A 56,071-nucleotide genomic window follows, 5' to 3' on the forward strand; every position below is an offset into this window, starting at 1 on the left:
GGAAATCGCCAGACCGTAATGGTGAATCGAGTTGAATACGCGCAGGCCGGTGTCGGCGCTGTTGCGCGAGACCAGAATCACCTCGACCCGCGCGCGGCCGAGGCGACTGTTGAGTTTCAGGAGTTTTTCCACCAGCGGAAAAGCATCGCCAGGTGCGAGGATTTCGTCTTCATGCTCAATCTGGTATTGCCGATAGGCTTCGACACCGCTCGACAGGTAGACCTTGTGGCTCTCGCTAAGGTCGAACAGGGCACGCGACGAAATCGCCAGCACCAGTTTGTCATCGATGTTCTTGGCCATGCCTTCCCCCGCCCCTCACAAAAAAAAACGACCTAAACGTTGCGCCGGTCGATAAAACGTAAATTACGATACAGCGCTTCGATGCGCGGCAGCTCACAGCCCGCCGCTTTGGCCGCTGCCAGTGGCCGAGCGTAAATCGCCTCCAGCTCCAGCGGTCGCTTATGTAAAAAGTCGTGGTACATGCTCGGCCAGTAGTCGGGCATTTTCTCGGTCATCATGAACAGGTAATCGGCGTATCCCGGCGGTATGTCCTGGCCGCAGGCCTTGGCACCCTGCACCACTTCGGCCATCAACGCCTGGATCTGCATGCGGCTGTCGGCGTCTGCCATCAGCGGCGTGGTGCTGGCGCCGAGCAGTACCGAAAGTCCATTGTAGGGGATGTTCCACACCAGTTTCTGCCAGCGCGCCTGGTGCAGATTGGCCATCGCCTGGGAATCGATTCCGGCAGCGCGGAACAACCCGGCCCCCTCCTCGACGATCGCCATGCGTGCAGCGTCAGCGCTGGACGGACCACTGTGGTAACCGACGTTCACCGCGCCCAAGGCTTGGTGGGTAACTTGTCCAGGCCCCTCGCGATGCACGCAGATCAGGCACAAGCCACCCAACAGGTGCAGGGAATCGGGAAGCAGCTCACGCAAGCCATCTTCGACGTCGAGACCGTTTTGCAGCACCAGCACTTTCGCATCCGGTTTGGCCGCTTGAATGATCGACGGAGCCAGGCCGGCGTTGCTGGTGGTCTTCGCCCCCACTAACAGCCAGTCGCACTTGGGCATGTCTTCGGCGGCGGAATAGGCCTGCGCCGGATGCAACGTCAGCGGGCCATGCACCGCGCTGTTGATTTGCAAACCGCGCTCAGCCACCGCCGAAAACTCGCTGCGCAACAGAAAGTGCACATCGAAACCGGCGCGCGCGAGCATTACGCCGTAAAAACCACCAATTGCGCCGGTGCCGATGATCCCTACGACCGGTTTATTCACTGCCCCCATCATGGCAACTCCTCTGCAATTCGCCCCAGTGCCTGCGCCAGCGCCGCGTTCAACGCATCGGTCGTCAGGCGCGTGTGCAATGCCCCAAAGAACTCGCCGTCGCGCACCACGAACAACGCCGGTAAGTGAAAGACCTGATAGCGCTCGACCAACCCGCCATTGTCGCCGGCATCGATCCAGCACAGACGATCAATCCCCAGCGCCATAGCCGGCAACACTTCGCGGGCATATCGGCAACTGGCGCAGCCGACGCTGGTGAAAATCACCAGCGAAACGCCGCTCATCGCCAATAGCCGTTGGTCGGCGTCGAAATCGGTCAGTTCGGATTCGACCACTATACTGGGGGAAACAATGTCAAATGGCTGACACAGGGAGTCTGTGCTCATGGGACGTTTCATTCCTCATCCGGACGAGGTGCCGGTTGAATTAACCTTGCTCAAGCCTGAGTGTATTTCCAGGCAACAGCTGCACACTATCAGCCTCGGCGGCATCGCTTGCAATTACCACCGTGCCTGGCGCCATGGCACGGCGCTGCAAGTGCGCATGCCGTCACTGCATGCCGACATTTGTTACCCGGGCTACGTGGCGTGGTGCCTGCGGCGCAAAAAAGGCTATCTGGTGGGCATCGCGTTTACCGATGAGCAGACGCTGTTCAGTGCGCGAATGGGTGAGCAAGTGTGTCAGATCGAGCGCTACTGCCGCATGCACGACACCCACGATGACTTGCAAGAAATTCAGGCGGTGGCCCTGCAATGGGTCGAGCAACACGCCGACGAGTTCTCCCACGACAGCGTGCGCAAGGCTTTTGCGCAGCCAGCGCTGGACTAAAGCACCTTTTGCCCATTGTCGAGCAGGCGCTTTACGCGCTAAGGTTCCGCTCCCCGACGCGCTTAAATCTGCTGTGCTCCGCCGCGCGGGGATCGCTGGCGGCCGGCACCCGTGACCTGACGAGTAAACGATGGCTGATTTACCGATCAACGACCTAAACGTCGCCTCTAACGAGACCCTGATCACTCCCGATCAGCTCAAGCGTGATATTCCTCTGAGCGACGCTGCCCTGCGCACCGTCACCAAGGGCCGCGAAGTCATTCGCAACATTCTTGATGGCACCGACCACCGTCTGTTCGTAGTGATCGGCCCGTGCTCGATCCACGATATCAAGGCAGCCCACGAATACGCCGATCGCCTCAAGGTGCTGGCTGCGGAAGTTTCCGACACCCTGTACCTGGTCATGCGCGTGTATTTCGAGAAACCACGGACCACCGTGGGCTGGAAAGGCCTGATCAACGATCCATACCTGGACGACTCGTTCAAGATTCAGGACGGTCTGCACATCGGTCGTCAGTTGCTGCTGGATCTGGCCGAAAAAGGCCTGCCGACCGCCACCGAAGCCCTTGACCCGATTTCCCCGCAGTACCTGCAGGATCTGATCAGTTGGTCGGCCATCGGCGCACGTACCACTGAATCGCAGACTCACCGTGAGATGGCTTCCGGCCTGTCCTCGGCCGTCGGCTTCAAGAACGGCACCGACGGCGGTCTGACTGTGGCGATCAACGCCTTGCAGTCGGTCTCCAGCCCGCATCGCTTCCTCGGCATCAACCAGGAAGGTGGCGTGTCGATCGTCACCACCAAAGGCAATGCCTACGGTCACGTGGTGCTGCGCGGGGGTAATGGCAAGCCGAACTATGATTCGGTCAGCGTTGCCCTGTGCGAGCAGGCGCTGAACAAAGCGAAGATCAAGCCGAACATCATGGTCGACTGCAGCCACGCCAACTCCAACAAGGATCCGGCCCTGCAACCGCTGGTGATGGAGAACGTCGCCAACCAGATCCTCGAAGGCAACCAGTCGATCATCGGCCTGATGGTCGAAAGTCACCTGAACTGGGGCTGCCAGGCGATTCCGAAAGACCTCGCCGACCTGCAATACGGCGTGTCGATCACCGATGCCTGCATCGACTGGTCCGCTACCGAGAACACCCTGCGCAGCATGCATGCCAAGCTCAAGGATGTTCTGCCAAAACGCCAGCGCAGCTGATACGCGTTTTACAGGCATAAAAAAACGCCGGGCAATGCCCGGCGTTTTTGTGTGTGCGATTCAGATCTTGGCGGCGCGGCGCTGATGACGCTCCATGTAGCGCTCGACGTAGGAGCACGAGGGGATCACCGTGTAGCCCATTTCTTCGGCGTACTGCAGCGCGCTTTCGGTCAGCGCTGCGGCAATGCCGCGGCCACGCAGGGCATTGGGCACGAAGGTGCGATAGATATCCAGGGTCTGTTTCCCCAGATCCATATAGGTCAGGTAGGCACGATGACCGTCCACATTGGTCTCGAACTGATGACCAGCCTGGTCATGGTGGATGGACAACGCCTCGCTCATCACTACTCCTCGCGGGTCTTGAATTCTGACCCCTACCTTACCGATGTTTTTCCGGCGAAGGAACATCTACGCCACCCCGTGCCTGATGGACACCGAGAAGAGCCACACCGATCTCGCGCAACCTGGCACCTGATAAATAGTAGGCACCATTGGCAAAAATGCTCAAGGTACGCTCGTCATCAAGCGGGTTGACGGGGGTTGCTCCGATGGACGCAGGGTGGGCCTGGAAGAAGATCTTGCCAAACCGGTCACCTGAACATTGCCGGATGTTGAGACTTAAGACGTGCAGCCTTTTTTAAAGTCACCTCAACATGGACAAAGATAAGCGAAGCAGCACGCAAATTCGGAACAAAAGTGTCGACGTATTCATCTAGAAAGACTTTAGCCAAGACTGCAAAAACAGCACGTGGCAACGGGAACTTTTTCGCATTAACTCGCTCAGCTCGGGGCTTGCAGCTGTATATTTTTTAAACAGCGCAGTTAAAAGTTGCTCGAAAAAGAATCAACGCCTACAATTTTTTTTGCTTCTTGCCTCACGTCAGTTTACTTACTACAAGTAATGGGTAGTATGTACGCCGGCTATTTCCTCAATCGTGAGGAGACAGCCACTTAATTGAAAGTCCTTGAAGGGGAACACGATGAACAACGTTCTGAAATTCTCTGCTCTGGCTCTGGCCGCAGTTCTGGCTACCGGTTGCAGCAGCGCATCGAAAGAAACCGAAGCACGTCTGACCGCTACTGAAGACGCAGCTGCTCGCTCCCAGGCTCGTGCAGACGAAGCTTACCGTAAAGCTGATGAAGCTCTGGCTGCTGCTCAAAAAGCACAACAGACTGCTGACGAAGCTAACGAGCGTGCTCTGCGCATGCTGGACAAAGCTAGCCGCAAGTAATAATCCTTCGGGGTTGTTATCGAGCCGACCCGATTTTTCGGGTCGGCTTTTTTGTGCCCGATGCTTTTGCCCGGGCATTAAAAAAACCGCCGGCGCTGTACGCATCGGCGGGCCTTTAACCTCGACTTACTGCTGCAAGTCGATCGGTGTACTCGAAACCATCGGGGCCGAGGCACTCGGCGTGCCGATTTCCGTTGGCAGGCCATCTTCGGCCGCGACCACATCACGCACCACATCCCAGTTCACGCGCAGGTTGCTGGTGACGTCTTCACGCTTGAGCATCGCGTTGATCACCGCAGTGTGCTTGTCGACCACCGACGGGTTGCCCTTGTCGTCGATCGGCGTGTGCGCTTCCAGATAAACCTTGCCGCCACTGCTGCCGAACTTGTAGGCATCGTTGAGGATACGCACCGACGTGCCTACCGGCACCATGCTGGCCATTTCCAGCACGTTATTGTTGAACATGCGGAAGCAGCCGTGACTGGTGCGCATGCCGATACCGAATTTTTTGTTCGAACCGTGGATCAGGTAACCCGGCGTACCCAGGGTGAACTTGAAAGGGCCCAACGGGTTGTCTGGGCCGGCCGGCACTACGTTTGGCAGCGGATCACCGTCTGCGGCGTGTTCAGCCTTGATCGACGCTGGAGGCGTCCAGGTCGGGTTTGGCGTTTTGGCGATGATCGAGGTGTGTGCGATTGGCGAGCCCCAACCCTCGCGACCGATACCCAGCGGGAACGTGTACACCACGTTGCGGCCTTTCGGGAAGTAGTAGAGGCGGTATTCGGCAAGGTTGATAACGATGCCTTCGCGCGGGCCCGGCGGCAGAATGAAGCGGGTCGGCAGGACGATTTCAGTGCCGGCACCCGGCAACCAGGCATCGACGCCCGGGTTGGCCGCGACCATCTCCGAGTAGCCCAGATCGTACTTCGTGCCCAGATCGGCGAAGGTGTCTTCGTACTTGGCTTTGATCACCTGCACCTGACCGATGATGTCTTCACCGGGTGGTGGCAGGGGAAACTCCAATGCAGCAACGGGACCGGCCACACACAGGGCGGCAAGTGACAGGCAGCGGGTGACGGCAGGAAAGCGCGGCAACATCCGGAAAATCCTTCGCATGATCAACAAGGGTATAAGAGCGCGATTGTACACCGCACTTTGAATATTCGGGGAGCCACGCCGATGGACCGTGCTGAATGCGAAAAGATCGCAGCCTTCGGCAGCTCCTACAGGATTACGCGAACCCATGTAGGAGCTGCCGCAGGCTGCGATCTTTTGCTCTTAAAGCTCGAAACGCAGCTCTGGCCAGATCGGCGAGGTGCCGCGCTTCTGCGATTCCAGAATCGCCCGGCACAGCGAGCACAGGCGCTGATCCTGAAACACCCGGCGATCGACGCTCGACCAGCGCGGTTGCGCCGGCAGCAAGCTGCCGCACAGGGTGCGATCAGCCGAACCACCGAGTTCGAGTTGACGGGTCACCAGATGCACCCGCACTTCCTGGCAGGCGAACAGATCCAGCTGTTCGTCAGGCTCGATCAGTTGGTAGGCAAACAGGGACCAGGCAGAACGCGACATCGGGGGCTCCAGATAAGGGGGCGCCACATTAGCCGAAAGCCTGTCCTTAGAAAAGCCTCATAACAGCGGTTTTAGCGTCGGCCAGACATTTTCCAGCAACTTGCCCTGAGCCCCGGCTGCCGGGTGCAGACCATCGGCCTGCATCAGGTCCGGATGGCCACCGACGCCGTCGAGGAAAAACGGCACCAGGGGGATCTTTTTATCGTCGGCGAGTTTGCCGTAGACCTCGGCGAAGGCATCGGTGTAACGCTTGCCGTAATTGGGCGGCAGTTGCATGCCGAGCAGCAGCACCTTGGCCCCGCTCTGACGCGAGCTGTCGATCATCGAGGCAAGATTTTGTTGCAATTGAGTTGGCGGCATTCCACGCAAGCCATCATTGCCGCCCAGTTCGAGGATCACCAGCTCAGGCTTATGCTCTGCAAGCAGCGCCGGCAGCCGTGCCTGACCTCCGGCGCTGGTGTCGCCGCTGATGGAGGCGTTGACCACTTTGTCGTCGAAACCCTCCTGTTTGAGCCGTTGTTCGAGCAACGACACCCATCCCAAGCGGGTATCCAGTCCGAAACCGGCGCTGATACTATCGCCAACGATCAGGACAGTACCCGCCGCTGCGTTCTGGGCCATGCACATCAAGGCCAGGCCAGCACTCAAAAACCACACACGCATCGGATTCTCCATGGGCGCAAGCATTCTCACCGCGAAGAACCTCAGCAAAGTGGTTCCCAGCGCGGAAGGTGAACTGACTATCCTGCACGAACTCAGCCTGGAACTGAACAAGGGCGACAGCCTCGCCATCGTCGGCGCGTCCGGTTCGGGCAAATCCACCCTCCTCGGCCTGCTCGCCGGCCTCGACTTGCCGAGCAGCGGCGAAGTCATCCTCGCCGGCCAGGGCCTGAGCAATCTCGACGAAGACCAGCGTGCACGCATTCGTGCCGAGCATGTCGGCTTCGTCTTCCAGTCCTTTCAGTTGCTCGATAGCCTCAACGCACTGGAAAACGTCATGCTGCCGCTGGAACTCGACGGCCGCAAAGATGCGCGTGAACGGGCCACCGAATTGCTCCAGCGCGTCGGTCTCGGCCAGCGCCTGACGCACTCGCCGCGCCAGCTCTCCGGTGGCGAGCAGCAACGTGTGGCCATTGCCCGCGCCTTCGCAGCCGAGCCTGACGTGCTGTTCGCCGATGAACCGACCGGCAACCTCGACAGCCACACTGGCGAGCGCATCAGCGACTTGCTCTTCGAATTGAACAAGGAACGCGGCACCACCCTGGTGCTGGTGACACACGACGAACGCCTGGCCCATCGCTGCCGGCGCCTGATCCGTCTTGAAGCCGGGCTGTTGGTCGCCCCTCTGGAGCCTTGATGGCACGTTTGCCGCTGTTGCGTCTGTTCAGTCTTGCCATACGCCAACTCATGCGCGATGCCCGCGCCGGGGAATTGCGCGTGTTGTTCTTCGCGCTGGTGGTGGCGGTGGCGGCGAGTACCGCCATCGGTTATTTCGGCGCCCGCCTCAACGGCGCGATGATGCTGCGCGCGACCGAATTTCTCGGTGCCGATCTGGTGCTGGAGGGCAGCTCGCCAGCCCGTGAAGAACAGATCAGGAGTGGCACCGAGCTGCGTCTGAAGCATGCGCAAGTGGTGGAATTCTCTAGCGTCATCGCCACCGACAATGGCATTCAGTTGTCGAGTATCAAAGCCGTCGACCGTGCCTATCCGTTGCGCGGCGAACTGAAGAGCGCACCCGCGCCGTTCGCCACCGAAGAAACCGGCGGTGAGCCGCAACCCGGCGAAGCCTGGGTCGAGGCACGCCTGCTGACTGCACTGGATCTGAAAATCGGCGACAGCATCGATGTCGGCATGCAGACGTTGAAACTGGCCCGCGTGCTGACGTATGAACCGGATCGCGCCGGCAACTTCTACAGCCTCACGCCGCGGGTCATGATCAACCTCGACGACCTCGCGGCCACCGGCGTGGTGCAACCCGGCAGCCGCGTGAGTTACCGCGAGCTGTGGCGCGGTGAACCGCAGGCGCTGGAAACTTATCGACAACTGATCAAACCCGGGCTTGCGGCCAACCAGCGAATACAGGATGCCCGCGATGGCAACCGGCAGATCGGCGGTGCACTCGGTAAGGCCGAGCGCTATTTGAATATGGCCAGTCTGGTCGCCGTCTTGTTGGCCGGAGTGGCGGTGGCCTTGTCGGCCAACCGATTCGCCAGTCGCCGTTTCGACGCCAGTGCCTTGCTGCGCTGCCTCGGTCTGTCGCGGCGGGAAACCATGGTGCTGTTCAGTCTGCAGTTGACTGTACTCGGGCTGTTCGCCGCATTCAGCGGTGCGCTGCTCGGCTGGCTGGCGCAACTGGGTCTGTTCGCACTGCTGCATGATTTGCTGCCAAGCGATGTTCCACCGGGCGGTGTGTTTCCTGCCATTGCCGGGATCGGCACCGGGCTGGTCGCATTGGCCGGTTTCGCCTTGCCGCCGCTGGCCGCATTGGGTCGTGTGCCGCCGCTGCGTGTATTGCGCCGCGACATGCTGCCGATTCCGTCGAGCACCTGGATGGTTTACGGCGCAGCATTAGGCGCCCTGGGTCTGATCATGTGGCGCCTGAGCCTCGATCTGCTGCTGACATTCGCTCTGCTCGGCGGTGGCGTGGTCGCCGCGTTGGTATTGGGCGGTTTGCTGTTGTTGCTGCTGCAAAGCCTGCGGCGGATGCTCGCCCGTGCTTCGCTGCCATGGCGCTTGGGCCTGGGCCAGTTGCTGCGGCATCCGTTGGCAGCGGCCGGTCAGTCGCTGGCCTTCGGCCTGATTCTGCTGTCGATGGCCTTGATCGCCCTGCTGCGCGGCGAATTGCTCGACACCTGGCAAAACCAGCTACCGAAAAACGCGCCGAACTACTTCGCCCTGAATATTCTGCCGGCAGATAAACAGGCTTTCACCGATCACCTGATAAAAGTGTCCGCGCAAGCCGCACCTCTTTATCCGGTCGTACCCGGCCGATTGATCAGCATCAACGGCGAAGCCGTGCAGCAAATCGTCAGCAAGGATTCGGCAGGCGATCGCGCTGTGCAGCGCGACTTGAGCCTGACCTGGGCGGCGGATTTGCCGGCGGGCAACAAGCTCACTGCCGGTGAGTGGTGGAAAGATCAGCCAACCGACGGTGTTCCCGGCGTATCGGTGGAAGGCAAAGTCGCCGAAAGCCTCAAGCTCAAACTCGGCGATCACATGGTGTTCAGCGTCGGCGGCGTCAATCGTGAAGCGAAGGTCACCAGCCTGCGCGAGATCAACTGGGACAATTTCCAGCCGAACTTCTTCATGATCTTCCAGCCTGGTACGTTGAAGGATCTGCCGGCGACTTATCTGACCAGCTTCTATCTGGCCCCCGGTCATGATCAGCAGATCGTCGAACTGTCGCGCGCATTCCCGGCGGTGACCATTCTTCAGGTCGAGGCGCTACTCGAACAGCTGCGCAGCATCCTCGCCCAAGTCACTTTGGCGGTCGAATATGTGCTGTTGTTTGTGTTGGCAGCGGGTATGGCCGTGCTGTTTTCCGGTTTGCAGGCAACGCTGGATGAACGTATCCGCCAAGGTGCGCTGTTGCGTGCATTGGGCGCGGAACGGCAGTTGCTGATCAAGGCGCGGCGCATCGAATTCGGCTTGCTCGGTGCGGTCAGCGGCTTGCTCGCCGCGATCGGCTCGGAAGTGGTGAGTCTGGTGTTGTATCGCTACGCGTTCGATCTGCCGTGGCACCCGCATCCGTGGTTGCTGGTGCTGCCATTGATTGGCGCGGCGTTGATTGGTGGCGCCGGCGTGTTCGGTACGCGCCGGGCACTCAATGCAAGTCCACTGACAGTGTTACGTGAGGGTTGATAGACTCAAGCGGTCTTAATCAAAAGAAGTTGCCATGAGCCGTTATCGCCCTCCCCGCACCGCCGGCACCGCGCTGATCACCCCTGAAGGTGAAGCGCGGATGCGCGCCGAATTCCATGAGTTGTGGCATGTGCGCCGCCCGCAAGTGACGCAATCGGTCAGCGAGGCCGCGGCTCAAGGCGATCGCTCGGAGAACGCCGAGTACACCTACGGCAAGAAAATGCTGCGCGAGATCGACAGTCGCGTGCGCTTTCTGACCAAACGTCTGGAAGCGTTGAAAGTCGTCAGTGAAAAACCCAGCGATCCGAACAAGGTCTACTTCGGCGCCTGGGTGACCATCGAAGACGAAGAAGGCAAGCAATCGCGCTACCGCATCGTCGGCCCCGATGAACTGGATCTGAAACTGGGCCTGATCAGCATCGACTCGCCACTGGCCCGCGCCTTGATCGGCAAGGCGCTGGATGCAGAAGTCCGGGTGCAGACGCCGACCGGCGAGCAGTTCGTTTACATCGTCGCCATCGACTATCCGTAAAGCGAATCAGCGGCGGGTGATCAGGCCCTGCCGCGCAACACGGACCAGTTGCTTGATCATCTCCGGCGCATCTTCAGCGCTCGGTGTCTGAATCACCGCGAGATCAAAACTGTCATTGGCAAAACGTGACAGCGACTCGCCGTCTTCAACGAACTGGATCAGGAACGCGGCAGGACCGCCGCTGCGCCGTGGCCAGCCATCGAGATAACGCAGCAGCGTTGGCTGATGTTTGCCGCCAAGGAGGATTTTCGGGTTGCGCTGGGTGATATGCGCCGTGATCGGTGCGGGACGTGCTGGAGGGCGTAGTGCATTCATCGTGTCGTGTCTCTGCCTCAAAAGTCTGCATGGCAGGTGAGAGGCAACACCGAACCAGCGCTTTAGCGGTATTTCGAAGCCCTGTTCCGGCTTCTGACGGCAACCGTTGAAGTCACCTGGCGCCCCGCAAGTAGCTGTTTAAATCGGCGCATGGGCAACATCCTAGAGAACGTGACCGATCAGTGTCAAGAATCAGCCGCAACAAAAAAGGCCCGCACAATGCGGGCCTGTTCCTTGAGCCAGAGCGCTTAACCGGCGATGGAGCGGTCCACCGAGAGCTTGCCGGCGCCTTCGATCAGGACGGCGAGGCTGCCACCGAGCAGAGCCAGGGCGAACTCGTAACCGTTGTTGGCCATAAACAGACCGTTGCTGATGTGAACGGTGAAGATCGCCACCAGCGAAAGAAAGGTCAGACCCAATGCTGCCGGACGCACCAGCAGGCCAATGATCAACGCCAGGCCAGCGAAGAATTCGGTACCGCCCGCCAATGTGGCCATCAGGTAGCCCGGGTGCAGACCGATGCTGTCCATGTACTGCGCGGTGCCCGCCAAACCGTAACCACCAAACAGACCGAAAAGTTTTTGCGAACCGTGAGCCGCAAAGATTACGCCGACAGCAATGCGCAGGATGGTCAGACCGTAGCCAGCGCGGGTGAACAGTACTTTGTTGATCAGAGAGCTCATGGGGCGTTCCTTGTTTTTGCGAGAAGTTATGTGTGTTGGTTGGCCGCTATATTAATCAATAAAATTCATGTTAAAAGCGCAAATATTCCGCCATAACAATCAGTTTATTAGATCATTTCCGTGAGACGACTTTTTGCCCCCCGGGCTCCAACGACTCCCGCTCCCGGTCGAACGCCAAGTAGTACTTGTTCACGCTATTAACATAGCTGACCGGCCCCATTCCTACCTGCTCCATGGCAATGCGTTCGACCTGGAAGAACCACTGATTGGGGTTCAGTCCACGCCGCCGGGCTTCAGCGCGCATGCCCTGCACGCGCTCTGGGCCGATGTTGTAGGCCGCCAACGTGAAAGCCATGCGTTCACGTTCATTGAGCTTGGGACTGTTGAAGAACTTGCGGCGGATCATCGCCAGGTACTTGGCCCCGGCCTGCACATTCGCATCGAGATTCTGAATGTTGTTCACGCCGACTCGCTGAGCGGCGGACGGGGTGATCTGCATCAGCCCGGTCGGACCACTGCCGCTGCGGGCATTGGGTTGCAGGCGTGACTCCTTAAACGCCAGTGCGGCCAGATTCAGCCAGTCCATGTTCTGCGCGTCGGCATGCTTTTGCAGGGTGGGGCGCAGTTTTTCCAGGCGCTGGCGATCAGCCTTGGCCAAGGGATAGTGGACTTGATAGAGACGACGATAGATGCGCAGAAACGCCGCATCTTCGTTGGACGGTTTCTTGTAACCGCCGAGAAAGCGATCGATGCTCGCGCGTAACATCGAGGCGTCGCGGCGTACGAACCAGTACTCCTCGCCCGGCTCGCTGATTATCAGTTGCCGGTCAAAACGCAGCTTCGGCAAGATCTTGCCCCAGCGCTCGGCGATGGGTTGCTCGACGATGGTCAGGTGGAAAATGCCACCCTGAACCATCTCCAGCACATCTTCGACCGCCAGGGACGGATCAACCCATTCGATCTTGATCGGCGCCAATTTGTGCAACGCCAGTTTCTGATTGAGCTGACTGACCGCCTCCCCCGCCGCACTGCCGGTGGGCAACGCCAGGGTTTTGCCGGAAAGCTGTTCGACCTTGGTGTAGCGCCGCTCGCCCTTGATCCCGACCAGCACCAGCGGCACATTGCTGGCAATCGGTTCGCTACTGGCTACGGCATAGCCCGGTTGCAGATCGAGCAATTCGCCCGGCGCAACCAGATCACCTTCGCCACGTTGCAAGGCGCCGAGCAGTTGATCCTTGGCTTTGGGAATGATCTTGAGGGTGACTTCCTGACCATCGCGGGCGTGGCCATTGAGGTATTGCTCGAAGGCGCGCAGGCGATGGTATTCGACGCCGATGGCCTGGCCCTGGACTTCGCCGGAGCTGTTGCGGCTCTGATTGACCAGTACGCGCAACACGCGGCTGCTGCGAATCTCGGACAAGTCACGCACCTTGGCCGCCGGCACGGCTTGCAGTGGCCCGGGCAGGCGCGCGACCGCCGTCATCGGCAGTAGCAGCGAGCCACACAACAGGAGCAAAACCGAGGGACGAACCATCCACTCTCCGGAAAGAATACGGGGCGATTTCATCGTTAAAACGTCGAAATCACCGACGAAAACAGAGCGCCATGAGCGCTGGCAACGTGCGAGAGACTGGCACAGTAATGGCACTTCTACCAAACCGGTCTGCGTCGCGGCATCAACAGACAGCTATAACTCGTTGTAGTTCTTGGCTTTTCTTATGAATCTACAGCTCTGGTATGCTTTCCGGCCTTCGGCCCGAGGTAGCAACCATGCAACTCATCGATATCGGCGTCAACCTGACCAACCCCAGTTTCGCCGACAAACATCAGGCCGTACTCGAGCGCGCCTATGCCGCGGGCGTGTGCCAACTGGTGCTGACCGGCACCAGCGTCGAGGGCAGCGAGCAAGCCCTGGAGCTGCGCCAGCAACTCGATGAAAGCGGCCAGCGCCTGTTCGCCACCGCCGGTATTCATCCGCATTCGGCCAGTGACTGGAACGTTGATAGCGCAAGCCGTTTGCGCAGTCTGCTGCAGGAGAAAAACGTGGTAGCCGTGGGTGAATGCGGGCTGGATTTCAACCGTGATTTCTCGCCGCGCCCACAGCAGGAAAAAGTCCTTGAGGAACACTTGGCGCTAGCCGTTGAACTGCAAATGCCAGTGTTCCTGCACGAGCGTGATGCCAGCCAGCGCCTGCTGGAAATCCTCAGAGACTTCCGCGATCAATTACCCGCCGCTGTGGTGCATTGCTTCACCGGCGAGCAAAAAGCCTTGTTCAGCTATCTCGACCTGGATCTGCATATCGGCATCACCGGCTGGATCTGTGATGAGCGCCGAGGCACGCATTTGCATCCGCTGGTGAAAGAGATCAAACGCGGGCGCTTGATGCTGGAAAGTGACGCGCCTTATTTGCTGCCGCGCACGCTGCGCCCAAAGCCGAAAAACGGTCGCAATGAGCCGGCGTATCTGACTGAAGTGCTGCGTGAAGTAGCGTTGCATCGTGGCGAAACCGAGGAAGATCTGGCGGCGCACACCACCGCGTGCGCCCGCGCGTTCTACAACCTCCCCACCCTTTCCTGACACACCCCAATTTCCTCTGTAGGAGTGAGCCTGCTCGCGATGGCGGCAGCTCATTCAACATTGAGGTGACTGACACACCGTCATCGCGAGCAGGCTCACTCCTACAAGGGCGGGACCGTGCGGTCTGTTGACTCATATCAAGATCCGCAAATCTGCATAGCGGCACAATAATGGCACCTTGCCAAAACTGTTTCCGCTATCAGAGAAGACCTCCATGGGTGCCTGGCTTAGCAATATCTCGCTGAAATACAAATTCTGGGCGGTCAATGCGGTCGCCTTCGTCACAACCCTGTTGCTGGTGCTGTACGCCGTGCAGCTCGAACAACAGGCGCGCAGTAACGCATCACAGGCATCGGCGCAAGCTCAGGCGCAATTGCTCAAGGCCTGGCCGGCCGGGCAGCCATTGCCGAAAGCTGATCAAGTGCTGACCTTTAAACGCGGCGAAGCACCGCGCCTGAACGATCAACCCTTGCTGGAAATCACGGAAAGCAACGGCTGGAACGACATCAATCATATGCCGCTGTTCGGCGACAATCCGTTAATGGGCGCCGAAGTGTTCAGCCGCGCCGATGGTCAGCAGGTCGCGGTGATTGCCTATGGTCCGAGCCTGAGCCAAGTGTTCAGCGAACGTTTCGCCAACTATGCGGTGGCAGTGTTCATCCTGATGTTCGCCATGCTGTGCGCCTCGCAACTTTTAATCCGCTTCCTGCTCAGCCAGCTCAACACCTTGAAAGACGTGATGCTCCACGTCGAGAAAAGCGGCGATCTCTCGGCCCGTGTGCCGCTGGCCGGCAAAGACGAAGTCGGGCAGATGGCCAATGCGTTTAACGCGATGCAGGCCGGTTACCAGCGCGTTGTGACGACCGTCGCCAACACCGCGCGGCAACTGGATGTCGGCGCGGCACGGCTGGCGTCGAGCATGAACGAAGTGCGCCACGGCATGCTCGGCCAGCAGAGCGAAACCGATCAGGCCGCCACCGCGATCAACGAAATGACCGCCACCGTTTACCACATCGCCCAGCACGCCGGCGCCACACGCGACCTGTCGCAGGCCGCCGATGGCCTCGCCGGCAGCGGTCAGCAAGTGGTCGCGCGGGTGCAGCAGTCGATTGCCGGACTCTCCAGCGGAGTGCAGCAGACGGCCGAGATGATTCAACGACTGGCCGAGGACAGCCAGAAGATCAACGGCGTGGTCAGCGTGATTCACAGCATTGCCGAGCAAACCAACCTGTTGGCACTGAACGCCGCCATCGAGGCGGCCCGCGCTGGGGAGATGGGCCGCGGCTTTGCCGTGGTCGCCGATGAAGTGCGTAACCTCGCCAAACGCGTGCAGACCTCGACCGACGAGATCACCACGATGGTCTCGGCCTTGCAGGCTGGCACTCGCGATGCGGTGGATTTCATGCAGGAAAGTTCGTACAAGGCCGACGACTGCGTGCAGCAAGCGCAAGAGGCCGGTGCGGCGCTGGCGGAAATCACCGGCGCGGTGGCGCAGATGCGTGAGAGCAACACGCAGATTGCCGTGGCGGCGGAGCAGCAGAGCCAGGTCGCGGAAGAGATGAACCGGGCGGTGGTGAGCATTCGTGATGTGACCGAGAACACGGTGCAGCAGACTGTGGATTCGGCGACCACGAGTAATGAACTGGCGACGTTGGCCGGGGAATTGAGCAAGGCGATCGGTCAACTGAAACTCTGACGGCCCCTTCGCGAGCAAGCTCGCTCCCACAAGGGGATTTGTGTGCGCACCGATCCAATGTGGGAGCGAGCCTGTTCGCGAAAGCGTCAGCCCCGGCAACATCGAATCTTGCGATGACGCCTATCACTTCAATAGCCAACCTTGATTCGCCGCCCTCCGTGCCCAGGCCTATTCTTCAACCATGTGTTCAACAAGGATCGAGGAGTAGAAAACATGGGCAAACGTCACCCCAACCTTCCCGCGTGGCAATGGCGCGCGTACCCGGGCAATCATCAGCACCCGACCAATCTGGTGCTGCACCTGATTGCCGTGCCGTTGTTTATCGTCGCGTTTCTGCTGATCGTCTCCGGAGTGTTCAGCCTGAGTCTGGCCAGTGTGGCCATCGGCGTGATCGGCATCATCGCGGCGCTGGGTTTGCAGCGCCACGGCCACAGCCTGGAGGCGCAAGCCTCCGAGCCGTTCAGTGATCGTAAAGATGCCGTCTCGCGTTTACTGGTCGAGCAGTTTCTGACCTTTCCGCGCTACTTTCTCAGTGGCGGCTGGTGGCGCGCCTGGCGTGAACGCCACCGTCGGCATTGAGTCAGGCGAAAATCGTAACGGTCTGGCGACTCATCGCAATCAACTCTCCTTCCGCGCTCCACAGCTTGGCGGCGACATGGCCGTAGCCGTCGGCGGCGTATTCGATATCGGCCAGATATTGGCACCAGTCCAGCGTGCTCAAATCGTGTAGCGGCTGCACGAATTCGATGGTCCAGGTCAGCGTGCTACCCGGTGCCGGCTTCTTCAGATATGGCAACAGCGCGGGCGGCCACGCGTCCACCAGGGCCAGCAGATGCGCCTCGTTGACCGGTTCTTCTTTGACATCTCCGCGTAACCGCACCCAGCCGCCCATCAGCCGCGATTGCGTGCCGGTGAACGGCATGCCGCCGACGCTCCAGCGCATCGCCAAATGACGCATGAATTCTGGGGTCACGCCTTTGATGTAAGGCAACTCCTGGCATTCGCCCCAGTGCTTCATTGATGGCGCCGAATAGGCTTCGACTGCCACCTCCGACGGCCGCGAAGCACCGAAGCTGCCTTGAACGATCGTTACCACCTGACCATTCTGCATCGCCCGGCCCATGACCTGGCTAACGGCCTTGCCTTCGCGCAGTACATCGACTTCGAAACTCACCGGGACTTCAGGTTCGACAGGGCCGACAAAGGTGATCGCCAGCGAACGCACCGGGCGATCTGCCGGGACTTTCGCGCGCATGGCTTCATATTGCAGCGCGGCCACCAGACCACCGAAACTGGCACGGCCCTGGCCCCATTCGGCAGGGATCGTCAGTTCCGGTTGGCGGCGGACCGCCTCGAGCAGATCGCTAAAGCGCATGGCAACCTCAGAAAACAAGAAAGGAATGCAGGGATCTTAACCAGAGCTGCAGAGCGCCGCAGCGTCTATTCCGGTCAAATGGGCTGACAGAAAGGCCTTACCGGGCTAACCGACACACACAACACCCTGTGGGAGCGAGCTTGCTCGCGAAAGCGGTGTGTCAGGTAAGAATGTACCGCCTGACAGAATGCATTCGCGAGCAAGCTCGCTCCCACAAGGGGATGTGGTGATTTCAGGATTATTTGAAACAGGCTGAACTGAGTTTTTCCAGCACGCGATCTGCCTTGCTTTCGGCTTTGATCATGGTCGCCTGCCAAGTGGCGACACAGGGCTGCAGATCCGCCTCAAGCTCAGCCTTCGCCAGCCACTGCCAGCAATCGTGCCAGTCGCCCAGCGCGCCTTGGGCAGACTTGAGGCGAGCCAGCGCCGCCTCGGGCAAGCGGTCGAGTTCGGGATAGGCTTCGATGCCGTAGCGCACGCGTTTGATCAGCAAACGCAGGCGATGACGGTCGTGAGCGGGATCGTGCAGCGCCTCGTCGAGTTTCTGCCATTGCTTGCCCAAGCGTTTTTCGATGCGTTTGTCCAAGCCCTTGAGCAAGCCCTGACGCTGAGACGCACGCAGAAATCGCGGGAAAGCGTCGAGAATCATCAGCAGCGAAGCCACCTCGGCGCTCGCCGCCAGCGCCGGATAAGCCTCGGCCATTTGCGCCATGCGCCGTTGCGCCGCTGCCGGTTGATCATGCGCAAGCAGATAAGCCGCCAGCACCTCGCGATCACGCCACGGCGTGGTCAATTGGCCGACCGCCGAAGCGGCATCTTCCAGTTGTTCGACACCGGGCAGACCGCGCAATGGCCGCAACAGACTGCGCAAGCGCCGCACCGTAGTGCGCAGATCATGTAGCGCCTCGGGGTCGGTCCGTGCAGTGAGCCGTGCCTGACAGGTCAGCAGGCGCACTTCCAGACTCAGGACATGAGCCACCAACCGGTCAACCAACGCAGACATCACTTGCTCCTGATTCAAATGGCTTCAAGGTTCATTTTGCCGCTCAGTCAAAGCAGCGTCCTTGCTTCACGTCAGCAGCTTAGCGGCCGGCGCGGGATTCGCGAATGTAGAAACGCGCTTTCTCGGCTTTGTTGCTGCAGCCTTCGAACCCTTCGAATTGCTGCTGGGTCTTCGCGGCGGTCAGCAGCGACAACGCTTTGGAGTAGCTGACAGTGCCGGCAAAGCCTTCGGCCTTGGCCAGATCCAGCTCATGCCAGGCCGCGTCGAGCTGGCTGCCGCAGCTGTCGCGGTAAGCGGTTTTACCGGCGCAACCGGCCAATGCCAGAGCCATCAACGGCACACAGATCCAGGCTTTCATCTCTCACACCTCAAATAGGTCAACAGTCGTGCAGGTAAGACGGCCGGGCTACGAAAAAGTGCCTTGCCGGCGGGTGAAACCGCGCAACTGAGAAGGATAGCGCTGAAGGGCCATGCAGTAGCGAAAAAACGACGTCACCGGCGCACTCAACGACCTCGGCGATTGAGCCTGCCCGGCGATGGGTGCATTGTGGAACCTTGTCGGGAGGACGCTGGATGAAAAAAAAACGTGTCGCGCTGGTACTGGGCTCCGGTGGCGCCCGGGGCTATGCCCATATCGGGGTCATTGAAGAGATCGAGAAACGCGGTTACGAAATCGCCTGCATTGCCGGCTGTTCGATGGGCGCCGTGGTCGGTGGGATCTATGCCGCCGGCAAACTCGACGTATACAAGAACTGGATCGAAAGTCTCGATTATCTGGATGTGCTGCGCTTGGTCGACGTGAGTTTTCGCCTCGGCGCGATTCGCGGCGAAAAGGTCTTCGGACAGATCCGCAAGATCGTCGGCGAGGTCAACATCGAAGATTTGCGCATCCCCTACACCGCCGTCGCCGCCGACCTCACCAACCAGCAGGAAATCTGGTTTCAGGAAGGCTGCCTGCATCAGGCGATGCGCGCCTCGGCGGCGATTCCCAGCCTGTTCACCCCGGTGATGCAAGGCAATCGCATGCTGGTCGACGGTGGCATTCTCAACCCGTTGCCGATCGTGCCAGTGGTGTCGAGCCACTGCGATCTGATCATTGCGGTCAATCTCAATTCGACCAATCAGCGTCACTACAAATTGCCGGTGATCCAGCGCCCTGCCGCTTTTCGCTCACGCTTCGACAGCCTGATCAGTTCGCTGGGATCGAAGATGCCATTCCGCCGTACACAGGCCGAGCAATTGTTGCGGCTCGAACAGGAAGCGCTGCGCGCCGAAGCGGCGGACATCAATCCCTGGCTGGACGGCGCCGAGCCGGAGAGCCAGCAACCGGCAGCCGCGCCCGAGCGTGAAGGCGCACCGAAATCGGCGACCGGTTCATTCATCATCGATAACGTCGGACCGGCCTCGTTGCTGGACTTGATCAACCAGAGTTTCGAGGTCATGCAAACCTCGCTGGCGCAGTACAAGATCGCCGGATATCCGCCGGATATCCTGATCAATGTACCGAAGCGGGTGTGCCGGTTTTTCGAGTTTTACAAGGCGCCGGAGTTGATCGCGTTGGGGCGCGAGATTGCGCGGGATACGCTGGATCGGTATGACAGTGAGCAGCAGCAATAAAGATCAAAAGATCGCAGCCTTCGGCAGCTCCTACAGGGGAACGCATTCCAATGTAGGAGCTGCCGAAGGCTGCGATCTTTTAGCTATCCCGCAGATTCCAACAGCCGATAGCCAACCCCGGCCTCCGTGACAATAAACCGCGGCCGCGTCGGGTCATCCGCCAGTTTCTGGCGCAAATGCCCCACCACAATCCGCAGATAATGGCTGTCCTCGGTGTGGGTCGGCCCCCAGATATCCTTGAGCAATTGTTGCTGGGTAATCACCCGCCCCGGATGCCGTGCCAGTTGCGCCAGCACCGCGTATTCCTTGCGGGTCAGCGCCACTTCGACACCGTCGAGCAACACCCGCCGATAAGCCAGATCCACGGTCAGCGGGCCGAAGCTCAGCGCTGCCTGCTGCGCCTCCCCTGCCGGAGCCTGACGCAACAAGGCGCGGACTCGGGCGAGAAACTCCTGAATGCCGAACGGCTTGGTCACGTAGTCATTGGCGCCGCCATCCAGCGCCTGGACTTTCTGCCCTTCGCTCGCGCGCACCGACAGCACCAGCACCGGCGCCGTCGCCCACTCGCGAAACTCGCGCAGCACTTGCTGGCCATCCATGTCCGGCAGGCCTAAATCGAGCACCAGCAGGTCCGGTTTGTTCAGCGCCGCTTGCGCCAAACCCTCGGCACCGTTGCCGGCCTCGAGCACTTTATAGCCCTGTGAGGTAAGGCTGATGCGCAGGAACTTACGGATCTGCGGTTCGTCGTCGATGACCAAAATGGTCGTGGTCTGGCTCATGAATTCACATCAACACAAATGATTGGCAAGAGAGTAGCGCAGTCAGCTTCAGCCTTCATCGTCCATCCCCGGTTGCGTCTGCAACGGCAAGTGCAAAGTGATGCAGGTGCCGTGTCCCTCGATGCCGTCGGCGACGCTGATGCGCCCGCCGTGCGCGCCAACCATGCCCTGACAGATCGCCAGGCCGAGGCCCGTGCCCTGGCCGCCACGATCACCCCGGGCAGCGGTGTAGAACATGTCGAAAATCTTCGCCCGCTCATCCTCCGGAATCCCCGGCCCTTCATCGCTGACCGAGAAGAAAATCTCTTGGTCATCCGCGCCTGCGCTCAGTTGCAAGCGACCGTGAGCGGGTGAGAAACGCGCTGCGTTTTCCAGCACATTGACCAGCGCCTGCTCGATCAGCGCGGCATGCACGAACAACAGCGGCAATTCACTAGGCACATCAGTGCTGACCTGCAACGGCGCGAGCACCGCACGCAGGCGATTGAGCGAACTGCCGACGATATCGGCCGGCGACACCCAGTCCCGCGCCAGCTTCAGCGCGCCGTGGCCGAGGCGGGTCATGTCGAGCAGATTCTGGATGTAGCGATCAAGGCGCTCGGCTTCATCGCGGGTGCCTTCGAGCAGTTCACGACGATCTTCCAGCGGGATCGCTTCGCCGAGGGCCAACAGGCTGTCGATGCTGCCGCGCATGGCCGTCAGCGGCGTGCGCAAATCGTGGGACACGGAGGCCAGCAAGGCACTGCGCAGTTGTTCGGTTTCACCGTGCAGGCGCGCAGCTTCCAGGTCATCAGCCAACTGCGCGCGCGCCAACGCTTGGGCGAGCGGTTGACTCAACGCGGTGAGCAAGCGGCGACGCTGGCCACTCAAGGTCTGGCCTTCTTTGGCGCAGACACCGAGCAGCGCCAGCGGCCCGTCCTCGACCGAAAGCGGCCACCACCACCAGCGTCCGAACGGCAGCGTGCCAGTGCCCATGCCTGCCGGTTGATCGTGTTGCCAGGCCCAGTCAGCGGCGGCGCGTTCGGACTCGGTAAACTCCAACGGCCCGCCGGTCTCGACCTTCCAGCCGCCCTGCCCGTCCCGGTTGAGCAGGCATAACTGCAGATCGCTCCAGCCATTGAGGTGTTGCGCGGCAGCGCTGACCACCGCTTGGCGATCGGTCGCAGCGGTGAGTTTGCGCGACAGGTCGAGCAGTTCAGTGGTCTCTTCCTGGGTGTCGCGCAGGGCTTGCAATTGCCGACGCTGACGCGCCGCGAGGTTGCCGGTGAGCGCTGCCATCAACAGGAAGAACAGCAAGGTCAGCACGTCTTCTTCGCGCTGAATACTGAAGGAAAAATTCGGCGGGATAAACAGGAAGTCATAGGTCAGAAACGACAGCGCGGCACAGGCCAGCGCCGGACCGAGACTGCTGCGCACCGCCACCAGCAGCACCGCCGCAAGGAACACCAGCGAGATGTTCGGCAGCGGCAGCACGCTCGACACTGCCCACGCCAGGGCGGTGGCCAATACGGTGGCGACCAGCGCCAAGGCATAGTCGAACCACACCAGGGTCAGCGCGTTGCGCGGGCGCGGTTGATGCTGTTGCTGATCGCTGTCGAGGACGTTGATCTCCAGCCCGTGAGCCTGACGCAGCAGGCGCGCCGCGAGTCCGCCGCCGAACAGACGCCGGCGCAGACGTGGCCGGGACTGGCCGACCAACACCAGACTCGCACGGCGTTCGGCAGCATGCTGGATCAGGGTTTTCGCCACCTCACCAGCGCGCAGCAACACCACGTCACCGCCCAGGCGCTCGGCCAGTTGCTGAGCGCTTTGCAGGCGCAGGCGCGATTGCTCGTCGCGTATGCTGCCGTTATCGACATGCACCAGACTCCACGGTAAATGCCGGCGCTGGGCAACGCGACTGGCGTGGCGCACCAGGCGTTCGGCCTGCGCATCACCATCGACGCCGACCAGCAAGCGCCCGCGCACTGCCGGGGCCGCCTGACCGAGTTGGCGATAGCCTTGGGCGAGATCGTTATCGACCTGTGCGGCAGCGGTTTGCATCGCCAGTTCGCGCAATGCGGTGAGGTTGGTCTGGGTGAAAAACGCATCGATCGCCGCACGCGCCTGTTCCGGCACGTAGACCTTGCCTTCACGCAAGCGCTCGAGCAATTCGCGCGGCGGCAGGTCGATCAGCAGCAGTTCGTAAGCTTCTTGCAGCACCCAGTCCGGCAGGGTTTCGCGCACTTGCACGCCGGTGATGCCGCGCACCTGATCATTGAGACTTTCCAGGTGCTGGACGTTGACCGTGGTGAACACGTCGATGCCGGCGGCGAGCAGTTCCTGAATGTCTTGCCAGCGTTTCGTGTGGCGACTGCCGGGGGCGTTGCTGTGGGCCAGCTCATCGACCAGCACCAGTTTCGGTTTGGCCGCGAGAATGCCGTCGAGGTCCATTTCTTCGAGCATCACGCCACGGTATTCCGAGCGCACCAACGCTTGCTGCGGCAAGCCGCCGAGCAGCGCTTCGGTTTCGGCGCGGCCATGGGTTTCGACGACGCCAGCGATGACTTTCACGCCTTGGCGCAATTGCGTGTGGGCGGCCTGGAGCATGGCGTAGGTCTTGCCGACACCGGGAGCGGCGCCGAGGAAAACCTTGAGCCGGCCACGGCCGTCACGGGGCAGGTCTGCTAACAGCGCGTCGGCGCGGCCGGAGTCGCTCATGCTGGGAGTTCTCTCTTGCTGATGTTGATTCGGTGTTCGTTATGGCCCCTTCGCGAGCAAGCTCGCTCCCACATTTGGAACGCGTCCTCCTGTGGGAGCGAGCTTGCTCGCGAATGGCAACATCACAGAACTACAGTTTTTCCAGTGCCATGTTCAGCGCCAGCACATTCACCACTGGCGGTCCCACCAGCGGCTGTTCGGTATGCGCATCGAGCAGTTGCTGAAGAGTCGATACCGGCACATTTCGCGCTGCCGCAACTCGCGCCAGTTGATAGGCAATTGCCGCCGGTGGCAAGTGCGGATCGAGACCACTGCCGGAGGTGGTCAGCAGGGCCAATGGCACTGGACCTTGGCCGGGAACCTGGAGTTTGTTGGCGTCGTCGATCACGCGGGTTGCCAGTGCCGGATTGCTCGGGGCCAGGTTGCTCGCGCTGCTGGAAACGGTCGCAAACGCACCGGCGGAGGGACGTGGATGAAACCACGCATCGCCGACAAAATCCTGCGCGATCAGCGACGAGCCGCGGACCTTGCCGTCGGCGTCTCGCACCAGGCTGCCATTGGCTTGGGCGGGGAATGCGACTTGCGCAACACCGGTCACCACCAGTGGATAGGCGACACCGGTGACCAGGGTCATCAGCACCAGCAGGCTCAGGGCCGGACGTATCATTGTGGACATTTCAAGATCCTCGAATTCGTTGGGCAAACTTTTGCGGGGTGCCAGGGAGATCTTTTCCCCCTCACCCCAGCCCTCTCCCCCAAGGGGGCGAGGGGGAAAGGGAGCCGATTTCCCTGCTTTTCAAAACTTGCGTTCGGCTCGGTATTTCAAGTCGGTGCAGCTCTCGTAAACACCTCGGTCAGTCCCCTCCCCCTTAAGTTCGCGAAGGGAAAGGGAGCCGATCTTTGTGCAGTTCAAAACCTGAGTTCGGCGCGGTATTTCAAGTCGGTGCAACTCTCGTAAACACCTCGGTCAGTCCCCTCCCCCTTAAGTTCACGAAGGGAAAGGGAGCCGATCTTTGTGCAGTTCAAAACCTGAGTTCGGCGCGGTATTTCAAGTCGGTGCAGCTCTCGTAAACACCTCGGTCAGTCCCCTCTCCCTTAAGTTCACGAAGGGAAAGGGAGCCGATCTTTGTGCTTTTCAAGACCTGAGTTCGGCTCGGTATTTCAGGTCGATGTACCTCTGTTGAGCCACTCGGTCAGTCCCCTCTCCCTCTGGGAGAGGGTTAGGGTGAGGGGCTTTTTCCGGCCTCACACCAGATGCAGCGCCGTGAGCAACATGTCGATCGCCTTGATCCCCAAGAACGGCACCAGAATCCCGCCCAGTCCATAGATCAGCAGATTGCGTCGCAGCAACGCTGCAGCACTCGCCGCCTGCACGCGCACACCGCGCAGCGCCAGCGGAATCAGCACGACGATGATCAAGGCGTTAAAGACGATCGCCGAGAGAATCGCGCTCTGCGGACTGGTCAGTTGCATGATGTTCAGCACGCCCAGTTGCGGATAGATCGAAGCGAACAGCGCCGGCAGAATCGCGAAATATTTGGCCACGTCGTTGGCGATGGAAAACGTCGTCAGCGCACCGCGCGTCACCAGCAATTCCTTGCCGATCTGCACCACGTCGAGCAGCTTGGTCGGGTCGCTGTCGAGGTCGACCATGTTCGCCGCTTCGCGGGCAGCCTGGGTGCCGTCGTTCATCGCCATACCGACGTCCGCCTGAGCCAGCGCCGGCGCGTCGTTGGCACCGTCACCGCACATCGCAACCAGACGACCATCGTTCTGCTCGTGACGAATGCGCGCGAGTTTCTTCTCTGGCGTGGCTTCGGCGAGGACGTCATCAACACCTGCTTCAGCGGCGATGGCGGCAGCGGTCAGCGGGTTGTCGCCGGTGACCATCACGGTGCGAATGCCCAGTTTGCGCAGCTCGGCAAAACGCTCGCGAATCCCCGGTTTGACCACGTCCTTGAGATGGATCGCGCCAAGCAGTTTGCCGTCAGCGCAGACCAGCAACGGCGTGCCGCCGCTCTGGGCGATCTTGTCGATTTCCCGCGACAGGGCCGGAGCCAGATCCGAGCGCTTTTGGCCGAGGAAACTCAGCAGCGAATCCACCGCACCTTTGCGGTAGACACGACCCTGATAGTCGACGCCGGACAAACGGGTCTCAGCGCTGAACGGCACAGCGGTCAAGGTTTCCAGCGCCGGCTCAGGCTGTGGATGCAGACCCCGCAGGTATTCGACGATGGATTTACCTTCAGCGGTTTCGTCAGCCAAAGAAGCGAACAGCGCACCTTCGGCCAGCTCGCGACCACTCACACCCGGCGCGGCATACACCGCACTGCAACGACGGTTACCGAAGGTGATGGTGCCGGTCTTGTCCAGCAGCAACACATGCACGTCGCCCGCCGCTTCCACCGCACGACCGGACTTGGCGATCACATTGAGGCGCACCAGACGATCCATCCCGGCGATACCGATCGCCGAGAGCAAACCACCGATGGTGGTCGGGATCAGCGTAACCAGCAGCGCCACCAGAAACACCAGCGGCAGGCTGCCGTTGGCGAAATGGGCGAACGGTTGCAGGGTCACGACCACCAGCAGGAAGATCAGGGTCAGGCCGATCAGCAGAATATCCAGCGCCACTTCGTTCGGGGTTTTCTGGCGTTTGGCGCCTTCGACCAGCGCAATCATGCGATCAAGGGTCGACTCGCCCGGATTGGCGGTGATCTGCACCAGCAACCAGTCGGAGACCAGTCGCGTGTTGCCGGTGACGGCCGAACGGTCACCGCCGGATTCGCGAATCACCGGCGCCGATTCACCGGTGATCGCCGCTTCGTTGACCGCCGCGATACCTTCAATGACTTCGCCATCACCGGGGATCATTTCCCCTGCTTCGACGCGCACCACATCACCCTTGCGCAGACTCGCCGCCGGCACTACCTGAAAGCTGCCGTTGGCCAGTTTGCGCCGTGCGCTGAGGCCTTCGCTGCCCGCCTTGAGGCTGTCGGCGCGGGCCTTGCCGCGACCTTCGGCCAAAGCTTCAGCGAAGTTGGCGAACAGCACGGTGAACCATAGCCACAGGGCAATTTGCGCCGCCACGAAAGTCGGTACATCGGCGTCAGGAATGAAGCACAGCACGGTGGTGAAAATCGCCGTCAGCTCAACCACCAGCATCACCGGCGAACGTTTCAGTTGCCGTGGGTCGAGCTTGACGAAAGCTTGCACCAGCGCCGGCCGCCACAGGGCCGAGATCGCGGTTTTCGCTTGTTCCGGCGCCTTGACGGCAGCGGGTTTGATTGCGGGCATATTCATCATTCAGTCCTCAGAAGCCCATGCTCAGGTGTTCGGCAATCGGGCCGAGCGCCAGAGTCGGCAAGAAGGTCAGGCCGCCCACCAGCAAAATGGTCACGGTCAACAGGGTCACGAACAGCGGGCCGTGGGTCGGGAAGCTGTTCTGGCCGATCGGTGCGGTTTTCTTCATCGCCAGGCTGCCGGCCAGAGCCAGTACCGGGAGGATGTAGCCGAAGCGACCGATCAGCATGCCCAGACCCAGCATCAGGTTGTGGAACGGTGTGTTGGCACCCAGGCCACCGAACGCCGAGCCGTTGTTGGCGCTCGCCGAGGTGTAGGCGTAGAGCAATTGACTGAAACCGTGCGGGCCGGGGTTACTGATGGTCGCCGCAGCACTGGGAACCGCTGCGGCAATCGCACCGAGCACCAGCACGCCAACCGGCATGACCAGCAGGGTCACCACCAGCAATTGCACTTCGCGCGCCTGGAGTTTCTTGCCGAGGTATTCCGGCGTACGCCCGATCATCAGACCGGCGAGGAACACCGCGATCAGCACGTTGAGCAACATGCCGTAGAGCCCGGCACCGACGCCGCCGAAGATCACTTCGCCGACCATCATGTTGACCAGCGCGACCATGCCGCTGAGCGGGTTGAGGCTGTCGTGCATGCCGTTGACCGAACCGTTCGAGGCGGCCGTGGTGGTCACCGACCACAGCACGGTAGCGGTGGTGCCGAAGCGCGTTTCTTTACCTTCCAGCGGCGCGGTCTGTTCGACGGCAGCGTTGTTCAGGGTCGGGTTCGGTTGATATTCGGCCCACAGCGAGGTCGCGCCGCCGATCAGGAACAGCGCCAGCATGCAGGCGATGATCGCGCGGCTCTGACGCAGGTCTTTGACGTAGTGGCCGAAAGTGAACACCAGCGCCACCGGGATCAGAATAATTGACGACACTTCAAACAGGTTGCTCCACGCGCTCGGGTTCTCGAACGGGTGCGCCGAGTTGACGCCGAAGAAGCCACCACCGTTGGTGCCCAGTTGCTTGATCGCAATCTGACTGGCCGCCGGGCCGAGCGGGATCACTTGATCAACGCCCTGCATCGTCACCGCATTCACATACTGCGCGAAGGTTTGCGGCACGCCCTGCCAGACCAGATACAGTGCCAGCAACAGGCACAGCGGCAGCAGACCGTAGAGGGTGGCGCGAGTCATGTCGACCCAGAAGTTGCCGAGGGTTTTCGTCGATTTGCGGCCGATGCCACGGCACAGTGCGACCAGAACGGCGAGGCCGGTAGCGGCGCTGACAAAGTTCTGCACGGTGAGGCCGATCATCTGGCTCAGGTAGCTCAGAGACGCTTCACCGCTGTAGGACTGCCAGTTGGTGTTGGTCATGAAACTGACGGCCGTGTTGAACGCTTGCGTCCATTCCATGCCCGGCAGATTTTGTGGATTCAGCGGCAAGTGATCCTGGAACAACAGAATCGCGAACAGCAGGAGGAAACCGGCGAGGTTGAACGCCAGCAGCGCCAGCGTGTACTTCTGCCAGCTCTGCTCGGCGTTAGGATCAACCCCGGCGACGCGATAACAGCCGCGCTCGACCGGACCGAGAACCGGCGTCAGCCAAGTCCGCTGACCTTCCATTACCTTGTAGTAGAAGCGCCCGAGGAACGGCGCCGGCAGCAAGACCACCGCAAAAAACGCGAGGATCAGCCAATAGTCATAACTGTGCATAGCCGCTCCTAGTTCCGATCCGCGCGCAACAGCGCAACCAACAGATAAATGAACAGCCCCACTGCCAACAGCAGTGACACCCCGTCCAGAACGCTCATGGAAGATCTCCGTGTTACGGCGTATTGCCGCGTGTGGAGGCATTGTCGGAAAGGAGGCTGTAAAGGAACGAGAGCGAGGGTGTTGGCTGTGCATAAAGAAAGCGTAAAGAGTGGATTTATGCCGGCGTTACAGGTGGGTTTTGCGCCTTATGGGCGGGCCTCTTCGCGAGCAGGCTCGCTCCCACAATTTGAAATGCATTCCCCTGTGGGAGCGAGCTTGCTCGCGAAGACGGCAAAACGAGCAACATCGCACTCAACTGGCGCACAAAAAGCAGCTATCCCACCGCGAACATCCCCGATACGACAGCTTTCAACTCATTACGACTTGTTTCACAGCAATGGCACGCCCACTGCACACGCCCTCCCCGAGCTTTCCAAACCGTTCAGGGAGCAAACGCATGAACACACAACTCAAACCCACACTGGGCACCTTGCACCTGTGGGGCATTGCCGTAGGGCTGGTGATTTCCGGGGAATATTTCGGCTGGAGTTACGGCTGGGGTGTGGCCGGGACGCTGGGTTTTCTGGTGACCTCGTTCATGGTCGCGACCATGTACACCTGCTTCATTTTCAGTTTCACCGAACTGACGACCGCGATTCCTCATGCGGGCGGGCCGTTTGCCTATAGTCGTCGAGCGTTTGGTGAAAAAGGCGGATTGATCGCAGGGCTGGCGACGCTGATCGAATTCGTCTTCGCTCCACCGGCTATCGCGCTGGCGATTGGCGCCTACCTGAATGTGCAGTTTCCGGCACTCGATCCGAAGCATGCGGCGGTCGGCGCTTACATCGTGTTCATGGGGCTGAACATTCTCGGGGTGAAACTGGCGGCGACCTTCGAGCTGGTGGTCTGCGTACTGGCGGTGGCCGAGTTGCTGGTGTTCATGGGCGTGGTCGCGCCGGCCTTCAGCTTCAGCAACTTCGCACTGAATGGCTGGGCCGGTTCGGATGTGTTCGGTGCGCCAGCGATTGCCGGGATGTTCGCCGCGATTCCGTTTGCGATCTGGTTTTTCCTGGCGATTGAAGGCGCAGCGATGGCTGCCGAAGAAGCCAAGGATCCGAAGCGCACGATTCCCAAGGCCTACATCAGCGGCATTTTGACTTTGGTAGTGCTGGCAATGGGCGTGATGTTCTTTGCCGGCGGCGTCGGCGACTGGCGCACCCTGGCCAACATCAACGACCCGCTACCGCAAGCGATGAAAACCGTGGTCGGCGACAACTCCGGCTGGCTGCACATGCTGGTGTGGATCGGCCTGTTCGGTCTGGTCGCCAGTTTCCACGGGATCATTCTCGGCTACTCACGTCAGTTCTTCGCCCTCGCCCGCGCCGGCTATCTTCCCGCTTCGCTGGCGAAACTCTCGCGCTTCCAGACACCGCACCGCGCCATTATTGTCGGCGGTATCATCGGCATCGCGGCGATTTACAGCGACGGCCTGATCAACCTAGGTGGCATGACCCTGACCGCCGCGATGATTACCATGGCGGTGTTCGGCGCCATCGTGATGTACATCATGAGCATGCTCAGCCTGTTCAAACTGCGTAAATCGGAGCCGAATCTGGAACGCACCTTTCGCGCGCCGTGCTATCCGCTGATTCCGCTGATTGCATTGGTGCTGGCGGTGGTGTGTCTGGTGGCGATGGCGTGGTTTAACACGTTGATCGGCTTGATTTTCCTCGGCTTCATGGCGGTGGGTTTCGGCTACTTTCTGCTCACCGGGCAACTGCGTGCCAACGCACCGGCCGATGCGATGCTGACAGGTCATTGAGGGATTTCGGGTGTACCGGGTGCAAGCGGCCTAGAATGGAACCACTGCGAAGTCATTTCGCTCAAAAGTGGTATGCAGCGTTGCACGGCGAAATCCTCGTCCGTCGACCTGCCCTTAAGGAGAGCCGTTATGCCTTGGTATGCCTGGTTGATTCTGGTCGTTGCAATCGGCTCGATCGTGGGTGGATTAATGATGTTGCGCGACACCGCCAATAAGGTCGATCTGACCGATGAAGAACGCAGACGCGTTGCCCAACGCAATGCCGAAGCGGACGCCAAAGACGCCCAAGACCGTTGAACACAACCCCGCCTGATCGGCGGGGTTTGTGCTTTTTATAGCCATTGGAGCTATCTGCACGCTTTTAAGAAGTAGAAGTACAGTCACCATCTAATTTTCCTTGGTTAAGATGGGGACATTGTTGCGGAGAGTTCCAGATGCGTTATTCGCAGGACCATAAAGCCCAGACCCATCAGCGCATCATCAAGGAGGCTTCGGCACGCTTTCGCAAGGACGGAATCGGCGCTACGGGCCTGCAACCCCTGATGAACGCGCTGGGTCTGACCCATGGCGGTTTCTACTCACATTTCAAGTCCAAGGACGAGTTGGTCGAGAAGGCCTTGCAAGAGGCCGGCAACCAGGTCGATGGGTTATGTGCCGAGATTTTTGCCCAGGACAACGCGCTTGATGTGTTCATCGAGACGTATCTGTCCGAATGGCACCAGACATCGCCAGATGAAGGCTGCCCGCTGTTGACCATTTCTTCCGAGTTGGGGCTGCGCGGGCAACCGAGTCCCACCAGTGACGTGGTACTCAACGCACGGCTGGAGCAGATCGAAAACAGCCTCGAAGGCGAGAACAGCGCTGACCGCGCCATCGTCATCATGTCGACCCTGGTCGGTGCACTGCTGCTGTCGCGCAGTGTCGCGGATGCCGGGTTTGCGCAACGCATCCTCGATATCACCCGCGATCACCTCAAGAACCGCGACTAAGCCTGCCAGCGCTTGAACAATACGCTGGCATTGACCCCGCCAAACCCGAAACCATTGGACAGTGCATATTCGATAGACATTGGCCGCGCCTGGCCATGAACAATGTCTACACCTGCGCTCGCCGGATCGGGATTGTCGAAATTCAAAGTCGGCGGCACCACCTGATCACGAATCGCCAACAGTGTGAAAATGGCTTCAAGCCCACCGGCAGCGCCGAGCAGATGACCTGTGGCCGATTTTGTCGACGTCACCGCGATTTTATTCTCTTCGCCGAAAACACTTTTGATCGCCGCCAATTCACCCAGATCTCCGACCGGGGTCGACGTGGCGTGGGCATTGAGATGCTGCACCTGATCCGGCTCGATACCCGCCTGCGCCAGTGCCAGCGTCATCGCCCGCCGCGCCCCGCTGCCATCTTCAGGCCCGGCCGTCAGATGATAGGCGTCGGCGCTGGTGCCATAGCCGACCAGCTCCGCCAGCGGCGTCGCACCACGCGCCAACGCATGCTCGAGGGATTCGATCACCAAAAGCCCGGCGCCCTCGCCCATCACGAAACCGTCGCGACCGCTGTCGAACGGCCGCGAGGCGCGCTCCGGGGTGTCGTTGTAACCGCTCGACAGTGCCCGCGCTGCCGCGAAACCGGCCAGACTGACGCGGTCGATGCAGGCTTCCGCACCGCCACATACGGCAATATCCGCTTCACCGGCGCGGATCAACCGCGCCGCATCGCCAATCGCTTGAACACCCGCAGCGCACGCCGTCACCGGCGCACCCAAAGGCCCCTTGAGGCCGTGTTGAATGGATACGTGACCTGCCGCGAGATTGACCAGAAACGACGGAATGGTAAACGGTGACAAACGCCGAGGACCGCGACTGTCGGTGGTGCGCACGGCGTCGGCAATCGCGCCAAAACCGCCGACACCGGAACCGATGATCGTTGCGCTACGCTCCTGGCTTTTGTTTTCTGAAGGATGCCAGTCGGCCTGCTCCAGCGCCTGTCGGGCAGCCTCCATGGCGAACAGAATGAAGCGATCCATCTTCTTCTGCTCTTTGGGCGGCGTGGCGCGATCCGGATCGAAACCTGCTTCAGCGTCCTCTTCCAGCGTCGGCACCGCACCGCCGACTCGCGTGGGTAAATCAGCGACCGTTGCTTCAGGCAAGTTACGCAAACCAGAGCGACCGGCCAGCAAACGCTGCCATACGACTTCGAGATCGCTGCCCAAGGGTGAAACCAGGCCCATGCCCGTGACGACTATTCGACGCGAATCCATACTGTGGTGACCTCTGATCAATTCAATTGCCGGACTTGTAGCGTTGCGCTGCAGCACTGCGGGAAAGGTTCGGCGCCATGACATGGCGAGCCGCAACAAAGGCGTGCCATTCGCCGGCATCAGGCAGTGAAGGAATGGTGATCAACTCGCCCTGATCCAGACCGGCCAGCGCCGCATCAACCATCTCGCCCGCCTCCATGACCATTTCTGCCGGAATGCCACTGGCATCGATACCGGAACGCTCCCAGATTTCGGTGCGGGTCACACCCGGCAGCACGGCCTGGATCTGCACGCCGGTGCCTTCGAGTTCAGTGTTCAGCGACTGGGTCAGGCTCAGTACATAAGCTTTGCTGGCGCTGTAGGTAGCGTTGAAGCGCTCCGGAAACAACGCCACCACCGAGGCGATATTGATGATCGTGCCACGACCGGCCTTGGCGAAACTGGCGGCTGCCGCCGAGGCCAGGCGGGTGACGGCGGTGATGTTCAGCTGGATCAACCGCTCCAACTGGTCCATATCAGCGTTGGCCAGCAAACCGTCCGCCGCCACACCGGCGTTATTCACCAGCAGACTGATGCTGGAATCGCTGCGCAGACGTTGTTCGAGTTTGAGCACGTCATCCTTCTGCGTCAGATCGGCCTTGAGCACTTCAACCTGGACGCCATGGGCATCACGCAACTGGCTCGCAGCACTTTCCAGACGATCCTTGTCACGGGCAACCAGCAGCAGATCAAAACCACGCGCCGCCAGGCGCTGAGCGTAAATCGCACCGATACCGGACGATGCGCCGGTAACCAGAGCAGTACCTTGGGATTGTGCGGAATTCATGAGAATGCTCCTGGAATGCTTGATGACGGGAGTTGCCGATGAAACCTGCTGGCTCGACGCATCGGCGAATTATTATAGGCATAATCCAAACGCAATATGATAGCCGTAATTTTAAATCGTCGGACGACTGCCCTCTCTTCCACTACCCGCAGCCATGCGCTGCGCAAGTAAAAAAGGCCGGTCAATGACCGGCCTCTTGGCTTTGAACACTCAGCTTAGTTGACTTCCAGCTTGTCGCGATTGCGATCCAGAATCGCCTTACCGATACCCTTCACTTCCAGCAACTCATCCACCGACGCAAACGGCCCGTTTGTTTCACGATAGGCAACAATCGCTTTGGCCTTGGCCTCTCCGACTCCCGCCAGTTCCTTTTGCAGCGTTGCCGCATCGGCATCGTTGAGGTCGACTTTTGCGCTTTGGGAAGGTGCAGTTGTCTCCATCACCAACGGCGCCTTGGGTGACTCCGCTGGCGCAACAGGCGCGGCAATAGCGGCGATCGAGGCGCTGGTGAGGAAAGCAAAGATCAGAGAATAGAAGTAACCGGTACGCATTAGTGACGCTCCATCATCGTTTGAGAAAGCAGCTTTTCCGAAGCTGCTCTCCAAACTTAGGTCATGGTGGAGGGATGTCAAAAATGCGTGCGTTACAGAATGTGAAACAATCAGGGTTCGAGACGACGCTGCTGGTAGATCCAGTCGACGATTTCACCGTCTGGGGTGTAGCCACTGACCGTGTCACGCAGAAGCTGACGAACCTCGGAGTAATCATCTTTCTCAACGGCGAGAAGTAGTTCGCGTAACCGCAATTTCAATACTTCCCAAGGCAGGTGATCTTCATTGGCCGTCATTATCATCGGGTGAGGTGTGGCCGCAACGTTATCGCCGATCAACAGTTCCTCATAAAGCTTTTCGCCTGGGCGCAATCCCGTGAACTCGATGGAAATATCGCCTTGGGGGTTGCGATCAGAACGAATACTCAGCCCCGATAGATGGATCATCTTTTCCGCCAGTTCTACGATCTTTACTGGTTCGCCCATGTCCAACACGAATACGTCGCCGCCTTGCCCCATGGAGCCAGCTTGGATGACCAATTGGGCAGCTTCGGGGATGGTCATGAAGTAACGGGTAATTTTCGGATGGGTAACTGTCAGTGGCCCACCGGACTTGATCTGGCGGTGGAACAACGGAATAACCGAGCCAGAGGATCCAAGCACATTACCGAAACGAACCATGGTGAATCGGGTTTTGTTGACTCGGGATATATTGGCCTTGTCGCCGAACAGTACCGGTGCCACTTCGCGACTCAGAGCCTGGAGCGTCAACTCAGCCAGACGCTTGGTACTTCCCATCACATTGGTTGGACGAACTGCTTTGTCCGTAGAGATCAAAACAAAATTTGAGACACCTGATTGCACAGCAGCCTGAGCTGTGTAGAGCGTCCCCATCACATTGTTGAGTACGCCTTCAGCTATGTTGTGTTCCACCATCGGCACATGCTTATAGGCGGCGGCGTGATATACAGTATCGACACGCCAGGTTCTCATCACGTCGAGCAACTTTTCCTGATGACGAATGGAGCCCAGGATTGGTACCAGGCGCACTGGGGCAGATTGCCGACAGGACCGTTGTTCGAGTTCGGATGAAATGCTGTAAAGGTTGAATTCACTGTGCTCAAAGAGCAGCAGCGTACTCGGCCCCAAAGCGTAAATCTGCCGACAGAGTTCAGCACCAATTGATCCGCCAGCGCCAGTTACCATCACCGTCTTGTTTTTTATACAGCGTTCAAGCAGATCGCTCTGCGCAGGTACTGAGTCACGCCCCAATAGATCAGCAATGTCCACTTCTTGAATATCATCGACCTTGACACGTCCGCTCGCCAGATCCGTGAAATTGGGTACGCTGCGAACATGGAGCGGATAACCTTCAAGAAAATGAAGGATTTCTCTGCGACGCGATCGGGTTGAAGACGGCAGTGCCAGAAGGACCTCCTGAGCACCCGATTCGTCGATCATCTGTTGAATGTGTTTAGGTTTGTAGACTTGCAAACCGGCAATGGATCGATCGGCAATGCTGGGGTCGTCATCGATAAACGCTACAGGCCGCATGACGCGCCCCATCCGCAAGGCAGCCACCAATTGATTCCCGGCGACGCCCGCGCCGTAGATAGCAACCTTAGTGAGGCCATCATCCCGATTTGTGAACGGGACATGTTGCGAGGCGGTAAACCAGTCACCCATGAAATAGTGACGCATGCACAGGCGCAATCCGCCGATGATCACCAGACTGAGCCACCAGTAATTGAAAACGATGGATCGTGGGACCACTGCCTGATGATTGCTGTACCAGAATATGGTTACCGCGAGGATCAGAGATGAAAGGCTCACCGCCTTAATGATGGCGATCAGAGCGTCATTACCAAAATAGCGCATGACCGCGCGGTACATTCCAAACCGTATAAAAAGTGGAATTGCGATGATCGGCGCACAAATAAAGAGCCAGAAATGCACCTGTACGGGGTTATACAAATCGTCGATCCCCAGGCGCACGATGAATGCGAGCCACAGCGCCGTCCAGACGAGCACGATGTCGGTGATAACCTGTATCAGCCTTTTCTGCCGCCGGGGCAACGCCAACAAAAAAGCTCTCACCCTGTTCATAAGCGTTTCCTGCACTTCAGCCGCTCCGTTTGCCTGAAAAATCACATACTTTACGCCCTTCGCTCGCTACGTTACTACCAACCTCGGGACGGCCAACAGGGGCATTGTAGACATCCCGTACGATCCACAGAAAAAAAACACCAGATGCCTCTGTAATCAGCGCTTGTTTCATTTGCCTGAGGTTGCTATCGATGGTCCGGCGTCACTCATTGTGAACACATTCAACAGAAAAAATCCTGGCCAGAAAGATCAATAAAAACCTCCTGCTCGCAGAGAAGTCAGGCTCCTCTGCTGACCCCTTTGCCAATAGAGGGATGCTTCAAACAACGGCCTTCTAACGATGCTGCAACGAGTGCGCCAGAGGTTTCTACATGCCGGTTTTGATCGCAGACGGGCCCGAGATATTTTGATTTTTCTCGCGTTGGGAGGCCCTTGGAGCGGCTGTCAAGGGTACGTAACCATGATACGATTATTACCTGCTATCAAGGATCCGAATAGGCTCCTGACCATACAGCTCTAAGGATGTTCTTGCTTTTCCGGGTACACACAAGCGATCTCACCTAGGGTCGTTCATAAGAGGCGAGTAGTTACAATTATCGAACTTGTAAAAAACGCAGGCGGTACGCTATAGATTTTGGCAGAATCCCTCTAAAGATTTTATTATGAAACTTCGCTCATTGACCAACACCATGACACAGAGAAAAAAAGTTACTAGCCTCAACATCGACGAAGCCAAACCACTATTAAAAAAGGTTGTGACCAAAGTAATATGAAAATCCACACAACCCTCCCGCTTCAGTTACTCAAAGACAAGTCATTTTGGCGTTTTTTAGTCGTAGGCGTGCTTAATACATCTTTAAGCCTTATAACAATATACGCAGCAAAGTATTTCGTAAACTTTGGAGACATAAGCGCCAACGTTCTAGGATACGCTGTCGGACTGATAACTTCGTACTCACTGAACTCAAGATGGACATTTGAATTCGACGGAAAACATAACGAAGCAATCAAACGATTCCTCATTTCTTTTCTACTATCATACGCCGCAAATATACTGGTCGTTTTGATCTGCATTCATATATTCAACTGGAATAGTTATATTGCCCAGGCGCTAGGCATGCCAGCGTACACAATTACCAATTTTTTACTCAGCAAACATTATACATTTAAGATCCCAGCCTCCACCCACAAATAATGCGATCGCGCCGCGAACGAAAACCTTTAAACAACTTGGAACAGACTGCAAATGCTAACCCTATCGACTGTCACCCCTGTCTACTCCGGCCAAGAATACCTAAAGGATTTTGTCTTGGAGCTAGAGAAAACTCGGATTAAGTTAGTACTTGAGTCTGCCCCTATCCAACTTCAAGAAGCGATTTTCGTTGTTGACGAAGCCATTGATAACTCCGCAGCAATATTATCCGAGCTATCCAGTGAATTCGATTGGATCCGGGTTGTTTATCTCTCGCGCAATTACGGCCAACACCCTGCGACTATTGCTGGCATTCTTCACTCGTCGGGAGATTGGATAGCAACACTCGATGAGGATCTGCAACACCCTCCTAGTGAAATTATCAACCTTCTTTCCGCAGCAATTTTGCAAAGCAAGGATGTCGCTTATGCGAAACCAGTTTCTGCCGTACATGAAAGTATGCTCAGAGACTTTGGTTCACGTGGATTCAAAAGGCTTATGGAGTTTTTCACGGGAAATAAAAAAATATCTTCATTTAATAGTTTCCGTTTAATGAGAGGCGGGTTGGCGAGAGCCGCAGCCAGTGTTTGTTCCCACGACACTTACTTTGACATCGCACTAACTTGGTTTACCAATCGAATCATATCGGTACCCTTGACAATAAAAGATCAGCGGGTTATTAGCGGCGAAAAAAGCGGTTATTCGTTTAAACAGTTATTATCCCATGCGCGACGCATGGCGATATCGAGCAATACCAAGTTACTCCGTTATGCTGGCTTAGCCGGTTTGATTTCCTTCCTGGCATCAATCGTCCTAGTCATTACAACAGTCATAAAATACTTTTATTTCCCCGAAAGTATTGACGTACATGGTTGGCCATCTCTATTTACTAGCATTCTGTTTTTCGGCGGATTACTTGGAATGCTCTCTGCCATTATCGCAGAGTACTTGATGGTGGCGATTCTCCATCTCAACGGAAAACCTACTTTTTACACAGTTGATCGTAGTCAAGACAAACTACTTACTCACTTCTTCAAGGAGTAACCAAATGATTGTGCTTCAGAGTGCTCCGACAAACCATGTCTCGGACAAGAAAATTGTCCTATTATTTGGTCTTGGATTAATAGGCAGTGAAATTCTCGCCAACCTGATTCAGCAAGGCTACGGCTACAATAGCCACGATTTTGACTGGGTTGACAGTAGCAAGCAAGAAGCACAAACACGCAACTTGATTCTAGAGATTCAAGATATTGTCAAATCGACTGTTGCCGCTCAATCAGCAGTCGTTGATATCAATATCATATGGGCAGCCGGAAAAGCAGGTTTCTCATCTCTTGAGGATGAGACTTTGACGGAGGAAAATTCTTTTAGAAACGTGCTCGAAATTTATAAAAGCCTCGCGCAAACGCAAACATTCGGGCGTGTCATTTTTCACCTTCTTAGTTCCGCCGGTGGACTATTTGAATCACAGAATCATATCACTGTACGGAGTTTACCTGCGCCACGCAGAGCATACGGACATCTGAAATTAAAGCTTGAAGAACTTTTAATAGAGTGCAGTGATAGTGCCTCCCGGCATATATACCGGCCAAGCTCGGTCTATGGCCCTTTAAACCAGGGAAGAACAGGAATTATTCCAACTCTGATAAAGAACGGCTTACTCAACAAGGAAGTTCAGATCCTGGGCAGCATGGACACATTGAGAGATTACGTGTTCAGCGGTGACATAGGGGCATATGTCACCAAAAAAATAACATCGAATAAAAAAGATGGAGGAACTCATTTTCTAGTATCAGGGAGACCAACATCACTATTACAACTAAAAATCACGGTCGAACGGACACTAAGCAAAAAGATATATATATGCTCTAGTCTCGCAGGGTCCAACGCGGAGAACATCACGTTCGATCACTTGTGCCGCCCTACAGACTGGAAGCCAACGGAGTTGAACTTAGGAATAAGTAAAGTACACGCTGATTTTTTTTCTAGAATTACTACTTGTTAATTAAATACAATATTTGAAGATTTGGTAATCATTAGTCAGAAAATCCAGGTTGAGCCCCGCCCTCTGCGGCGCTCAATTCTCTGCGCTCCTTACTCGGCTTGCGTTTTCCACGCCCCACCCACCGCCTCCCCCCGATGAATCAGGCTCATAATGACCAATCATTGCGAGCAATTCCCCCATCAATCCGAATTCGGCCAATCCAGTAAACTTGATTATTAGCTATGCGCACATCATCCAGCCATCTGTATGATATGATTATAAAAATTTAGAGACGCTATTAAGGATAACGATGAATTTCCCTACTGGCAGTGACGCAGATGCCTACACCATCTTCGGCAAAGCGTGTGCTGACTTCTTAGAAAATAATGACGCAATCTCCAGCTGTTATAATGGGATCAGGCCGATCGGGATAATGTTTTATCAGGCCATTCCCTACTTACTAACAGATGACCCAGTATCTCTAACCTATATAACTTTTCTACTAAATGTCATATGTCTTCTCGTTCTGCTTGCATCAGTGCTATTTTTATTCAGGAACTTGAGCAACTCCACCGCCACCCCGAGAGGTAAGATCGATATATTCGGTGAAGGAACGGTTCTATTATTCACGTTAATAATGTGCATCGGGTACGTTCCTCTTCGACTCTCAGACATTCAAAGCTTAAGTTTTTTTATCGCATCACTATCAATAATCTCCAATCAAGATTATCGAGAAAAGACCGCACCACTATTAATTGCAGGGTTGCTAGCAGGTATCTCCGTCCTTTTAAAACAGAACTATATCGTATCCATTTTTTTGGTAACGGTAATGTGGACCGTATTCAATTTTAGAATAAAAACTGAAAAAAAATTAAAACCAATCATCCTATACCTCATCGGAACATCTATCTGCCTGCTGCAAGTCGCGGCGGTATACTACCATTCAGGAATCATGTGGTTTTATGAACCGAAATTGATGGAGGTATATGAATATGGCAACAAGCAACCCTATGTTGAACTGGTAGCATACACTCTCCCTGCTAACGGCGCATATTTGACACAACTGCAGGAAACAGTATCTTCTTTAGAATTTATAGTTATCCGATTCTACGAAGGATTTGCTAAATTTTATTGGGCCGTGTATGTTGGCGAAGCACCACTTGATGTAAGCCCTTTAGCACTTACGTTTACAAAAATAAAACTGTTTTATATACAAGCGATTGTACTTCTCGTAGTGATTGCAACTATTGCCACCACCTTTGTGAAAAACAAATGGCTGCCGCTGGTCGCTTACGTAGGCGTTGGAACGGGTTTGATCACAGCCGCTATGATGCATACAGAAAACAGATATTACATCCTCACCAGGATTCTGTGCGTTGTGGTCGCTGCCGTGATAGCTGTTTCCTGGCTAAAAAAGTTTGATGCGTGGAGAGACTCCTGATCAAGTCACTCTTAATACATCGAAAGTGAACTCATAGCAAAGTGGCGGCGGGAAAACACCCTATCCGCCACATAGCCCTTTAACAACAATAGTTACCAAGTGGCCAACTGAGTCCTTTCAACGCCTATAAATTCCTGACGCTTAATGCTTATCGCACCAACTCTATTAGCAGTTCTTCATAAAATTTGACTACGTTTTTCCGCAGAACTTTAGCTGGAACTCCCGCAACTACAGTGTAAGGCGCCACGTCTTTTGTCACTACCGCACCAGCCCCAATAAATGCACCCTCTCCAATTTTCAAAAAAGGAAGTATGGTGGCGTTAGTTCCAATTGTAGCGAAGTCGCCGATTTCAACTACCCCTGTAATAGCGGCATTACCCATAATATGCACACCATTTCCGATATTACACTCATGATCCACAGTAGCACTCGTGTTAATACAAGTGTGCTTTCCAATTTTTGAAAACTTATGAATAACAACACCTGGCATGATCTGACAGCCGTCACCTAATGCAGAGGACGGCTCAACGAAGCTTTTTTCATGTATTAACGTCAGCGGTTTAAGGCCTAACCTATCAAGGTACTCGGCGGTCTTGAAGCGCGCATATCCATGCTCACCAGCAATACAAACGACATAATGAGTAACGCTGGAAATTTTCTCTTTGAGTAAGTTTATATCGTTTACAAATATGGCTTGAGATTCAAAATACGGCTTATCAAGTGTATTATCAAAAACAATAGCCGCCTCACCTACGCCGCTCTCCTTAAGCATCTCGGCCACAAGCCTGGCTTGACTACGACCGCCCCAAATAAGGACGGAGGGAAGTGCGCTCACAAGATTTACCTCATTGTTTTGATGAATCATTTTTACATACCGTTAAAGTGCCGAAAGATTATTATGCCGAGTACAGACTTTAATCAAATTTTGCCAGGTTCATCCGCCCTCGAATTTACTTGAGAGAATGTACTTTGTGATAATCCGTTGACAGAAAGCTCACGAATCATCTCATGTTGCCTCTCAATGTAGGCATTTTGATCCTCAATGTATTGAGCCTGCTTTCTTATTTGGCTTTGCATATCCATTTCCCGGCGTGAATTTCCGCTACTGAGTTTACCGATATACCAAAAAAAGAAATCCGCTAATAAACTTGAGCTGAACGCTGACATATTTGATGTCGATTGAAGGACCTCTTGCGGCATTACTGCTAAAGCCTCTTCAATTGCTCTCTTGGGATCATTAGTTCGCAAAAAGTGTTCGATTATTAACTGAGCTAATTGCTGTCGATCACCATGATCCATCCAATCATCGACCTTAAAGGGATTCCAATTAACCGAATTTGAAATTTGGAGATATGAAGCTCTGTCTATCTTACGATACTTGTCGCTGAGCGCTTGGATGACGGTAACACTATTACCCAAAGAATCGGCCAGTTTCATTCCACTTTCAACAGCAACAACTTTTTCTAAAAACTCAATATCATATTTTTCTGATAAGCGAATCCACATATCGTAATCGCAAATTCGCTTTAAAATTATGCTCGGATCCAACCATCCAACGTCAGAAAAAACAGCCCGACGAATTAATGTGGAACAATTTGGAATAATATTTCTCTGTAGTAGGATCTGACGATCAAACGCTTCACCTAATACACGAGTAGAGTCTCCCAAATCGACCTTCGCCTGACCATAAACCATACCTGCGTCAGGGTTGGCAACGGCGACTTGGAGCAAAGAAGATAAAAGATCCGGCTCCCAGATACAATCATCAAACTGCCATGCAATGAACTCGCTTGCACTCTCTTGAAATGCTGAAAAACACGTAAGTGCCGGGAGACCAATATTTTTTTCGGATCTTATATGACGAACGCGAGGGTCCTGGAGTGCGATGTCTGCAATGGTTGTGCTTGAACCATCTTGGGAGCCATCATCGACTACAAAGAGCTCGAAGTCCCGCATGTCTTGTTCGAGCACACTCATTATCGCATTGCGCAGATAATTCGATGTGTTCCGATTGTAAGTCGGAAGTAGAACGGAAACCAAAGGCATGACCACTCCCCCAGGAAAACCAATTCCACACGATGTGTGAGGTGTATGATTTCTATATGAACTAAAAACAGCTTTTGAGTCAAAAACTCTATCAACACATTGGCATTTATTTCAGAAGCAAATCCCCTGCAATTTGACTTAAACAAAAATTACTTCTTTTCCAATAAAATTTCAAATATTTAACCAAGCGTTTACAAAGCAGAAAATCAAAAAAATGTTATAAGAAATCTCGCAAAACTCAAACCAATACGTCGGAGGAACCTTGAACCCAGGATGAAGCACAACCGAAGGTGCTACTTTAATCTGCCGGTTACTCCCGCCATTCCGTCCATCACACCCTTTAACATCATTTTCAAACAGGCTAATCGTGAAGAGGAAAACAGTCCAAAGAAAACTGCAGCCCGAACACATCGGGCAATATCGGCAATCTTCCAGCTTAAAGGCATGTAAGGTCTACGAATTAAAAGCACGCTGTTTCGAAACATATAGTAATAACGAAATGGTGAATGATAGGGAACCGTTCGCCAACGTAGAAACCAGAATCTTATTCGTCTATCTCCTAAGGAATGCAACATGACTGCACCCGAAATACCGAAAAGTTTATACCCACTCGCTTTCGCTCGGAAACACCACTCAGTATCAACATGATCAATAAATAAACTCGCATCAACGTCGCCTATGTCGGCTATCACCGACAACGGAATGATGGAACCAGAAGATATCAAAAAATCTGCTTCAACTGGAAGTCCATCTCCAATAGATCGGGTTCGCTTAAATCCAAAAAACCCTACGCGCACAAAGGTAGACAAGACTCCGCCTTGCGTATCTTTATAACATGGAGCAACGGCCCCAAGCTTGATACCTGCCGACTGTAGCGCTGCGGCACTGGAGCACAACGTAGAGATCATGCCGCTTTCAGGACAACTATCCTGATCAAACAATGCTACGTAATAAAACCCTAGTTTTTGCGCATACTCGATCCCAACGTTCTGAGCATGGCCTATTCCAAAGTTTTCGCCGAGAGAAATAACGACCAGATTACTCAGATGCAATTGGCTGGCCGCAAATGCCTCCAATGATTCCGAAGATCCATTGTCGATAATGACGACTCTTTCGACTTGGCAAGCCAACGAATCAAGCAGAACCTGCAGATTCTGGAGTTCCGGCTGAAAAGTAATAATTACGGCACATACTGATGGGATCTGATAATTCATAAAAACCCGACTGCTAACGTACTTTACGAAACACTTGAATAGCCTTTAACGCAAGCCTAAAGCTCTGCGCGATACGCTCAGAATTTTTCGAAACACTGCAGAAAGTATGTATTTAATTCCGCCCGCGGAATAAGCTCTCTGTAAACGGCCTTTCAGCCCAGAAATATCACTCAACCGTTTATAATGATTACGGACAAGAATTCTGTCTTCTGCAGGAGAGATCGTTGCAAACAAACTAACCAATGGTTCAACTACACGATTCCATTGATACCGCTCAGCGTAACTTATTGATGCCGCTTGAAAGTCCAGACCCTTTTTATGATCCCTCATCATTGAGTCTATCGCGCGCGACCATCCGTCTTCATCTTCGTAATCAACAGAAATTCCAATCTGGCCGTGTTCCAATACATCACCAAACACGTCACCTCTGGTTGAAACGATTGGCAAACCGCACCAAAGATAATCGAGTATCCTTGTTCGAAACGAATACCTGGTTTCTGGATTATTGAAATGAGCACTGATACCAACATTCGCGTCCATCAAATAGTTATGGCGATCGTTATAGTCGACCCAGCCAAAATTAAAATGGATAAACTTATCAATTAACCCCAAATCTGTTGCCAAAGTAATTGCTTGCGTACACATATCGTGTTTTTTAATATCGGAATTGGGGTGATTTACTCCAATAAATACCAAATGTACACGTGCACCATCCAATATTAGCTTATGGATTGCTTTAATTGGAGTTAGTGGATCAAACCACTGATAAAGACCTCCTCCCCAGACAAGAACGAAATCATCGGGAGGAATATGGAACTTAGAGCGAAGCGCGCTCCGCGACTGAATGGGCTTTTGCGCAGAAAGACCAAATGGCAGTATTGAGATCAAGTCTGAAAGATCGGCATGGCGAGCTTCAGGCCAACGATGACCATTTATACGCCCGGCAAGGGTTAACGCACCAAGCCAAAACTCACGCTGCCTTTCACTGGCACACAAAAAATGATCCGCGAATATTAACTGCTCAAAAAGTACATCAGATAAAAATAGGCCGGTTTCTCCCCGAATAGGCAACTCTTCTTCAGATGATGCCTGATGATATTCGAGCGGAACCGGACAATAGAGATCGGCGATTAATACAGCCTTGGTTTTTTTCAGAAATGGATAAGCAAAGAGTGCATTGCCTTGAAAAATAATGACGTCCACATTATTGACGTCATATCCGAAATTTGAATGAGTGCAACTGTAAAATTCAAAAGGAAATGAGAGTTCACTGTCAACTTTCGACGCACAAAGTTTTACTTCAAAATGTGCGGCGAGAATCCTGGCGATTTCAACGCATCTAATTGCAGGTCCCGCCATCTTCTGACCAACGACATCACTGCATATGACCAAAATTCTCCTGCACGTCACAGAAGATAGGCTCTAAGAATAAACGTAATTGCCAAACCAAGCGATATCAAAACGCTAACAACAAGAAGTTGCCGTGCAGCGAGACGACGCAATAACGATCTGGATTTCTTTTTGATGATTACTTTGATAACCGAATATAAGCTGGAATTATCCAACTTCGCTGCAGCATCAAAAAAGCCGAACATATGATAATATTTAAAATATTTAAAGTTAAGGCCGCCAAAACGGGGGCCTTCAACTAATTTGGGAATAGACTCGACAACCGTTTGCCAAGCAGGCGCGATCACTTTGTGCGAATAATTTGAATTCACAAAAGAAAAAGCCTCACTTTTTATTTTCTCACGCAAGCTTGCATCATCAACTATCTTTTGAATTGCTTCGACCCAAGCGTTTGCGTCGTTCTGGACCAGCATGCCGCTCTCTCCCGAACGCACACACTCAATATATGGACTTGTTTTGCTGTATATACCCGCTATATTGCAGCCAGCATATTCTCTAAATTTATTATTAGTTTTCGAAGAGTTAAACTCACTATCCATCAATGGCGCAAGTCCAACGCTCCATCCTCTTGAAACTTTAAACGCCAAGAAAGTCGCGTAATCGGAAAACCCGGGAAACCACTGAACATTATTTAAGTCGCGCAGCTCATCGGAGATACCGCCTATAAACTCAAAGCGAATTTCGGGTCGGACTTTATTTAGTCGGTAAAGTACAGTTTCGAGAAACTCGAATTCGTCTTTCTTAAACCCGCCGGCATATCCGACTACGGGAAAACGTCGAACTGGTGGAGAGGTTTCTTCCTGAATTTCTTCGATAAGCGCAACATCAAATGGAACTGGCAATATTTCACATCTGACGTTGGGAAAACGATCAGTGATAAAATCCGCCATCACCTGTGTATGCGTGATGACGAAATCAGCACCTCGGACAAACTCGTCTAGCGAATTTACTACACTTGGACTTTGGTAATATCGAGCCAAGTCACCTGTGCCGGTTATTTTCCAAAAATTATCATCCAGATAGTATGCATAAGACACACCATTATGCTTGAGATAAGCGGGAAGCCAATGAAAGGCCGGATCACTAACGCGGCAAAAAATGTTCACCCCGCCAATAATGGTTTTCCAATCAATGGAGCGAACAAGTCTCGCTTCGCAATTGCCTTGACCTACCACATCATTCAGCAGACGCGAGATAATTCTCGTTGTCGAAATATCACCTTCAATCCAAAAGTTTATTTTACTGAACGACATAGCACATCCATTAGATACATAGTTAAATATTACAAACAGCTTTCGCCCGAATTGCATCGAAGAAGAGCTATCACTAACTGAAAACCTTGTTTAGAAGCCTTCCACGCAAGCACTTTCCCTGTGTCACTCCCGACAATTCAAAAGCCAAAAAACTAAAAAAACAACAACTTCTAATTCAAACCATGCACAGGAGAAGTTCTTGAACAACCAAAACAAAATAAAATCATATACACGTCAAAAGCCCTTCACCCATGGCAAAGCCATGAGCGAAGGAGATCAGGGATTACTTATCCGACCCTATTTTTACGATACCCTTGAGCTTCTCAACGATAAACTCTACGTCATTTTTAGTAATACCCATGTGCATAGGCAAAGAGATTACTTCCTTACTAATCTGGTGCGCTACGGGGCAGGTACCTGCTCCAAATCCGTAAAGCTTGTATTCGGTATTATCACGATAGTGAACGCCCGGATAGATTTCGCACTCATTCAAAGCCATTAAAACTTCATCGCGCTTATCAACGCGAACCTGGAATAGATGGCGCGACGACTCACAACCCGGTGCAATCGGGATGGTACGAATCAACTTATCACCCGAGATAGCTTCCTCGTACCAATCAGCCAACTGACGGCGATAAGCATTATCACGATCCAAATACTTCAGAGAAACAAGCCCCATCGCTGCCATGATAGAGTTGCCATGATATTTAAAGCCCAACTCTTCGACATCATACATCCACTTGTATGCGCCCTGGCTGGCGGTACGTGCAAATGTATCTTTATTGATGCCCAGCCAAGTCAACTTACGAGCACGAGCGTCATCTTCCGCATCAGCGAAGCAGATCATCCCGGAGTCCGCGGTAGCGAGGTTTTTTACAGCCTGAAAACTAAAAACAGTAACATCGGCATCGTGACCAACGTGCTGACCATTAACGCGAGTACCTGACATATGCGCGGCATCAAGGACAACCTTGATTCCTCGTTCTTTACACAGCTTCAGAACTTTGTCGTACTGACCAACGTTACCGCCCAAACCAACAAAGATAAGCGCTTTGGTTTTTTCTGTGATTTTTTTCTCTACATCGACCGGATCCAGGCAGAGAGACTCATCAACATCCGCAAAAACCGGCTTCAACCCTGCCTGCACGATTGCATGGTTAGTTGAAATAAAAGTCAGTGGGGTAGTGATGACTTCAGTGTCTTCATCCCAGCCGTACTTGAGCTTCATTTGATGAAAGGCCAAGTGCAAGCCGACAGTATTCGAACTCAAAAAGTGAGCATGTGGCAGACCTGTATATTTCTTCCAGGACTCTTCAATTTCGATTGTCTTAAACCCAAGCCCAGTCCAGCCTTTCTCAAGGCACTCACGAATCCCTTCCAAACATTCATCAACTCGGAAATTCGGAACAAATAATTGAACGGCCACAATATCACCCCAAACGATTTGTCAAATAGTTGTTTATAACCACGTCCGGCTCACCATCAGCTACGATGCTGCCGTGATCGATCCAAATTACCCTGTTACAGAGCCTTCGCAGCAGATCTGGCTGGTGCGATACAAAAACCATTATACTCGACTTATCGATAAATTCATGCATGCGCGCCAGCGCCTTGTCGATAAATTCCGCATCGCCACCAGCAAACAACTCATCCAGTATTAGGATATCCGGATGAACGGCTGTAGCAATCGCAAAAGCAAGACGCATGTACATACCGGTCGAATAGTATTTGACAGGCGTATCGATGAACTCAGCCAGGCCGGTAAATTCGATAATTTCTGGTTCGATACTCTTGAGCATAGCTTTGCTATAACCAAGAATCGCACCATTTAAATAGATATTTTCCCGACCACTCAATTCAATATTGAAACCAGCACCAATTTCCAGCAGCGGTGCAATGCGCCCATTTACTTCAACGATGCCTTCAGTCGCACAGTAAATACCACAAATCGTTTTTAGAAGCGTACTTTTTCCCGCGCCATTATGCCCAACAATACCTATTCTATCGCCATGCGCTATTTCAAGATTGATATTCTTCAGCGCACAAAACTCGGTATATTTTGACTTGCCTCGCCGACGTAGCATGCCAGCAAAGAACTCTTTAAGCGACTGCCCCTTGTCGTGATACAAGCGAAAGTTAAGATTAAGATCTTTTATCGAAATACTTGAGTTCATATTGATCACAATTTGAAGACGACGTATCGGTCATGTTTTTTGAATACAAAAATACCCAAAATCATGCTAATTACTGCCATTAAAGCAACTTTGCCATAAACTTCAAGCGAAGCCATACCGCCTTCATAAAGCGGCAACCTGAAAATCTCGACAAACAATGTTAGCGGGTTGAGTCCCAGCCAGAATTTATACGTATCCGGAACGAAGGACATCGGATAGATAATAGGCGTGAGATAATAAAGAGCCTGAAGCAAAACCGACACTATGTTGGGCAGATCACGAAAAGAGACGGTCGCAATACTCAACATCAGCGCCAGCCCAACAGCAAACCCAAATAACAGCAAAAAGTTTATTGGCAATACAAACAATGAAGCGGTGAAGGGCGCGCCAATCGCCAGTGCGATTATGAAAAGACATATCGTACTGAATACAGCATCCACCAACAAACTTACCGACACCGAAACAACGAATATCTGTTTGGGTATATGAATCTTCTTGATCAAAGACTCATTATTCAGAAGTGCCTGCATGCCTTGCGACAAACAGTTAGAAAATAGAGTATATGGAACCAGTCCAGAGAACAAAAATATAGCAAAAGTCTTTAGCGGCCATCTCATGATCATTGAGAAAACGACTGCCGTCACTACCATTGTCAACAACGGATTCAATAGCGTCCAAAAGAAACCCAACGCTGTCCTTCTATAACGCATCGTTAGCTGCTGCCAGATCAACTGTTTCAGCACCAAGCGAAATTGATAAAGCTCTTTAAAAAAAGTAATGAACACGATACTTATCCGAGACCAAAGGTCAAAACATTCGCTTTTTAAAAGCAGTCGGCCATCTTGCTACGGGCGACAAACCATTTTTTTCCTTTGACAGAAATATCTGCCATTCAGACCGGCTAGTAATTTTCGTTTAAACAAACCACGCTTCGTTACTCCCACCCTGTAGACGTTGAAGAATCGGCTGCTGCAGCTCCCAGTCGAACCTCGAAAATCAATGGCGAAACGCCACTACCTTAGAAGCTCAGCAAAAACCAGCGTGTTGAGAGCATACCAGCATGGAGCGATCCAATGAAACCTGATACCCATACTGCGTACCCTTCAACGGAGCTTTAGAGCCAGCACACCAATCGCTATCTAAAGCCATCAAAACCCACGCTAACCAGAGATGCTGCGATCAGTCTCCAATACACGTGGATCCACCCTTGAAGTACAAGCACAGCATTATCAATGGTACATAGGCTATAGCCAATCCCGTAATCCCGGCTAAATGCCCGGTCGCCACTGCCAACGCTACAGGTAAGAGCCAAAACACGTTCAAAGCAATAGTGCCTAGGGTGACGACTTTATGGCTGGCATAGATCCTGGAGGCATGCTGGTACGCGTGACTACGATGAGCTTGATAGACTTTTTCACCACGCAGGACTCTTCTACCTAAGGTCCAGGTCGCATCCACGACGAAAACCCCCAGTAAAATCAGCCAACACCAAATCAAAACTGGATTAATCCAAGCAGCCGCAAGCGACATAAATGCCAACACAAAACCGAGGAACCCGCTACCCGCATCGCCCATAAAAATCCGCGCTGGCGGGAAATTCCAGCAGAGGAAGCCTGAAACAGCCGCAGCTAGAAGCAGCGGAGCAAATATCAGTTCACTGTCGCCACTAAACCAATAAACCACGCAAATACCCAAGCACGCACTTACTGCTTCAGCACTGGCTAAACCGTCAATCCCATCCATAAAATTGTAGAGATTTAGCATCCACACCAAATATACAGCACCAAAGATGCAACCAATCCAAGCGATATCAAGCGTGGTGTCGAGTATCGCTATCGGCGGCAAACCACCCAACCAGAACAGCGCCCAAAAAGATGCCACGAAGTGGCTAAGCAGACGCCATCCGGCCGCGATGTGGCCATGATCATCTGCGAAACCAATCATGGCGACAATCAAACCGGAACCAAGTAAGCCATATAAATCGGACGCCCTTAACAAACCCATGCTTACCAACAAAGGCAACGCCAGAGCAAACGACACGACAATGGCTACTCCACCTCCGCGAGCTGTGGGAGTTGTGTGAGAACTTCGCTCATTAGGAATGTCCATCAGGCTTTTGCGTAAAGCATATCGGCGCAAAACAAGTGTCAAAAACCAGCTTGCCGCATAAACTCCAAACAGCAACCATCCAAAAATCATTTTGATTTATATTCCTGAAAGTGCACGGCGGTCGCACGCATGGCTTTGTTCACGGTTACAGGAGGATGCCAGTCCAGCCGATCGCACGTGTCGCTCATGTCTACTTGAAGTGACTCACAAAGACGCTGAGCAAGTGCTTTCTTCCCCATCAAGCGCCCGACCAGAATCAAGAGCCCTCTCGGCAGCGGCAACAATAGATTCTTCTTGCCTAAAGCACTGGATAGCCGACGTAGCATTTGAGTTGTGGATAAATCCTCGCCATCGCTGACCATAAAGGTTTGATTTGCTGCCGCCGGGTGGTCAATGCACGTTATAAGGAGGTCCACAAGATTGTCGACTGCCACTAGGCTTCGCTTATTATGAATGGCACCCAACGGCATAGGAACGCCCTTACTCAGCCAGCGCAACATACTTTCAAAGTTGGCTTTGACACCTGGTCCATAAACAAGCGGAGGACGGATAATTACAACTTCCATACCACTCTTGCTGGAAATACGCCGGAGTCCTTCTTCAGCTTCACACTTAGAAACGCCATAAGGGTCAACTGGGGCTGGAGTGTCACTTGCCGCAAATGGTTGACCCGGCGCGGTGCTCTCACCGTTTACTTTAACCGAGCTGATAAAGATGAATCGCTTGACCCCGCATTCGGCCGCTTGGGCTGCCAGCCTCAAAGTACCATCCACATTGATCTTGCGGAACTCGCTCAACGCATCGACGGCCGTTTCATTCATTACATGCACACGCGCTGCGCAATGGATAATAACGCTAATATCCGCCAGTGCGGGAATGCTTCGTGGCGCACGCAAATCAAACGGCACTACGTGACATAACCCCAGCAGCTTCGTAGCCTTGCGAGTTGCCGCAATAGGTGTGAAGCGCTTATCCATCAAAATACGAAAAATCAGCGCCTCGCCAACGAAGCCGCTGCTCCCTGTAACCAGAATTTTGGGGGACGTCATCCAGTCTTGACTCCTGTCATCGCAGCGACCCAACAGACGACAAAGAAAAATAACTTGTCACGAACACGCCGCCGGCACTGCCAAGCCCGGAAGGACAACTTTATTAACTGCCCACGGCGCAAACTCGAGTCGGGAGATCGCAGCCATTCGACTTGATGATCGACGAGTTTCGCGATGAGCAGTACCTGATTGAACCACCAACCGTCACGAATTGATTTATACCGGGCAAACAGCGCCTTCAACCCAGTGTTGGCGCCGACCTGGTTATATTCGTGCTGACGATATTGCATAGACGGTTTCGCATCGATGTACCACAAGTAACCACGACTGCGTGCAAACGCATAAAAATACCAGTCATGCAGACTTACATCTTGTAGCCGATCCCAGTTGACGACGATTGATGTCCTCAACGAGGCAGCCAAATGAATGGTTATCACATAAGTACAGCCCGGGCCAGCTGCTTCAAACAGGAAGTCCCACTTTACTTGAGGCTGAGCTTTATCCAGAAGCACTGTCTTGCCGTCTGGCCAAAAGGCCATCACATTGCTGGAGTACGCGTCAAAACCGCGCGACTGGAGAACCTGTGTCGCGCGATGCAACTTGTCCTTGTTCCAGATATCATCTTGGTCTGCAAAGGCAACGAAATCGTAAGCATCAATATTGACATCGCGTAGCAGCCGGAAAAAGTTCCGAGAAGCACCGCCGAAACGTCCAACGTCGGGAAGTATGATGACTCTTTGATTCCTGGCAGCACTAGACTTACACCAGTCTGCGGAACCGTCACTCGAAGGGTCGATGCTAATGTATAGCGTCACATCAACCGCAGACTGATTGAGAATCGAGTCCACTTGTTCCTCGATCCATTGCATTCCATTGTAGGCAGCCAGTAAAACCGCAACCCTTGGATGTTTTACTGGCATGCCATTCCCGCTTGCACTTTAAACGCTGAACTGAAAGTCATCTTCTCAAAGTTAGAGAGAGCCGCCCGAGTCCAACAGTTTTTTTAGGTACTGACCGTAGCCAGTTTTCTTCAGCGCCTCAGCCTGGACTGCCAACTGCTCGTCAGTAATCCAGCCATTGGTGTAAGCGATCTCTTCGAGACACGCCACTTTTAGCCCCTGCCGGTGCTCAATGGTATGAACGAAATGGCTCGCCTCAAGGAGAGAATCGTGAGTTCCAGTATCCAGCCACGCAAAGCCTCGACCGAGCATCTCTACATTAAGAGTCTTCTGCTCGAGATAAACCCGGTTTACGTCGGTAATTTCCAACTCACCACGCTCCGAAGGCTTGATGCTTTTGGCAATATCAACAACCTGATTGTCGTAGAAGTATAAACCGGTAACAGCGTAGCTGGACTTAGGCTTGAGAGGCTTCTCTTCAATACTCAACGCACGACCGGACGCATCAAACTCAACCACACCAAAGCGCTCAGGGTCGGATACGTGATAACCAAAAACGGTCGCGCCATGCTCCTGATTGCAAGCCGAACGCAAATTGTCCGAAAAGTGCTGACCATAGAAGATGTTGTCACCCAGAATCAGACAGCACGGATCGTTACCAATGAATTCCTCACCAATGATGAATGCCTGCGCCAGACCATCCGGACTAGGCTGTACAGCGTAGGTGAGCTCAATGCCGTAGCGGCTTCCATCCCCCAACAACTTACGGAAACTTGGAAGATCATCAGGCGTAGAAATGATAAGGATCTCACGCATTCCTGCGAGCATCAGCACGGAGAGCGGATAGAAAATCATCGGTTTGTCGTAGATCGGCAACATTTGCTTTGACAGGCCCAGGGTGAGTGGGTGCAAACGAGTTCCCGAACCGCCAGCCAGGATAATTCCCTTACGTTTGATATTTATCATTTGTTGAAGACTTCCATAAGCATCCTGTTTACACCACTCTGCCAATCCGGCAAGTGCAGGGAAAAATTATTTCGCAGTTTATCGGTACTCAAACGCGAGTTCAAAGGTCGTCGAGCTGGTGTCGGGTAAGCAGACGACTCAATAGGCTCCACAGTTTTCACCGTGAAAGATTCACCACGGGTACGCGCAAACTCAATGACATGAGAAGCATAGCCGTGCCATGAAACTTCACCAGCCGGAACCAAATGGTAAATACCACAAAATTGCGGGGACTTTTGCACCTGCAGAATGGCATGCGCGGTGACATCCGCAATCAAGTCGCTTCCCGTAGGAGCCCCAACTTGATCAAAAATCACACTGAGACTCTCTCGTTCCCGGGCAAGCCGTAGCATGGTTTTTGCGAAGTTGTTTCCCCAAGTCGAATAGACCCAACTTGTCCGAAAAATCAGATGTCGGCAACCAGACGCAACAATAGCTCGCTCACCCTCAAGCTTGCTGAGCCCATACTGATTGACGGGTACGGCAATGTCGCCCTCTCGCCACGGGCTTACACCCTCTCCACTGAACACGTAATCTGTAGAGTAGTGGACCAAGAGGGCATTCAACGATTTCGCCTCTTCAGCCATCGCCTTGCTCGCCCGAGCATTTACCAGGAAAGCCAGATCGCCGTCGGATTCAGCTTTATCTACGCCATTGTACGCAGCCGCATTCACAATCACATCAGGCTTGACATGACGAATAGTTGCGCGAAGTGCGTCAAGATCCGTCAAGTCCCCGCTGAGACCTTCTTCTGAAACACCTCGACCAAGAGCAATCAGCTCACCCAGCAACGCCAGGGAGCGCTGGAGCTCCCAACCCACCTGACCGTTTTTTCCCAGCAAAAGAACTTTCATGTTTTCTTCGAGCGATCGCTGTAATTCTGATTAATCCACTGCTGGTAGCTGCCGCTCTTCACGTGCTCAACCCACTCAGTATTATTCAAGTACCACTCGACCGTCTTGCGGATACCGGTCTCAAAGGTTTCCTTCGGGGTCCAATCGAGTTCGCGCTGAATCTTGCTTGCGTCGATTGCATAGCGCTGATCATGACCAGGACGATCCTGAACGTATGTAATCAGACTGGCGTGTGGACGGTGTACGGAATCCGGACGCAATTCATCAAGCAGCGCGCAGAGAGTGTTCACGACTTCGATGTTTTGTTTTTCATTATGACCACCGATGTTGTAGGTTTCGCCGATCACACCTTCAGTGACGACTTTGTACAACGCACGGGCGTGGTCCTCTACATAGAGCCAGTCACGTACCTGATTACCTTTGCCGTAAACTGGCAGCGCCTTGCCCTCCAGCGCATTGAGAATGATCAGAGGAATGAGCTTCTCAGGAAAATGGCATGGGCCGTAGTTGTTAGAACAGTTGGTTACCAGGGTAGGCAAGCCATAGGTGCGAGCCCAGGCACGAACCAAGTGATCGGAACTGGCTTTGCTGGCTGAATAAGGCGAACTTGGTTGATACGGAGTGGTTTCTGTGAAGAGATCTTCCGGCCCTTCCAGGTCGCCGTAAACCTCATCAGTCGAAATGTGGTGAAAGCGGAAGCCGGCTTTGCGTACATCATCCAGCGTCGACCAGTAGTGGCGCGCAGCTTCCAGCAAGGTGTACGTGCCGATAATGTTGGTCTGGATGAACTCTGAAGGACCAGAAATAGAACGATCGACGTGAGATTCAGCGGCAAGGTGCATGATCGCATCCGGTTGATGCCCACGCAGAACACGGTCGACTTGATCACGATCACAGATGTCAACGCGCTCAAACTCATAACGCGAATTCTGGCTCACTTCGGCCAGGGACTCCAAGTTACCGGCGTAAGTCAGCTTATCGACGTTAACAACAGAGTCGGTTGTATTGGAAATGATGTGACGGATGACTGCCGAGCCAATAAACCCGGCGCCGCCGGTAACTAGAATTTTCACGCTAAACCATACCCTTGAGCTGCGGACAGTGCCATCAAAGAGCGCTGTCTAATCCATGAATGCAGAAGCCATCAGACATGATGGGTTCCGTCAGAGTCAGTCTAAATCGACATGCAGCATGCATTGTCGAACAAGGGGTGCATTTTACAGCTTAACGAACGTTTTACTAATGGATATAAACGGCCAGAGACGCAATTCGACAGATGCCCGCACTTGTCGCGTTCAAATGAGGCGCTTGCGTGCCGCTCGAGATGAACGCCCCAGAAACCAGCCAAGCACCGGCCCAATCAGCATGCCGACGAGCAACGCCAAAACCACAACAAGTGAAACCGGCAACTGCGGACCAGACAAACCCAGAAACAATAGCGATACCGATTGCTGGTTCTCGAGCACAAACGCCAGAACAATCAGAACCATCAGCAGAAGAAATACGCCAAGCAGTATGCGTTTCAGGTTACGCATTCGCGCCCCCTCGAATTTGAATAGCGAAGATC

General features: G+C 54.7%; 56 protein-coding genes (2 of these 56 only partly in view). 17 read left to right on the forward strand and 39 right to left on the reverse strand.

From position 1 onward, the window contains the following. The 3 genes in view from AC0ZWN_RS02860 to AC0ZWN_RS02870 are tightly spaced (at most 32 nt apart) and all read right to left on the reverse strand, a layout consistent with a single transcriptional unit that may run on beyond the window. Nucleotides 1–300 carry the 5' portion of a 5'-nucleotidase gene (locus AC0ZWN_RS02860; RefSeq protein ID WP_093435175.1) on the reverse strand. It extends 606 nt beyond the left edge of the window, so 300 of the gene's 906 nt are visible here — the first part of the coding sequence; it begins with the start codon at nucleotides 298–300; its stop codon lies off the left edge, out of view. A gap of 32 nt (nucleotides 301–332) precedes the next feature. Further along, nucleotides 333–1,289 carry a putative 2-dehydropantoate 2-reductase gene (locus AC0ZWN_RS02865; RefSeq protein WP_476333981.1) on the reverse strand — a complete coding sequence of 319 codons (957 nt, stop codon included), beginning with the start codon at nucleotides 1,287–1,289 and terminating at the stop codon, nucleotides 333–335. After that, nucleotides 1,286–1,672: a thioredoxin family protein gene (locus AC0ZWN_RS02870; RefSeq protein WP_093435180.1), complete on the reverse strand. Its 387-nt coding sequence runs from the start codon at nucleotides 1,670–1,672 to the stop codon at nucleotides 1,286–1,288. Before AC0ZWN_RS02870 ends, AC0ZWN_RS02865 begins: the two co-directional genes overlap by 4 nt. Between AC0ZWN_RS02870 and AC0ZWN_RS02875 the strand changes: the two genes are divergently transcribed. Next, a complete protein-coding gene (locus AC0ZWN_RS02875) occupies nucleotides 1,671–2,114 on the forward strand; it encodes a PilZ domain-containing protein (protein WP_093435182.1) in 444 nt (147 codons plus the stop codon). The two genes, AC0ZWN_RS02870 and AC0ZWN_RS02875, sit on opposite strands and share 2 nt — an antisense overlap. 130 nt (nucleotides 2,115–2,244) lie before the next feature. Continuing rightward, nucleotides 2,245–3,321 (forward strand): 3-deoxy-7-phosphoheptulonate synthase, encoded by a 1,077-nt coding sequence (locus tag AC0ZWN_RS02880; RefSeq protein WP_007908583.1) that lies wholly within the window; start codon nucleotides 2,245–2,247, stop codon nucleotides 3,319–3,321. 60 nt (nucleotides 3,322–3,381) lie between these two features. Here the strand turns inward: AC0ZWN_RS02880 and AC0ZWN_RS02885 are convergent, their stop codons facing one another. Continuing rightward, the gene (locus AC0ZWN_RS02885; protein ID WP_003226804.1) at nucleotides 3,382–3,663 is read right to left on the reverse strand and encodes a GNAT family N-acetyltransferase; all 282 of its coding nucleotides are present in this window, start codon (nucleotides 3,661–3,663) and stop codon (nucleotides 3,382–3,384) included. Nucleotides 3,664–4,301: 638 nt separating this feature from the next. On the opposite strand from AC0ZWN_RS02885, the gene oprI reads away from it, so the two are divergent. Continuing rightward, on the forward strand, nucleotides 4,302–4,553 hold the full coding sequence (gene oprI / locus AC0ZWN_RS02890; protein ID WP_003199355.1) for an outer membrane lipoprotei OprI: 252 nt from the start codon (nucleotides 4,302–4,304) through the stop codon (nucleotides 4,551–4,553). 126 nt (nucleotides 4,554–4,679) lie between these two features. Here the strand turns inward: oprI and AC0ZWN_RS02895 are convergent, their stop codons facing one another. The 3 genes from AC0ZWN_RS02895 to AC0ZWN_RS02905 form a co-directional block, all read right to left on the reverse strand. Continuing rightward, the gene (locus tag AC0ZWN_RS02895; RefSeq protein WP_460091797.1) at nucleotides 4,680–5,651 is read right to left on the reverse strand and encodes a L,D-transpeptidase family protein; all 972 of its coding nucleotides are present in this window, start codon (nucleotides 5,649–5,651) and stop codon (nucleotides 4,680–4,682) included. 180 nt (nucleotides 5,652–5,831) lie between these two features. Then, on the reverse strand, nucleotides 5,832–6,125 hold the full coding sequence (locus tag AC0ZWN_RS02900) for a hypothetical protein (protein WP_007908575.1): 294 nt from the start codon (nucleotides 6,123–6,125) through the stop codon (nucleotides 5,832–5,834). Nucleotides 6,126–6,182: 57 nt separating this feature from the next. Further along, entirely contained in the window at nucleotides 6,183–6,788 is a 606-nt protein-coding gene (locus AC0ZWN_RS02905) for an arylesterase (RefSeq protein ID WP_016985507.1), read from the reverse strand. 10 nt (nucleotides 6,789–6,798) lie between these two features. On the opposite strand from AC0ZWN_RS02905, the gene AC0ZWN_RS02910 reads away from it, so the two are divergent. Genes AC0ZWN_RS02910 through greB form a run of 3 tightly spaced genes read left to right on the forward strand, consistent with a single transcriptional unit; the run spans nucleotide 6,799 to nucleotide 10,518 of the window. Next, a complete protein-coding gene (locus tag AC0ZWN_RS02910; protein WP_007908572.1) occupies nucleotides 6,799–7,482 on the forward strand; it encodes an ABC transporter ATP-binding protein in 684 nt (227 codons plus the stop codon). Continuing rightward, a complete protein-coding gene (locus AC0ZWN_RS02915) occupies nucleotides 7,482–9,986 on the forward strand; it encodes an ABC transporter permease (RefSeq protein ID WP_476333985.1) in 2,505 nt (834 codons plus the stop codon). Before AC0ZWN_RS02910 ends, AC0ZWN_RS02915 begins: the two co-directional genes overlap by 1 nt. 34 nt (nucleotides 9,987–10,020) lie before the next feature. Further along, nucleotides 10,021–10,518, forward strand: a complete 498-nt coding sequence (greB, locus tag AC0ZWN_RS02920) for a transcription elongation factor GreB (RefSeq protein WP_186620585.1) — start codon at nucleotides 10,021–10,023, stop codon at nucleotides 10,516–10,518. Nucleotides 10,519–10,524: 6 nt separating this feature from the next. Here the strand turns inward: greB and AC0ZWN_RS02925 are convergent, their stop codons facing one another. The 3 genes from AC0ZWN_RS02925 to AC0ZWN_RS02935 all read right to left on the reverse strand — a co-directional run bounded on the left by AC0ZWN_RS02925 (nucleotide 10,525) and on the right by AC0ZWN_RS02935 (nucleotide 13,050). Further along, entirely contained in the window at nucleotides 10,525–10,833 is a 309-nt protein-coding gene (locus AC0ZWN_RS02925) for a class I SAM-dependent methyltransferase (RefSeq protein ID WP_476333986.1), read from the reverse strand. A gap of 248 nt (nucleotides 10,834–11,081) precedes the next feature. Next, complete coding sequence (locus AC0ZWN_RS02930) at nucleotides 11,082–11,516, reverse strand: DoxX family protein (protein ID WP_476333988.1); 435 nt, start codon at nucleotides 11,514–11,516, stop codon at nucleotides 11,082–11,084. Nucleotides 11,517–11,628: 112 nt separating this feature from the next. Next, the gene (locus tag AC0ZWN_RS02935; RefSeq protein ID WP_476333989.1) at nucleotides 11,629–13,050 is read right to left on the reverse strand and encodes an MltF family protein; all 1,422 of its coding nucleotides are present in this window, start codon (nucleotides 13,048–13,050) and stop codon (nucleotides 11,629–11,631) included. A 236-nt stretch (nucleotides 13,051–13,286) separates the two neighbouring features. On the opposite strand from AC0ZWN_RS02935, the gene AC0ZWN_RS02940 reads away from it, so the two are divergent. The 3 genes from AC0ZWN_RS02940 to AC0ZWN_RS02950 all read left to right on the forward strand — a co-directional run bounded on the left by AC0ZWN_RS02940 (nucleotide 13,287) and on the right by AC0ZWN_RS02950 (nucleotide 16,368). Beyond that, the gene (locus tag AC0ZWN_RS02940) at nucleotides 13,287–14,093 is read left to right on the forward strand and encodes a TatD family hydrolase (protein WP_476333991.1); all 807 of its coding nucleotides are present in this window, start codon (nucleotides 13,287–13,289) and stop codon (nucleotides 14,091–14,093) included. Between the two features lie 214 nt (nucleotides 14,094–14,307). After that, a complete protein-coding gene (locus AC0ZWN_RS02945; RefSeq protein ID WP_476333993.1) occupies nucleotides 14,308–15,789 on the forward strand; it encodes a methyl-accepting chemotaxis protein in 1,482 nt (493 codons plus the stop codon). 213 nt (nucleotides 15,790–16,002) lie between these two features. Further along, the gene (locus AC0ZWN_RS02950; RefSeq protein ID WP_093435199.1) at nucleotides 16,003–16,368 is read left to right on the forward strand and encodes a DUF962 domain-containing protein; all 366 of its coding nucleotides are present in this window, start codon (nucleotides 16,003–16,005) and stop codon (nucleotides 16,366–16,368) included. Nucleotide 16,369: 1 nt separating this feature from the next. On the opposite strand, the gene AC0ZWN_RS02955 is transcribed toward AC0ZWN_RS02950, so the two are convergent. From AC0ZWN_RS02955 to AC0ZWN_RS02965, 3 genes are all read right to left on the reverse strand, one after another. Then, nucleotides 16,370–17,164 carry an acyl-CoA thioesterase gene (locus tag AC0ZWN_RS02955; protein ID WP_116256325.1) on the reverse strand — a complete coding sequence of 265 codons (795 nt, stop codon included), beginning with the start codon at nucleotides 17,162–17,164 and terminating at the stop codon, nucleotides 16,370–16,372. Between the two features lie 238 nt (nucleotides 17,165–17,402). Further along, complete coding sequence (locus tag AC0ZWN_RS02960) at nucleotides 17,403–18,167, reverse strand: CHAD domain-containing protein (protein ID WP_476333995.1); 765 nt, start codon at nucleotides 18,165–18,167, stop codon at nucleotides 17,403–17,405. A gap of 79 nt (nucleotides 18,168–18,246) precedes the next feature. After that, entirely contained in the window at nucleotides 18,247–18,525 is a 279-nt protein-coding gene (locus AC0ZWN_RS02965) for a hypothetical protein (RefSeq protein WP_064120270.1), read from the reverse strand. 215 nt (nucleotides 18,526–18,740) lie between these two features. Between AC0ZWN_RS02965 and AC0ZWN_RS02970 the strand changes: the two genes are divergently transcribed. Beyond that, complete coding sequence (locus AC0ZWN_RS02970) at nucleotides 18,741–19,784, forward strand: patatin-like phospholipase family protein (protein WP_476333997.1); 1,044 nt, start codon at nucleotides 18,741–18,743, stop codon at nucleotides 19,782–19,784. Nucleotides 19,785–19,867: 83 nt separating this feature from the next. Here AC0ZWN_RS02970 and AC0ZWN_RS02975 read toward each other — a convergent pair whose 3' ends face one another. The 6 genes from AC0ZWN_RS02975 to kdpF form a co-directional block, all read right to left on the reverse strand. Further along, nucleotides 19,868–20,563 carry a response regulator gene (locus AC0ZWN_RS02975; protein ID WP_476333998.1) on the reverse strand — a complete coding sequence of 232 codons (696 nt, stop codon included), beginning with the start codon at nucleotides 20,561–20,563 and terminating at the stop codon, nucleotides 19,868–19,870. Between the two features lie 48 nt (nucleotides 20,564–20,611). Further along, a complete protein-coding gene (locus tag AC0ZWN_RS02980; protein ID WP_476333999.1) occupies nucleotides 20,612–23,263 on the reverse strand; it encodes a DUF4118 domain-containing protein in 2,652 nt (883 codons plus the stop codon). Nucleotides 23,264–23,393: 130 nt separating this feature from the next. Beyond that, nucleotides 23,394–23,939: a potassium-transporting ATPase subunit KdpC gene (kdpC, locus tag AC0ZWN_RS02985; protein WP_476334001.1), complete on the reverse strand. Its 546-nt coding sequence runs from the start codon at nucleotides 23,937–23,939 to the stop codon at nucleotides 23,394–23,396. A gap of 569 nt (nucleotides 23,940–24,508) precedes the next feature. Continuing rightward, nucleotides 24,509–26,566, reverse strand: coding sequence for a potassium-transporting ATPase subunit KdpB (gene kdpB, locus AC0ZWN_RS02990; RefSeq protein ID WP_476334002.1), 2,058 nt, complete (start codon nucleotides 26,564–26,566; stop codon nucleotides 24,509–24,511). Between the two features lie 10 nt (nucleotides 26,567–26,576). Next, nucleotides 26,577–28,271: a potassium-transporting ATPase subunit KdpA gene (gene kdpA / locus AC0ZWN_RS02995; protein ID WP_093435224.1), complete on the reverse strand. Its 1,695-nt coding sequence runs from the start codon at nucleotides 28,269–28,271 to the stop codon at nucleotides 26,577–26,579. A gap of 8 nt (nucleotides 28,272–28,279) precedes the next feature. Further along, nucleotides 28,280–28,369 (reverse strand): K(+)-transporting ATPase subunit F, encoded by a 90-nt coding sequence (kdpF, locus tag AC0ZWN_RS03000; RefSeq protein ID WP_007899818.1) that lies wholly within the window; start codon nucleotides 28,367–28,369, stop codon nucleotides 28,280–28,282. A gap of 398 nt (nucleotides 28,370–28,767) precedes the next feature. On the opposite strand from kdpF, the gene eat reads away from it, so the two are divergent. The 3 genes from eat to AC0ZWN_RS03015 all read left to right on the forward strand — a co-directional run bounded on the left by eat (nucleotide 28,768) and on the right by AC0ZWN_RS03015 (nucleotide 31,121). Next, nucleotides 28,768–30,132 (forward strand): ethanolamine permease, encoded by a 1,365-nt coding sequence (gene eat / locus AC0ZWN_RS03005; protein WP_257355754.1) that lies wholly within the window; start codon nucleotides 28,768–28,770, stop codon nucleotides 30,130–30,132. A gap of 129 nt (nucleotides 30,133–30,261) precedes the next feature. Further along, nucleotides 30,262–30,429, forward strand: coding sequence for a DUF2897 family protein (locus AC0ZWN_RS03010; protein WP_007908505.1), 168 nt, complete (start codon nucleotides 30,262–30,264; stop codon nucleotides 30,427–30,429). 137 nt (nucleotides 30,430–30,566) lie between these two features. After that, nucleotides 30,567–31,121 carry a TetR/AcrR family transcriptional regulator gene (locus tag AC0ZWN_RS03015; RefSeq protein ID WP_460096528.1) on the forward strand — a complete coding sequence of 185 codons (555 nt, stop codon included), beginning with the start codon at nucleotides 30,567–30,569 and terminating at the stop codon, nucleotides 31,119–31,121. On the opposite strand, the gene fabF is transcribed toward AC0ZWN_RS03015, so the two are convergent. The 4 genes from fabF to AC0ZWN_RS03035 all read right to left on the reverse strand — a co-directional run bounded on the left by fabF (nucleotide 31,118) and on the right by AC0ZWN_RS03035 (nucleotide 35,874). Then, entirely contained in the window at nucleotides 31,118–32,392 is a 1,275-nt protein-coding gene (gene fabF / locus AC0ZWN_RS03020) for a beta-ketoacyl-ACP synthase II (protein WP_257355757.1), read from the reverse strand. The two genes, AC0ZWN_RS03015 and fabF, sit on opposite strands and share 4 nt — an antisense overlap. A gap of 22 nt (nucleotides 32,393–32,414) precedes the next feature. Continuing rightward, complete coding sequence (locus AC0ZWN_RS03025) at nucleotides 32,415–33,218, reverse strand: SDR family NAD(P)-dependent oxidoreductase (RefSeq protein WP_093435235.1); 804 nt, start codon at nucleotides 33,216–33,218, stop codon at nucleotides 32,415–32,417. Nucleotides 33,219–33,433: 215 nt separating this feature from the next. Continuing rightward, nucleotides 33,434–33,769: a ComEA family DNA-binding protein gene (locus tag AC0ZWN_RS03030; RefSeq protein ID WP_093435238.1), complete on the reverse strand. Its 336-nt coding sequence runs from the start codon at nucleotides 33,767–33,769 to the stop codon at nucleotides 33,434–33,436. A 110-nt stretch (nucleotides 33,770–33,879) separates the two neighbouring features. Further along, on the reverse strand, nucleotides 33,880–35,874 hold the full coding sequence (locus AC0ZWN_RS03035) for a polysaccharide biosynthesis protein (protein WP_476334004.1): 1,995 nt from the start codon (nucleotides 35,872–35,874) through the stop codon (nucleotides 33,880–33,882). Nucleotides 35,875–36,643: 769 nt separating this feature from the next. Between AC0ZWN_RS03035 and AC0ZWN_RS03040 the strand changes: the two genes are divergently transcribed. The 4 genes from AC0ZWN_RS03040 (at nucleotide 36,644) to AC0ZWN_RS03055 (ending at nucleotide 40,491) form a co-directional block, all read left to right on the forward strand. Beyond that, the gene (locus AC0ZWN_RS03040; protein ID WP_476334005.1) at nucleotides 36,644–37,069 is read left to right on the forward strand and encodes a GtrA family protein; all 426 of its coding nucleotides are present in this window, start codon (nucleotides 36,644–36,646) and stop codon (nucleotides 37,067–37,069) included. A 51-nt stretch (nucleotides 37,070–37,120) separates the two neighbouring features. Continuing rightward, on the forward strand, nucleotides 37,121–38,110 hold the full coding sequence (locus AC0ZWN_RS03045) for a glycosyltransferase (RefSeq protein WP_476334007.1): 990 nt from the start codon (nucleotides 37,121–37,123) through the stop codon (nucleotides 38,108–38,110). A 4-nt stretch (nucleotides 38,111–38,114) separates the two neighbouring features. After that, complete coding sequence (locus AC0ZWN_RS03050) at nucleotides 38,115–39,071, forward strand: NAD-dependent epimerase/dehydratase family protein (RefSeq protein ID WP_476334008.1); 957 nt, start codon at nucleotides 38,115–38,117, stop codon at nucleotides 39,069–39,071. Between the two features lie 289 nt (nucleotides 39,072–39,360). Further along, nucleotides 39,361–40,491: a hypothetical protein gene (locus AC0ZWN_RS03055; RefSeq protein ID WP_476334009.1), complete on the forward strand. Its 1,131-nt coding sequence runs from the start codon at nucleotides 39,361–39,363 to the stop codon at nucleotides 40,489–40,491. A 148-nt stretch (nucleotides 40,492–40,639) separates the two neighbouring features. Here AC0ZWN_RS03055 and AC0ZWN_RS03060 read toward each other — a convergent pair whose 3' ends face one another. From AC0ZWN_RS03060 to ihfB, 16 genes are all read right to left on the reverse strand, one after another. Further along, nucleotides 40,640–41,356, reverse strand: coding sequence for a NeuD/PglB/VioB family sugar acetyltransferase (locus tag AC0ZWN_RS03060; protein WP_476334010.1), 717 nt, complete (start codon nucleotides 41,354–41,356; stop codon nucleotides 40,640–40,642). Between the two features lie 53 nt (nucleotides 41,357–41,409). After that, complete coding sequence (locus AC0ZWN_RS03065; protein WP_476334011.1) at nucleotides 41,410–42,537, reverse strand: glycosyltransferase family 2 protein; 1,128 nt, start codon at nucleotides 42,535–42,537, stop codon at nucleotides 41,410–41,412. Between the two features lie 293 nt (nucleotides 42,538–42,830). Further along, on the reverse strand, nucleotides 42,831–43,751 hold the full coding sequence (locus AC0ZWN_RS03070) for a glycosyltransferase family 2 protein (RefSeq protein WP_476334013.1): 921 nt from the start codon (nucleotides 43,749–43,751) through the stop codon (nucleotides 42,831–42,833). A gap of 45 nt (nucleotides 43,752–43,796) precedes the next feature. After that, nucleotides 43,797–45,110, reverse strand: coding sequence for a glycosyltransferase family 4 protein (locus tag AC0ZWN_RS03075; RefSeq protein ID WP_476334014.1), 1,314 nt, complete (start codon nucleotides 45,108–45,110; stop codon nucleotides 43,797–43,799). 47 nt (nucleotides 45,111–45,157) lie between these two features. After that, nucleotides 45,158–46,414 (reverse strand): glycosyltransferase family protein, encoded by a 1,257-nt coding sequence (locus AC0ZWN_RS03080; protein ID WP_476334015.1) that lies wholly within the window; start codon nucleotides 46,412–46,414, stop codon nucleotides 45,158–45,160. Between the two features lie 283 nt (nucleotides 46,415–46,697). Then, nucleotides 46,698–47,840: a DegT/DnrJ/EryC1/StrS family aminotransferase gene (locus AC0ZWN_RS03085; RefSeq protein ID WP_476334016.1), complete on the reverse strand. Its 1,143-nt coding sequence runs from the start codon at nucleotides 47,838–47,840 to the stop codon at nucleotides 46,698–46,700. A 4-nt stretch (nucleotides 47,841–47,844) separates the two neighbouring features. Beyond that, on the reverse strand, nucleotides 47,845–48,588 hold the full coding sequence (locus AC0ZWN_RS03090; protein WP_476334017.1) for an ABC transporter ATP-binding protein: 744 nt from the start codon (nucleotides 48,586–48,588) through the stop codon (nucleotides 47,845–47,847). 5 nt (nucleotides 48,589–48,593) lie between these two features. After that, nucleotides 48,594–49,373, reverse strand: coding sequence for an ABC transporter permease (locus AC0ZWN_RS03095; RefSeq protein WP_476334018.1), 780 nt, complete (start codon nucleotides 49,371–49,373; stop codon nucleotides 48,594–48,596). 394 nt (nucleotides 49,374–49,767) lie between these two features. Continuing rightward, nucleotides 49,768–50,787, reverse strand: coding sequence for an MraY family glycosyltransferase (locus AC0ZWN_RS03100; protein WP_476334020.1), 1,020 nt, complete (start codon nucleotides 50,785–50,787; stop codon nucleotides 49,768–49,770). Next, entirely contained in the window at nucleotides 50,784–51,746 is a 963-nt protein-coding gene (locus AC0ZWN_RS03105; RefSeq protein ID WP_476334021.1) for a UDP-glucose 4-epimerase family protein, read from the reverse strand. Before AC0ZWN_RS03105 ends, AC0ZWN_RS03100 begins: the two co-directional genes overlap by 4 nt. After that, nucleotides 51,743–52,666, reverse strand: coding sequence for a glycosyltransferase (locus AC0ZWN_RS03110; RefSeq protein ID WP_476334022.1), 924 nt, complete (start codon nucleotides 52,664–52,666; stop codon nucleotides 51,743–51,745). Before AC0ZWN_RS03110 ends, AC0ZWN_RS03105 begins: the two co-directional genes overlap by 4 nt. A gap of 51 nt (nucleotides 52,667–52,717) precedes the next feature. Next, nucleotides 52,718–53,611, reverse strand: coding sequence for a glucose-1-phosphate thymidylyltransferase RfbA (gene rfbA, locus AC0ZWN_RS03115; protein WP_476334023.1), 894 nt, complete (start codon nucleotides 53,609–53,611; stop codon nucleotides 52,718–52,720). Beyond that, nucleotides 53,608–54,504, reverse strand: a complete 897-nt coding sequence (gene rfbD, locus AC0ZWN_RS03120) for a dTDP-4-dehydrorhamnose reductase (RefSeq protein WP_476334024.1) — start codon at nucleotides 54,502–54,504, stop codon at nucleotides 53,608–53,610. The genes rfbA and rfbD overlap by 4 nt, the downstream gene beginning before the upstream one ends. Next, nucleotides 54,501–55,577: a dTDP-glucose 4,6-dehydratase gene (rfbB, locus tag AC0ZWN_RS03125; protein WP_476334025.1), complete on the reverse strand. Its 1,077-nt coding sequence runs from the start codon at nucleotides 55,575–55,577 to the stop codon at nucleotides 54,501–54,503. The genes rfbD and rfbB overlap by 4 nt, the downstream gene beginning before the upstream one ends. Nucleotides 55,578–55,799: 222 nt before the next feature. Further along, the gene (locus tag AC0ZWN_RS03130) at nucleotides 55,800–56,039 is read right to left on the reverse strand and encodes a lipopolysaccharide assembly protein LapA domain-containing protein (RefSeq protein WP_476334026.1); all 240 of its coding nucleotides are present in this window, start codon (nucleotides 56,037–56,039) and stop codon (nucleotides 55,800–55,802) included. Nucleotides 56,040–56,069: 30 nt separating this feature from the next. Beyond that, nucleotides 56,070–56,071, reverse strand: partial view of an integration host factor subunit beta gene (gene ihfB / locus AC0ZWN_RS03135; protein ID WP_003189779.1) — a 2-nt sliver only. The gene runs 295 nt beyond the window's last position; just 2 of its 297 coding nucleotides fall inside the window; its start codon lies beyond the right edge, outside the window; its stop codon straddles the right edge of the window (only 2 of its three bases are visible, at nucleotides 56,070–56,071).

It is taken from the genome of Pseudomonas sp. 3B-A001-10F, assembly GCF_056313565.1.

Bases quoted from the DNA above. Each gene is read 5' to 3' on its own strand.
- AC0ZWN_RS03055 (WP_476334009.1), top strand. From the start codon at position 39,361: ATGAATTTCCCTACTGGCAGTGACGCAGATGCCTACACCATCTTCGGC.
- AC0ZWN_RS02880 (WP_007908583.1), top strand. From the start codon at position 2,245: ATGGCTGATTTACCGATCAACGACCTAAACGTCGCCTCTAACGAGACC.
- AC0ZWN_RS03080 (WP_476334015.1), bottom strand. From the start codon at position 46,414: ATGTCGTTCAGTAAAATAAACTTTTGGATTGAAGGTGATATTTCGACA.
- AC0ZWN_RS03070 (WP_476334013.1), bottom strand. From the start codon at position 43,751: ATGAATTATCAGATCCCATCAGTATGTGCCGTAATTATTACTTTTCAG.
- AC0ZWN_RS02975 (WP_476333998.1), bottom strand. From the start codon at position 20,563: ATGAGCCAGACCACGACCATTTTGGTCATCGACGACGAACCGCAGATC.
- AC0ZWN_RS03050 (WP_476334008.1), top strand. From the start codon at position 38,115: ATGATTGTGCTTCAGAGTGCTCCGACAAACCATGTCTCGGACAAGAAA.
- AC0ZWN_RS02905 (WP_016985507.1), bottom strand. From the start codon at position 6,788: ATGCGTGTGTGGTTTTTGAGTGCTGGCCTGGCCTTGATGTGCATGGCC.
- AC0ZWN_RS02930 (WP_476333988.1), bottom strand. From the start codon at position 11,516: ATGAGCTCTCTGATCAACAAAGTACTGTTCACCCGCGCTGGCTACGGT.
- AC0ZWN_RS02955 (WP_116256325.1), bottom strand. From the start codon at position 17,164: ATGCGCTTTAGCGATCTGCTCGAGGCGGTCCGCCGCCAACCGGAACTG.
- AC0ZWN_RS02940 (WP_476333991.1), top strand. From the start codon at position 13,287: ATGCAACTCATCGATATCGGCGTCAACCTGACCAACCCCAGTTTCGCC.
- AC0ZWN_RS03040 (WP_476334005.1), top strand. From the start codon at position 36,644: ATGAAAATCCACACAACCCTCCCGCTTCAGTTACTCAAAGACAAGTCA.
- AC0ZWN_RS03105 (WP_476334021.1), bottom strand. From the start codon at position 51,746: ATGACGTCCCCCAAAATTCTGGTTACAGGGAGCAGCGGCTTCGTTGGC.
- AC0ZWN_RS02915 (WP_476333985.1), top strand. From the start codon at position 7,482: ATGGCACGTTTGCCGCTGTTGCGTCTGTTCAGTCTTGCCATACGCCAA.
- AC0ZWN_RS03075 (WP_476334014.1), bottom strand. From the start codon at position 45,110: ATGGCGGGACCTGCAATTAGATGCGTTGAAATCGCCAGGATTCTCGCC.
- AC0ZWN_RS03030 (WP_093435238.1), bottom strand. From the start codon at position 33,769: ATGCGTACCGGTTACTTCTATTCTCTGATCTTTGCTTTCCTCACCAGC.
- AC0ZWN_RS03025 (WP_093435235.1), bottom strand. From the start codon at position 33,218: ATGAATTCCGCACAATCCCAAGGTACTGCTCTGGTTACCGGCGCATCG.
- AC0ZWN_RS02950 (WP_093435199.1), top strand. From the start codon at position 16,003: ATGGGCAAACGTCACCCCAACCTTCCCGCGTGGCAATGGCGCGCGTAC.
- AC0ZWN_RS03090 (WP_476334017.1), bottom strand. From the start codon at position 48,588: ATGAACTCAAGTATTTCGATAAAAGATCTTAATCTTAACTTTCGCTTG.
- kdpF (WP_007899818.1), bottom strand. From the start codon at position 28,369: ATGAGCGTTCTGGACGGGGTGTCACTGCTGTTGGCAGTGGGGCTGTTC.
- AC0ZWN_RS03015 (WP_460096528.1), top strand. From the start codon at position 30,567: ATGCGTTATTCGCAGGACCATAAAGCCCAGACCCATCAGCGCATCATC.
- AC0ZWN_RS02965 (WP_064120270.1), bottom strand. From the start codon at position 18,525: ATGAAAGCCTGGATCTGTGTGCCGTTGATGGCTCTGGCATTGGCCGGT.
- AC0ZWN_RS03060 (WP_476334010.1), bottom strand. From the start codon at position 41,356: ATGATTCATCAAAACAATGAGGTAAATCTTGTGAGCGCACTTCCCTCC.
- AC0ZWN_RS02885 (WP_003226804.1), bottom strand. From the start codon at position 3,663: ATGAGCGAGGCGTTGTCCATCCACCATGACCAGGCTGGTCATCAGTTC.
- AC0ZWN_RS02870 (WP_093435180.1), bottom strand. From the start codon at position 1,672: ATGAGCACAGACTCCCTGTGTCAGCCATTTGACATTGTTTCCCCCAGT.
- AC0ZWN_RS03100 (WP_476334020.1), bottom strand. From the start codon at position 50,787: ATGATTTTTGGATGGTTGCTGTTTGGAGTTTATGCGGCAAGCTGGTTT.
- AC0ZWN_RS02865 (WP_476333981.1), bottom strand. From the start codon at position 1,289: ATGATGGGGGCAGTGAATAAACCGGTCGTAGGGATCATCGGCACCGGC.
- greB (WP_186620585.1), top strand. From the start codon at position 10,021: ATGAGCCGTTATCGCCCTCCCCGCACCGCCGGCACCGCGCTGATCACC.
- rfbA (WP_476334023.1), bottom strand. From the start codon at position 53,611: ATGATAAATATCAAACGTAAGGGAATTATCCTGGCTGGCGGTTCGGGA.
- AC0ZWN_RS02960 (WP_476333995.1), bottom strand. From the start codon at position 18,167: ATGTCTGCGTTGGTTGACCGGTTGGTGGCTCATGTCCTGAGTCTGGAA.
- AC0ZWN_RS03130 (WP_476334026.1), bottom strand. From the start codon at position 56,039: ATGCGTAACCTGAAACGCATACTGCTTGGCGTATTTCTTCTGCTGATG.
- AC0ZWN_RS03110 (WP_476334022.1), bottom strand. From the start codon at position 52,666: ATGCCAGTAAAACATCCAAGGGTTGCGGTTTTACTGGCTGCCTACAAT.
- AC0ZWN_RS02970 (WP_476333997.1), top strand. From the start codon at position 18,741: ATGAAAAAAAAACGTGTCGCGCTGGTACTGGGCTCCGGTGGCGCCCGG.
- kdpC (WP_476334001.1), bottom strand. From the start codon at position 23,939: ATGTCCACAATGATACGTCCGGCCCTGAGCCTGCTGGTGCTGATGACC.
- rfbD (WP_476334024.1), bottom strand. From the start codon at position 54,504: ATGAAAGTTCTTTTGCTGGGAAAAAACGGTCAGGTGGGTTGGGAGCTC.
- AC0ZWN_RS02980 (WP_476333999.1), bottom strand. From the start codon at position 23,263: ATGAGCGACTCCGGCCGCGCCGACGCGCTGTTAGCAGACCTGCCCCGT.
- AC0ZWN_RS02875 (WP_093435182.1), top strand. From the start codon at position 1,671: ATGGGACGTTTCATTCCTCATCCGGACGAGGTGCCGGTTGAATTAACC.
- AC0ZWN_RS02925 (WP_476333986.1), bottom strand. From the start codon at position 10,833: ATGAATGCACTACGCCCTCCAGCACGTCCCGCACCGATCACGGCGCAT.
- oprI (WP_003199355.1), top strand. From the start codon at position 4,302: ATGAACAACGTTCTGAAATTCTCTGCTCTGGCTCTGGCCGCAGTTCTG.
- kdpB (WP_476334002.1), bottom strand. From the start codon at position 26,566: ATGAATATGCCCGCAATCAAACCCGCTGCCGTCAAGGCGCCGGAACAA.
- kdpA (WP_093435224.1), bottom strand. From the start codon at position 28,271: ATGCACAGTTATGACTATTGGCTGATCCTCGCGTTTTTTGCGGTGGTC.
- AC0ZWN_RS03035 (WP_476334004.1), bottom strand. From the start codon at position 35,874: ATGAACAGGGTGAGAGCTTTTTTGTTGGCGTTGCCCCGGCGGCAGAAA.
- AC0ZWN_RS03065 (WP_476334011.1), bottom strand. From the start codon at position 42,537: ATGCCTTTGGTTTCCGTTCTACTTCCGACTTACAATCGGAACACATCG.
- AC0ZWN_RS03045 (WP_476334007.1), top strand. From the start codon at position 37,121: ATGCTAACCCTATCGACTGTCACCCCTGTCTACTCCGGCCAAGAATAC.
- fabF (WP_257355757.1), bottom strand. From the start codon at position 32,392: ATGGATTCGCGTCGAATAGTCGTCACGGGCATGGGCCTGGTTTCACCC.
- AC0ZWN_RS03010 (WP_007908505.1), top strand. From the start codon at position 30,262: ATGCCTTGGTATGCCTGGTTGATTCTGGTCGTTGCAATCGGCTCGATC.
- AC0ZWN_RS02935 (WP_476333989.1), bottom strand. From the start codon at position 13,050: ATGGTTCGTCCCTCGGTTTTGCTCCTGTTGTGTGGCTCGCTGCTACTG.
- eat (WP_257355754.1), top strand. From the start codon at position 28,768: ATGAACACACAACTCAAACCCACACTGGGCACCTTGCACCTGTGGGGC.
- AC0ZWN_RS02910 (WP_007908572.1), top strand. From the start codon at position 6,799: ATGGGCGCAAGCATTCTCACCGCGAAGAACCTCAGCAAAGTGGTTCCC.
- AC0ZWN_RS02945 (WP_476333993.1), top strand. From the start codon at position 14,308: ATGGGTGCCTGGCTTAGCAATATCTCGCTGAAATACAAATTCTGGGCG.
- AC0ZWN_RS02900 (WP_007908575.1), bottom strand. From the start codon at position 6,125: ATGTCGCGTTCTGCCTGGTCCCTGTTTGCCTACCAACTGATCGAGCCT.
- AC0ZWN_RS02895 (WP_460091797.1), bottom strand. From the start codon at position 5,651: ATGTTGCCGCGCTTTCCTGCCGTCACCCGCTGCCTGTCACTTGCCGCC.